The sequence below is a fragment of the Achromobacter semiaridum genome (assembly GCF_053543755.1).
In genome coordinates, this window is the sequence record NZ_JBLVOL010000134.1 from 1 (window position 1) to 49,223 (window position 49,223).

Here is a 49,223-nt window from a genome sequence, read left to right on the forward strand (position 1 = left end):
CCGCTGGGGGGGGGGGCTCAACTTCCCCCATCCGTGAGAGTCCTCCCTTGGGGAGGAATGTCGTCGCTTAACGTGCGCGGTCCCCCGCGAAATATAGCGAGCAGGTCGTATCGCGAAGGCTTCCCAGCGAGCAGGCGGAGTAGATCGGGTCAGCACCAGCCTTGACCATTTCCGCCACCTGCCGGTCACGATTCGCGTTGTAGCTCCAGAGTGCGCCGATCCCGGCGATCAGGCAGATTGCCGCCAGCGCCCACAGCGAGGCCCAAAACTTCCCTTCTTGACTCATTTCCCGATCCTTTGGTTGTTGCGGGGATTGTGTGCCTCCCGTGTGGGAAAGGCGTTGAAAACCAGATGCGTGGCGACATCAAAGGTCCGCCAGGTAGATGCAGGCAGTGATCGCTTCGCTCCACGAGCCGAAGACGTCATTCTTGGGGCTGCGGATGACCTGCCCGTCCTCGCGCCAGCCGCGGTGCTTCATGTAGTTGAGGATCTCGTCCATCACTTCGCTCCTTCTTGGGGCTTGCTGGTGCGCTCCCGCACTACCTGGGCGCACGCCACGTGCGCAGCGTGGTAGGCACGAAAGGGCAAGCTGGTGTCCCGGGCGCGGATCTCAAGCAACTGCCTGACGCGAATCTCCTCCTTCGGGGTGATCTCACAGAATTCCATCACCTCTTCGATGGTTCGCCACTCGTCGCCGGTGATGGCGGTTTGGGAGTAGGTTTTCATTGCTGTCCTTGCCCTTGGAAGACCCAGCAGGTCCAGCCGGTGCCATTCGTGTAGACCGTGCGCGTGCGCCCGATATCCGAGTGCCGCACTTGGTAGGTGCGATGGCGAAAGCCCAGGTGATGGTCCAACACCCGATTGACGTCCGACTCCTCGACGACGAAGTCCTGCCTGCAGACCCTCTCGTCGCGGCCCCAAGCGTTCGCCGCGGTATACCAGACCTTTTCGGTGGTGGCCTTCATGCTAGAAAGACTCCGCGTGGCTATCTTGGATTTCGGCGCCCCAATGCGGCTGAAGCGAACCTGGATCGAGCAGCATGATTGCGCACTGGCCGATGGAGGTCAGATCCTCATCAAGGTATTCACTCGCCTGAGTCTCGTCACCGCCCAGCTCCTCAAGCGCTCGCACGTATGCGGCCTGTCGAAACGCGGCCTCGTCCTTGATGCGAAGGGTCATGCAGAAGTCGATCCGAAGATCATCCGTCTTGGCGGTCATGGTCACAGCCCCACTCGATGCGAAGCGCCGGCCGCTCGTGCCTCCTGCTCCGCCAGGCGCTCGAAACACAGGCTTGCGTTCGTGCGCTGGCGCAGGTGATCGGTCCCGCTGTGCGGGATGGAATCGAACACGAAGCGCGTGTCCGGCGCGATGAAGATCCAAGGGTCGTCGTTCACCGGATCGACCAGGAGCATCTTTTCGGTGTGCTTGACCTCGTGCAGCCCGGCAGCGGCAAAGGAGGCAAAGGTCAGGCCCTTCTCGGCTGCTGCCAGGAGGGCGGCGCACTTCTGCGCGGTGTGCTGGGAAAGGATTTCGGTTCTCATTATTCAGTCCTCCTTGCTCACGATCAGTTCACTGGTCGCCGACCACGTTCCATCGGGGTGGAGCGTGACGCGCATCGGATCGCGCTCGTTATCGACCCAGAGCTCCAACTCAACCTTGGAGGTGGAACTGCCCTCGCAGCCCGGCGCTCGCACAAAGGAATAGCCCGAGTCGTTCTCTTCGAGCGCGTTCAGGAATTTGTGAATGGAGCCCGTGCTCACTTCGATTTCGCAGGTTTTCATGATTAGCAATCCACTTCAGTTGCGACGCGGCGACGGCCGCAGAAAATACAGTCGTGATAGACGGTTACGCGGTCCATCACCCCGTAGCATTGGCCCCATTCGCGGGCATCTTTCAGCGTGCGGGCGTAGTGAACGACCTTGCGCTTCAAATCCACGTCGTGGACGATGACCACGTAGGGCGAAAACAGCTTCTCGATGAACTTGCGCGTGTCGCGCGGAAGCTTGGCGTAGAGCGACTTGAGGGCTTTCATTCGCAAGCCTCCTGCGCAGCCTCATCCGCAAGCGACCAGGCTTCCTCAACCGAATAGGCTTCCTCGCCCCAGTCGAGCAACTCGCCGCGCTCCGAGCAAGCGACCGGGATCGTCGACAGCATCCAGCGGTAGCGACCCTTGAAGTCGGCGCCCCATACGGCGCCCATGTCTTCGATCCAATACCCCTTCGCTTGGAGCTCGCCCTTGCGGGCGTCGGAGACTGTCGTTTGGTTGGTCGCGGTCATTTCGCTTCCCGGTGCGTTGTTTCGATGTAGCTATTCTGGGCACGGGGTTCAGGCACCAGCAGCACCGTAGATCCAGTTCGTCTGGTGGCGCGCCTTGTCAGCTTCCGCAAGCGATTCCCATGCAGACTCGGAAAGCCCGAGGTCCGTTCTCACCGTCAGTTCCAAACTCGGGTCGCCGATGAGCGTTCCATGCTCCCAGCACACCATGTCCCCGCGCTGCAGGACATAACCGCTCTCATTAAGGAACTGCGCGATGTCCTCGGTGATGCTCTCCCACCGCTCCTGATCTTCGGCGCCGAGATTGGGGCGCAAGTAAGGAAGCAGCCGATCGGTCATCGCCTTGTGCGCTGCCTGCAGTTCATCTTGTGTCATGTCGGCTCCTGCCGTGATGCTTCGATAGGTTCACTCATCGGAAACCAAAGCAAAGCGCCCCGCGGAGGCGTGAGCGTCGCCGTCGCCGCCCCTGCTCAGAAGGTGGCGCCCGGTAGCGCTTTGCTTTGGTCACTGGGCTTTGGCTCGGGCGCCCAGTGCTGCCCCTGTTCAATCGTCGATGGGTGAATCTTCGACTTCACCCCGTGGCTCGCCCACTTGCTCGACCGAGTAGCCGGTGATCCCCTCGGCCGCGGCGAAGGCGTGAGCCTCTGCCTCGTCGTGAAACGGCCCAAGGTGGAACTCGCCGTCAGTCGACAGCACCTGGATCACCAGAAGCTGCCGGCCGCCGGGCCCGGGTGCCCCGCTCAAACGCTGAGCGTTTCGATCGCCGGCTTGGCGGGCTCAGGCGCCGCGGTGGCCGGCTTCGGACCCTTGCGCACCACGTTCAGCCCGAAGCTGACGCCCGGTTCGCTGTCCAGCTTGACGAAGCCGCCGGTCGTGCCGATGAAGTTGGTTTTGCCACTGCTGGAGGGGCCGAAGTCTTGGTCCAGATTGATGCGCAGGACGAGGTCTCGTCCTTCGACGGTTGCGGTAACGCCTTTCATGGGAATCTCCTAAGTGAAGTTGTTGATCCAGGCCGGGCCGCCGGCCTTACTCGGCGGCCTGCAGTTCGGCGATGCTCCAGTCGCCTTCCAAGCCTTCCGCGTAGTCGATCGCCTGGTCGGCGTCGCCGAACGGGCCGTAGTGGCTGAACCCGCCAAGGCTCATGACCACGACGATGTGCGTGCCGTTCGGATCCAGGCCGGCGACGTCGCTGTCCTTCTGGCCCTCGTTGTCCAGCTTGATGACCCAGGTGTCGTCATTGCCGATCGTTGAGTTGTCAGCCGATTGCCAGTCCTTGAACGGGCCGAAGTAGGCGAAGCCCTCCAAGGGCGAGCCGGCGGCGATGATGTGGGTGTCGCGGGGTTCAGTGTTCATCCTGCTCTCCTTCAGGCTGCGATGCGAAACCGCTCGTCGGGCGTTTGCTTCGCGGCAGCCGCGGCGTCCAGCGCGCGCACCTCACTTTCAAGCTCGCCGACCATCCAGTCGATCCATGCGACTCGGTTTTCCCAATGCGACTCGGTTGCGACGCCGTAGCTGATGTAGCCCTTGCGGGCAAGCCAGTCTTCGAGGAAAGCGTGGCCCAGCAGCATCTGAGATATCCAGTCGGTCAGGTAGCGACCCAGCTCACCCTTCGCGGCATGACCGCTCGCCGCCATGTTCCACAGCCGCGGGCAAATCGAGCCGTTCCGCTTCGCTCTGATATCCCTTTGAGCTTCTTGGAGCATCTCGATCATGATCTGAAGCTGTTCCTTGTTGAATGCCTTTGCCACGTTCCTTGCTCCGTTATTTGACGGGCCGCGCAATTGCGACCCAGACTAGATCCCCTGTCGAATTGCGGACCCCGCCGGCGTAGTGGATGTCGGCCACTGCCTTGTAGGTGCCCGCTTCCAGCAGCGTCGCGTCACCCATGCAGGCCGTGCAGCGCAGTTCCGCCTGCTTCATCGCGTCCTTGAGCGAATGCGCGCGGATGTGCGTGACGACGCCGGTGCTGTAGCTGAGCAAGAAGCGCATCTGCGGCGTCCACGGAATCAGATTGCGCGGGTCCGAGAAGTCGTGCGCGGAGCCCGTGCAGCGCCCCATGTCCGAGTTCTGGGTCGAGCGGTTGTAGCGCCAGCCCAGTTCGGGATCGGGGGAGTCGTCGCCGCGCACGGTCTCGTATCCGCGAAACTGTTCGTGGACCTCCACGATGCGCACCCAGTCGCCGGCCAGGGTGCGATATGACTCCCAGAGCTGAAATCGGAACCCCGGTTCGGGATAGGGGCGTGCCAAGTGAAGGTCGAACATCGTGCGCTCGCTTGCGTTGTTTCGATGGGTTGATTGTGGGCACCCAGATCAGGCGCCCACAGCGTGGTGCTTAGGCCGCGGCCAGGCCGGCGCCTTCGGTCTTGGCCTTGCGCGGGCGCTTGATGGTGGGTTTGGCGAAGGTCAGCGCGGTCAGAATCGCATCGGCGTTCTTCATCAGGTATTCGCGCAGCGGCATGTCAGCGCCGGTGCTGTCCACCACTTTCGCGCCCGAGTCGGCGACCAGCGCCTCGACCCGCGCTTTGCGGAACAGCGTCAGGTCGTGCTTGTCAGCTTCGGCGCGCTTCTGAAAGAACGAGCCATCGGTGGCCTGGTAGCCGGAAATGCGTTTTGCCATTTTGAGAAGATCCTCTTTGGTTGGCGGGGTTGAAAATCTTTAGACGGGCTGCGGATCGGCGCCGACGGTGATCTCGCCGTGCTTGATGCCCCAGCAGTCCCAGGCGTAGTCGATGAGGTCGGCGTCGGACATCTCATCCAGCCCGATGCGGCCTTCCATCGCGGCCTCGAGCGCCAACTCGCGGTCCTTGCGCAGGGCATCGACGACCTTGTCGGCACACGCTTTGACCAGGCGCTCTCGCTGGTCGTCGTCCAGCAGCTTTTCCGATTTCGGCTCGGGCAGAACCGCGGCGTCGATCTTGGCGGCCAGCGCCACGAGTTCGGGATGCGGCACCCGCGACCTGGCTGTGTTGGCGGCCAGGTAGATTCGGACGAAGCCGATGGGCACACCGCCGTCGATGGAGGCGTCGAGCCAATACCCAGTCTTGGAGGCGGCGCCATTGCGGCCATAGATGGGCCGGCGCGTGACGACGGTGCTCATGCGCGGCCTCCGAAGTTCGGGGTCAGGACATTCGCGGTGATGGGGAATTCGGACGCGGTCGGGCGGGGGCTGAGCTTCCCGCTCACCAGGGTCACGCCTAGCATGTCCAGCACCTCGGACATAGCGTCGGTCAGGTTTTCTGCGCTGACGCGCAGGGTGTCACCGTTCTTCATTTGAAATCCGAAGGTCTGTTCCATGAATGCCGCCATTCTACATAAAATTGTTAGTCATCGCTGATTATTTCTAACGGGTGCAGCGATGAACCGATTTGTGTATTGTGGGTGCGACATTCAGGCGTCGTCGTTCATCGACACCCAGACGCTGAGCGCCACAACAGCGGCCACGATGAGCAAGGCACGCGGGGAAAAGAAGAATGCAAGGATCGAGACCAGTGACATGAAGCGGCGGGATTTAGTGTTTAGCGATGACTATTTTGCGCAACCGCGCCCGGCCCTGTTCGCAGGCAAAGAAAAGGCCCCTTTCGGGGCCTGCTTCATGGGTGACCAATCAAGCGCGCGGCGCCTTGCTGGCCTGGGGCGCGAACAGTGGCCGCAGCTCTTGGGCGATGCGTTCGCGAAGCTGCTGCGAGCCGTGGAACTGGATCGCGATATCCCGAAGCTTATTTATCAGTTCGGCAACCTCGTGCGGCTTCTTGCTGGCATGTGGCTCCGCATAGAGCGGGGTCACGATCATCCGGCCAAACTCTGGGTGCCCGCCATAATCCCACTGGTCCGCCAAGCGGCGGTCGGAGCAGAAAACAGTCGTTGATCCTCTCCCGCTACTCATAACGGGCTTTGCCATCCACGCCACCGCCTCCCCGGCTACAGGGGCGCTCGCCAGGGCGGACAATGCGGCATCCAGGGCGGCAGCCTTCAATGCGCTCATCGGGCCATCGCTGGGCTTGTAGTCCGCTCGCATGCGCCGCAGCGTCTCGACGTGCTCCGCGCGTTCATCGGTTAACTGGGCGCGCAGAGTGGATAGCAGGGCGTGCGCGGCTTCATACACGTAGGGCTTCAGGTCGGTCTGCCCGTCCTTGATCGTGAAACCGTGTGCCAGGAATACGGCGCGGATGGTGTCGTTCAGTTGAGTCATGACAGCAGCTCCTTCGCATCCTTGTAGTTCTGGTAGGTCAGGCCGATCCGGGGATCCACCTTGACGAAGTGGGGTAGCTGCTCGGGCAGCATGTCGGAGTCGTCGTCAACGATGACGAACTTCTCAACGCCGGGGTGTTCGTCCAGCCATTGCTTGATTTGCGGACCGCGTTCCCCGCCGCCGCCCGGCGTTGCGCTGCTGATGACATAGCCCAGGAAGTCGCCAAGCTCAGTGGCGCGCTCTTGGTCCATGCCAATCCGCCATGTGGAGCTGAGAACGACGTGGGCCTCGGTTTCCTGCACCAGGCGCGCCATCAGCTTGACGGCGACCTGATCGAACTTCTCCCAGTCGCCGGCCATGTTTCGATTGCGGGGCCACGGGCAGCCGCCGAATGCCGCGGCGGACCGGGTGCTGTTCAGGACTCCGTCGATATCGAGGAACAGGACTTTCATCACGCCTCGCATTGCCGCGAGCCGTTGGCCCACGCGACGATCATCTGACAGTGTTTCAGCTTGCCTTCGATGCCGCCCTGCGCCTTCGCGTAGTCATCGCCCAGGACTTCCTGCGCGTATGCCATCCCAGGGGCGGCAGGCGCTTCAACGAAGCAATCCAGCAATTCACCGTCACGACCGCGTCGTTCGCGCACCCGCCATCCCAGCGCCTCACCAGCGACAGGGGCGCGCGCCGCCGGCAACGGGTCCGTGACCCGCCAGGGCGCCCAACCGTCCGCCCGTGCCGATCGAAACCACACGGTAGGCGTGTCCTCGCCCTTGCGCTGCGTTGCCAAGGTTTGCCCGACGACGCGGCCCATATGGTCAAAGATGGGCGATATCGGCCCGTGTGAGTAGCCGTCAAACGGGACCGGGGCATGACTTTCGTTCAGTTGTTGCATTTTCTGTTGTGGTCGTTAGATGTGGTTTTCCGCGGCGGCACGGGCAGCCGCCAGAACGCGTCGCCAAGAGGTGAGGTCGATGCCGTAAAAGTCGGGGTCGATCGCGCCGCGCTCTGCCTGTTCCTCCTCGCCGCGCTGCCACCGCATAAGCGCAAACTCGATCGCCAGAGTGGTTTTCAACTCGACGTAGCCTGCGGCCGCGAGTTCGCGCAAGCCGGCCGCCACGTCGATTCGGTCGACGTTGTGTCCTGCTACGAGGTTGTGCCGCATCACGCTCCTCCCTGCTGCTGAGAGGCGGAAAGGGCAGCGTCGTAGTCGGCGCGCGTGATTGTGATGCGCTCGACCGGAATGGCGTTGCCGCTGGTGAATTTCTCGGCCACCAGCCGGTTCAGCGCATTGCCTGGCGCGGGAGCGGAGGCACGCTGCACGAACTCGACGGAACGTTTCGTGGGCTGCTCGACTTCGATCCACGGGCCGAAGCGGCTGCGCTGCTCGAAGTGGTAGACCTTCTGCGCCTCGTCCGGCGCGCTGTGCGCAGGTGTGGTGGCCGACTCCGGCGCCATCTCCGGGTAGTCGCCGTAGTCGTTCGTGGATGTCTCCCCGGTGAAGTCCAGCTCGTGCAGGTCGACAACCATCACTTCTTCAGAGTGGATGCCATCAGACTTCCCTGCCTTGGCGCGGGCATCCGCCTCCTCGCGGCTTACGGCGTCGATGTAGAAAACCTGGTGTCCGCTGGCGGACTTGACCTCAGCGGTGTAGAGGTAGCGTTTGAGTTCCATTAGGTGACCTTCCAGTCCTTCAAGTGGGCGAGCAGCAGTAAGCGTCTGTCTCGCAGAATGTCGATTGCAGCTTGGCAGCGGGCGACGTTGAACATGCCAAAGTGGCATTCAGCAACGGGGATACCCATTGCTTCGGCCAGCCATGCGTAGGCGGCGGTTCGACGCTGGAAGCGCTCCTTTATCGGCCCCGCTTCCCAGCATGGGTTAAACAAGCTCTTCGCCCGCTTGCGGTATTCCCGTTCCTCCGCGTTGGCAAGCGTGCCCAGCGGTATCGCGGTGAAGGGGTGCAGCCCGACGTATGCGTCGCAGGTGGAGCCCAGCTCCGAGCAGACGTAGACCCAGGGCCAATCACCGTATTCCTTGCCCGCGTAGATGAAGCTGTTCTTGACCAGCTCCACCCCGGCGCCGCAGTGCGGGCACGAAGTCGGCGCGGGCATGTGAGGGAGCGGAACGCGGGCGGTCGCGCGGCGGCTCGGGTTCCAAGGTGTCTTTTCGTCCGTCACGGGGCGATCCCCACGTCGTAGTCATAGGTGTCAGGGCCGTCGTCGCCATCGCGGCAACGGGCAACGAATGCCTCATATCCGTCGCCAAGCAGCGCGCGGCACATCTGGTCGATCACCCACGTTTTATGGTGCGCGCCATCGATGCTTCCATACCGATAGGCAATCTCGACGGCGGCTTCGCAGCGCTCTTCTGCGGATTTGACTGTGCTCATCAGGCACCCTCCTGGCCGTCGTAGGGTTGCCAACCCATGACGAGCGCACTCTTGACGGACATCTCCTCGCAAATCCGTGCCTGAACCTGCTCAAGCTGCGCGACGGATTGGATACCATTGGGCAGCGTCATAGCGACCCAGCCGAAGCCGCTCTCGTGCGAATAAACGACGTGGTAGAGCATCAGGCGCCCTTCACGCAGAGCACCTGCTTCAGGACATGGACCACATCGATCAGGTCGGTCTGGTTCGCCATGACCTCGTCGATCGATTTGTAGGCACCGGGAATCTCGTCCAGCACCGCGTCGTCCTTGCGGCATTCGACGCCCTCGGTCTGAGCCTTCAGGTCGTCCAGGTTGAAAAGCTTGCGCGCCTTCGCCCGGGACATGCGCCGGCCGGCGCCGTGGGAGCACGAGCAATACGAGTCGGCATTGCCCTTGCCGCGCACGATGTAAGAGCGCTGGCCCATCGAGCCGGGGATGATGCCCAGGTCACCTTCCCGCGCCCGGATGGCGCCCTTGCGGGTCACCCACAAGTTCTTGCCATAGTGGTTCTCGCGGGCGACGTAGTTGTGATGGCAGTTGATCGCTTCCTGGGTGATGGTGAAGTCGATGGGAATGTGTCGGCGCAGCGCCGCGATCACCCGTTCCATCATGACTTGGCGGTTCTCCAGGGCATACGCCTGGGCCCACTCGACCGCGTCCATGTAGTCGCGGAAGTCGTCGGTGTCCTCGGGGATATAGGCCAGGTCGGTGTCAGGCAGGTGGATGAAGTGCCCCTCCATCCGGCGCTTGGCCTTCTCGATGTAGTAGGAGCCGATCATGTTGCCGATGCCGCGCGATCCGGAGTGCAGCATGATCCACACGTCCTGGTTCTCGTCGAGGCAAAGCTCGATGAAGTGGTTGCCGCTGCCCAGCGTGCCCAGTTGCTGGCATGCTTTCAGATGCGCTCTCTCGTAGCCCTCACCCCTTTCCTTATACAGACCATCAAAAATCTTATTCAGGTGAGTGCTTGCGGGGAGGCGGCCTGCATTGCGAATCACAGCATCACTGGCTGTTTTGTGCGCCCCACCAGCACCAAGCGGAACGTCCCGCTCGATCTGGTTGCGAATTGCCACCAGGGAGTCCGGCAGGTCGGACGCCTTCAGCGAGAGCCGCACCGCATTCATGCCGCAGCCGATATCGACGCCCACCGCGGCGGGGATGATCGCCTTGTCGGTCGCGATGACCGAGCCGATGGTCGAGCCCTTCCCCGCGTGGACATCGGGCATCAGCGCCACGCCGTTGCCGGCGATGAAAGGCAGGCGCGCGAGATTCTTCGCCTGCTGCAGTGCCTCGTCCTCGATGTCGGACGTCCAAATCTTGATGGGGCGGCTGCCCTCTTCGTGCAATACCTGTTTCACCTGAAACGCTCCCTGTTGGCCGCCCGGCGGGCCGGCCCATGTGTATGTTCGGAATGGTTTCCCCGTCGTGGGGATTACCGCCAGCGGCCGGGGCGGTCCCGGTCCTCGTTGAGCAGGCGGCGGTCGGCTGCCCACGAATCGCGCTCGCGCTCTGCCCTACGCGCTTCGCGCCCTTCCCGCTCGAGCCTGCGGTTGGCTTCGAGGTTGTCGTTGCCCTGGCGCACCAGGGCGCACGTCGCGCTGTCACCGGTGCAGTGGTAGCGGCCGGCGCCGACGTAGTTCACCTCGGCGTCACGCCGGCGGTCGTTGTCTCCGGCGTGCGCGGCGGTCGCCGCCATCACCAGTGCAAAAATGGTCAGAGTTCTCACAAGTCCTCCAGTGCGTAGGTGGCGAGAAACGCTTCTGCCTGCGCTCTCGTCTCGGGGTCACGGTTCACGACTGCCCGGTATCTATCGTCAGACAGATGCGCAGGACGGGCGATGCCCGCGTAGAACTCGAGGCTCCCGCGGATGTGCCCCTGCAGGCTGGGCATCGCGACACTGCTGTGGACCAGGTCGTAGCGACCGGTGTAGGTTTCGCCGTCCGACCAAGTGACCTTGAAGTCGATCTTGTCGTAGGCGCCGCCGAGGGGCGCGAAGGACGCCCACAGCAGGAGCTGGTGCTGAGCGTCGGCGAAGGTCAGAAACTTGCGGGGCGGGTCGAACACGCCGCCGAACTGGCCTTCCTTGAATGAGAACTCGATCAGACGCACGCGGATCATGGCTCCTCCCTTACTTCGTAAACGGTCGCGCCACACGTCACCGACCGCAGGCCCATCTTGACCATCCACTCGACCTGATCGCGGTCGAACGGATGGGGGATCGCCGCGATGCTGTCGTAGGACCGCACAGTGTCGGGCGCGCGGGTCGAGGACGTGCCGCACTCGCTGCGCGTCCACTGCCCGAGCTCGTGAATGTGGATCTTCAAAGCGTCTTCCACTCGGTTTCACCCAGACGGCGGTATTGCATCTCGGTGCAGCCGCTCCCGGACTCGGCCCAGTCGAGCGGCGCGAAAGCGTGGTCGCCGTCGGCCTGGTCCAGATCCCCGCAGCGGCCCGTGTAATAGATCCCGCCATCGTCGTCCAGCAGGCGGAACTCGAACGGCATCCGGTGTCCGTGCGCGGCCAGGTATTCGCCCACCAGGACATGCTGGGCTTCGCGGCCCTTCGCGTCCTGAATTTCGCGCTTGGCCGCGTGTTGGCCGGCGCCTTGCAGCGTGTCTTCGAGGTGGTCGAGGGTGATGATCCAGTCCATTTTTCTGCCCCTGTTCGGTGTCGTGTTTCGATGGGTCTATTCTGTTCACCGCGCGATGGACGCGGGGATCTCGACCGTCTCGCCCAGTCGGCTCGCGACGTAGCAGCGCATCGCGGCCACCAGCGGCGTCGCCCCATCCATCTGGTGGGTTCCATTCATGCCCATACCGCGGGGACCGGCAACGTAGATACACGCGCTCCACCTGGGCCAGAACGTCTTAGGCGCGCGGGTGCTGATGTTCTCCCGCTCGATGATCGGCCCGGCCTGCGACCAATCGGTCGATGGGGCGTAGGGCAGCGGGTCGCACGCGCCGGACATGCGCACAATGTGGACCGGCCCGTTCGCCTTTATCTGCTGCGTGCGCATGCCGTGGCTCGCCTTAGCCACCGCCCAATCCAGGGCGGTGCCTTCCAGGTCCTTCGTTGCGATCGTGGTCATGGCGCTTTGGCGGCGTGCGCACCATTGGCGCGATCGGTGTTATAGGCAACGACGGCGTCACACTTGCGCAACAGCCCCTCCCGCAGCTCCGACATGCTGATGCCTTTGCACAGCACGTCGTTGATGATGGCGCTCTCGACCGGCGTCGCCCCGTGCAGCGTGTAATCGCCGATGAAGGGCATGCCGGGCGCGCGGGCCACGAACTGCTGAAGAAGGTCGGCATAGCCGGGCGACAAGGCCCAGCGCAGGCACAGGCCAGCCACCACCTCATCGACGATGGTTTCGCGATAGCGGGCGCTCATGCGGGCACCTGCTCGGCGCTGTAGCGGTCGTAGGAGCGGATCGGGCTGCTGTGATTGGTGTGGCTGTCGGTGAAGCGGATTTCTTCGCCGCGCTTGCGCTTCTCGCTGATGAAGAGGCTGGCATCGCAGTCTTCCTCCAGATAGACGGAGTCGCCGCGCTGATAGGAAAAGCCGCTGATCTGCCCAATCAGGTTCAGGCGCACGAGCTCGGCGCGCTTGACCTCCAGCCAGGCGTGGCCGGGGTCTTCGTGGAAGTGATAGGTGGTTTGCATGATGCGAATCCCGCTTGGTTGTCGATTTAGTCAGTGTGGGCGCGCGGTGCAGGCGCGTCAGAGTCGGGAAAACGCAGTTCCAACCCTGCCGCCAGGGGCGCGCAGTCGCGCAGCTCCTGCAGTTGCTCGGACGGACCGTCAAAGCAGACGAGCTCGCCGCGGGAGTTCATGAGACCAACCTCCCGCCACGCGGTCGGATCCCGGCGGTAGGATTCGCGTGCGGTCCCCACCAGGGGACCGTCGCGGCGCACGATCCGGCACTGCCCGGCCTGGTCGCTCCAGGCGGGCACGATGTAGAGGGCGATCATTGCTGCTCCACGATCGAGGCGCGCACCAGCTTGATGAGTTGCGCCGCGAGCCCGGGTTTCAGGTGGCTAAGTTCCAGCATCACCTTTCCGTCATAGCGGACGTCACACTTGATCGAACTCGCGCCGGAGTTGTATTGGTGAAACGACCGGTCGTCCCGCCGGCGATGCGGAGGCACATCCAAGTGGCGCGTCACGCCGGCGAGATTGCACATATCGGCGAAGATCCTGTCGTTTCGAGCTTCCCGGTCTTCACGCTCCGCGCGAGCTGCCGCCATCTTTGTCAGCAACTCACCGAAATCCTTCAACAGCTTTCGGCTGATATCGGCCGCAATCTTGTCGGCCGGGCGAGAGTGGTCCGCCGTGATTTCACTGGTCGTGTTCAGGTCGCCGATCTGGTCCGCTGTCAAACAGCTCCGCGGATAGCCCGCGTAACCGTCGGCGCCCCTGGGATAGCGTCGAATTACTTTCACCCTTCCCGAACTCCTCCAGGCGTCGAAGGTCAGTTGGATTTCTGCTTCAGGGTGAATGCTCGGCAGCTTGATTGCGAAGCGCGATATGTCCTCGTGCAGTTGGGACTCGTCGATCTTGGCGCCGAGGCGGGTAGCAATCTGCTCGGCAAGCGGAAGATATTTGGCGGGTTCGGTCATGTTGTTGCCCTGAGTGATGGGATGGGGTAATTCTGGGTGCGCGCTTCAGGCACCCACACCGATGTCAAGGCCGTGGTCCACGGTCGGCCATCCGTGGCGGGTGAGGATGCCGATCACCTCGATGTAGCCGCCCAGCGCGTTCGTGAGGCGCACGCAGTAGCTCCGTTCCGACGGCGGCAAATCGCCATCGACGGTGTAGACCAGAAGCGTCCAGCCCTCGACCGCGCCGATAAACCCGGCCGTCTCCAGAACGCCAAGCGCGTAATGCCGCAGGCGCGCGGCCAAGCCAGGTTTGATGGACGCATCCGTGGTTCTGAGGGTCTGGGTCAACCTCCGGCCGCACAAATCGAACTGCGCCGCATTGGGCGCGAGGACTTCGGTCTTCATGCGGCGACCCGCGTGAAGCGCGCCACCATCCTGTCCGCGATACGCTGCAAGCCCGCGCCCACCTCGTGCGTGAGGGTGGCGCGCGTGCGGGGAAGCTCTGCCGTGTCGCGCCAGGTTTGGACGGGATCAAGCTGATCGTTGAACACCACCCAATCGACGCCCGAGGCTGCGATGTGGCGCAGCGCGAAGGTCACGAAGTCGGAATCCCCGCGCACGGACCCGTGCTTCTCGGCCAGCTTCTTCAGCCGGCGCTCGATCCGGGTCATGACCTTCAGCGCGTCCTGCACGTCCGCGAGGCACGCGTCCTCCGCTACCAGGCCGAAACGCAGGCAGTAGATGTGGCCCTTGCCGCGCTCCGAGTCGTCGCCGTAGTTCTTCGTGCTGGCCTGCGACGTCACGCGCAAGCTGGCGCCGTGATGGAGCCGGACGTCGGGCAGCAGATTGTTGAAGTGGACGTAGATGTGGCCGAACTCGCCCGCCGCGCTGGCATGGACATGGGCGAATACGGACGAATGCGGGGAAAAGCCGTCGGCTGGGGCGGTCATTGCTGATCTCTCGGTCATGTTGCGATAGGTGCAATTCTGGGCACCGCACTGCGGCGGGGCTGCACATCGCTATGGCCGGATTATAGTCAGCGCTAACTATTTTCTGCAATTAAAAAGAAGGCGCTTTGCAGCGCCTGTTGTCTTTAGGGGATTCGCCGAAGGTCGCCATCCAGCATCATGTTTCCGTGGCGACTAGGGTCATACGTCCACGCCCACAGCAGTTGGCCGTTCTTTACCAGGATGTGGCCCGGCTGCCAGCCAGTGTAGCCACCAAAGGTGTTCTTGCCGTTGACCTGGATGTCGAACAGGTGGCCGTAGACAGCCTGGCCTTGGCCGTTGCGGACCCACCACCGGGCCGGGCCCGCCGTCACTCGCACCACAATCGAGGCGGGGTCCAGGGCGCGGTCGCGCCAGTATGGCAAGGCGAGGCGCTCGGCATCGGCAACCGTCGGCACCCGGCCGTAGTCGGCCGTGGCAAGCTCATTCGGAGTGGGAGCGGTCGGCGCAGTCATGCACCCCGACAAGGCAGCGGTCATTACGAGGAGCGCGCCGTATATAAGTTTTCTCAATGGTTTGCCTCCGACGTGAAAAAGGGGCGATTCTATCGCCCCTTCCGTCGGCGGCGGTTGTTTTTAGGTCAGCATCGAGTTCATTTTGGCGAGCACGAGGCTTTCCGCGTTCGGCACGTAGCGTCCGTCCGCGTCCTTCGACATGACCTTCAGCGTGCGCAGCGCCGCGATGGTGTTGTTGCCCATCGCCCGTGCCGAGCTGATCTTTTTGCCCGCCGCGACCAGGCCGCTGATCAGGTTGCCCTCGTCGCCCACGGTGATGGAGCCCTCTTCCTTGAGCAGCTTGAACGCCAGGGTGAGCACGTCGTTCAGCTTCGCGCTGCGGCCTGCCATGAACTCCAGCACGAACGTGATGCGGTTCTGGACCTTCACGCCCGCTGCCTTGATCGCTTCCAGGGTCTCGTTCTGCTTGGCCTGCAGCTCGGCGCCCTCGAGAACCGCGTCGGCCATCTCGAGCACGATGTAGTCGCCCAGGTCGGCGCCCAGCTTGTCGGTGATGCGCTCGACCTTGTTGGCGTAGTGCTTGCGCGGGGCGGCCGGCGCTTTCGGTGCCTTCTTCGCCGCGGGCTCTTCTACGTCGGCAGCTTCCGGCGCGGCGGCTTCGGGCGTCGTCTCGACCTCGGGGGTGGGCTCGGCGGATGCCATCACCAGCGGCTCGATCGCCGGCATCTCGGGAACGACAGGCGAGGTCGCATCGTCCTCGGTGAGCAGGATCTCGGCGTCCCCGCCCAGGTCTTGCAGCAGCGCTTCGAGCGCCAGTTCGCTGTTTTCTTGGGCGTCGGCGGTGGCGGTCATGGTCATGATGATTTCTCCGTAAGTGGTCGGTAGGTTCGCGTTTGTCTCGCTACAGCATCAACTTTAGAGAGGGGATTCAGGCGCGACTAACTGGTTAATTCGTTCAATTGCCCGCCCTGAAACAGGGGCATAATCCGCCGAAACCTGTCAAATGGAGTGCCTGTGACCCCTGTATATCGCGCCATCGCATGCGCCGCGCTCGCGGCAGGCTTGATTGGAGGAGCCGCCGCCGACACGCCCCGAAGCGCTTCATTCATCTCCGTCGACTCCTTCAGTAAGCAGGCCGATTTGTTCCGCCTCACCTACGTCCTTGGCGTCGCCGATGGATTGTCGGCTTCGCTTAATGTCCACTCACCGCAGCTATACAAGACCTGGAAGACGTGCGCAGACCGTTTAAACAGCCGCGCGCTGCTCGGAGTTGTCGATGCCTACATGGACAAGAACCCTACAACAGTGCCCCAGTCAGCCGCTGAAGTGGCCGCTAAAGCATTGTCGGGGCTGTGTGGCATCGACCTATTGCGGGCGCAATAGCCTCACCAGCACCCGACCGTTGCCGCCTCGGGATCGTCCTCGTCGACCTGGGGCGCGTCACCGCTCGCGGCCAGCAGATTGCCCTTGACCACCAATTCGCCCGACTTGCTGATCTTGGCGCCGCCGTTCTGCAGAAGGAAGTCCTGGTAGTAGGCCGTCGCCTCTTCCAGGGTGCGGAAGGACTTGGTCGCGCTCGTGTCAGGGGTTTCGATCGGCTTGGGCAGCTTATGCCCTTCGTAATCCGTGGTGATTCGGTTCACGACATCCACTTCGAAGGGCTTCCAGTGCGCGGCGGGAACCCCATTGTTCACGATGAGAAACGTGCTCGTGGACAGCTTTGCCTTCCACTTGCCGCAATCGTATTGGTCGTGGACGTAGGGATCGGGCCGATCTTCCGCTTTCGCGGTGTCCAGCACGTCCTGCACTTGAGCACGGGAGCAGACGTCTCCCGCCGGCAAAAAGAAGATCGTTCTTGCGGCCATTTTGCAAACCTTTTTCAGTCATTGCTGACTATAGAATGAAGTAAAAAAGAGGCGCACGTTTCGGTGCGCCTCCAAGAGGCCTCTCGGCCCCACATAGATAGGCCCGGCAAAGCCAAGCCCGCGCAGATTATACGGGGCAGCCCTGCAACTGACTGACCTGATCCCGGGCGCGCGCCAAGAGGCGAGGATCCGCCCGGGTCAGGACTTCGAGCAGCAGGCGCTTCTCTTCCAGGTAGACCGCGGCGAACTTCGGATCGTGCAGCGCGATGCTGCTGGTGTTCGAGATGAGGTCCGCGCACTTGATGGTTTGGACCCACCCGGGCGCGCAGGAGAGGCGATTGCGGGACAGCGCTTTGCGGGTCGCCCGGTTCCCCTCTTCGAAATCCGACAGAAGCGCGACTCCCCTGGCGATTTCCAGGCCGAAGCGCTCCTCCAGTTCCGCGTTCCCGACGCCCTGGTCCTCGCGCACGTCATGCAGCCAGGCCACGGAGATATCCCGCTCGGGATTGCCGGCGACCGTCGCGACGATGCCCGCCACTTCCGCGAGGTGGCTCGCATAGGGGTCACCGGTGTATTTGCGCGCCTGTGTCCGGTGCTTGTCCAGGGCGAACATCATCGCCGCGAAGGGGTGTGCAGGATCATGCCACCTCCTTCAGTGCAGCCGAGGGGATCGTGAAGAACCCCCGCGGCGAGGCGGCGAAGTAGCACGCCATCATGCGCTCCACGTCGTAGTCGGCTGCGTGCGCGGAGCTGGGGTCGTAGTCGACGCCACATGCAAAGCAGAGCTCGCCGAGGTTGGGAATCTTCCCGTGCGGCGTTGCCCAGCGGCCTTGAAGCAGCGTATCGACCAGCACGCCGGTCCAGACGGGCTGCCCGATGCGCGCCAGCTCGCTGTTGATGAACGGAATGTCGAACCCCTCCCCATTGTGCGCGACCGCAATTGGCACCCGCGAAAGCAGCTTGGACACCTTCGGCCCCACCTCGTCCCAGGTCGGGCAATGGGCGACGTCATCGAAGCTGATACCGTGGACCTCTTGCGCCTTGGGGTCGATCGGGCGCTCGGGGTTGATGCGCTGCACGTAGCGCCCGACCTCTGCCTGCGTCGTCAGGTTGTAGACGATGATGGCGATTTCGATGATCCGGTGCCCCTTCGACCACTCGAGGCCCGTGGTTTCAATGTCGAGCCCGCAGCCAATCATCACACGTTCTCCAGGCTCTTGCGGAACTCGGCCGGCTGCAGGGGCGTGCCGCCCGGACCGTAGAGCGACAGCGCGCCCTCGTTCAACTCGGCATCCAGAAACACCCGCGCGGCGGCTTCGTTCATGCCGCGAGCTTCCGCCACGATCTGAACGGCGTCGTCGTAGGTAATGGCGCCGAAGAGTGGCGAACCGGGCTGAATGGTGGCGAGAAAGGGCTCGGCGCGCGTCGGTTGGGGCGCCTGCTCGACCTCGGGGACTACTTGGCTGTCTTCAGTTGTGCTCATGTTTCGATCTCAGAAAAACCCTATACCGCTATGGTCGCGGTATAGGGTCGGATGGTGCTATGTCATGCGGTGCGGTGTGATACCGCTTTACCTGACGTTGAGGATCTTGCTGGTGCTGCCCGATTGGGTGCCATCAACCAGCAGCGTGCAACCGGCGTTCTTGGCGCATTCGGTGATCGCCTCGATGTAGCGCAACTGCAGGAATTCCGGCGTCAGGGCGACGTTGGTAGCCTTGTTCGCGAGGGCCAACTGCTCCTTGATCTTGACTTCCTTGGTCGCGGTTTCGAGACGCATGTCGGCCTGGACCTTCTCGCGGATCGACTGCTCCACGGAGTCATCGGTGTCCAGCACGCTCACCACAACGCGGGTGATGGTGAAGAACCCCGGGTCCGATTCGTTCAACTGGGCCTGAAGCCGCGTCTTGATGTCGTTTTCCAACCCGTCGCGCTGCGTATGCAGTTTCAGGCTCTCGAATCGCGACACCGAATCGTTGATGGTTCCCAGGGCCATGTTTTCGATCAGGCGGTAGCCGGCGTAGTAGATGCCGTCCTTCTTGGCGGACATGCCGGTCTTGCTCGACTGGAACTTGGGGATCGCCTCGCCGTTGGTGGTGTAGTAGATCGCCAGGTCCAGCTTGTCCAGTGTCAGGTTGTCGCTCGCCTTGGGCTTCAGTCCTTTGAACGGCACCTGCACTTCCTTGGTCGTGAACTCGTCCACGGAGGACGTCACCGCCAGGTAGAAGCCCGTGCCCAGCGCCTTCTGATCGATCGTGCCGCCCAGGTTGGTGCGGACGCCGACGTTGCCCTCGTTGATCTGGCCGCAGCCTGCCAGCAACATGGTCATGCCCAACATCAGGGCAGCGAAGAGTCGTTTCATGCTTGTTTTTATCCTTAGAACAGTTTGTCGGCCACTTGGAGGAAAGCCACCACGAGCGCGGCCAGGACGCACGAGGTGATGAGAAGGGCGGATTTCCGGGCGCTCTTCATGTTGAGCACTTGGCGGCGCCTCACCGGGATCGAGAGCACCTGCAAGATGCTGTAGATCACGGCGAAGAAAACGAGAAACATAAGGAGGGCGCGGGCGATCATCATCGTCAGAACCCCTTCGTCGGCGACTGCGCGCCGGCTGCATGAAGCGTGTGGTTGAGCATGGTTTTGCTGGGTTGTTGTCTAGGTGGTTATCTTCAGTGCGAAACTTCGGCGCCCTCACCCGGGCCCACCAGGCGGCAGCCATAGTTCTGGCCGCGCTTGATGAAGGTGAACTCGCCGGCGATCTTGCCGTCGACCATCTGGCGCACCACGTCGTCCAGGTCTGACACAAACATCGTCACCTTCCGGCCGTCGGACCGGGCAAAGGTGAAGGTCACAGCCGAGCGACCGCGGCCATAGGACTGGTAGGTCAGCGTGTCCTTGAACGTGTGGTTGGAGCGCCAATTGATGGAGCCCCAGCCCGGGTAGTCCAGCTGGTTGCCCTTCTCGTCGAAGGGAATTTCGTAGTTGCCCTTTGCCATTTCCCTGCCTTAGTGGACGAGCCCAAGCAGCGCGCGGCCCTGCTCATGGGTGTATTGGGTGTTGCTCATTGCCGCCTCGCCGGCCATCTCACGGAAGGCGCTGGCATGCCACACTTCGTGCGGGAGAATGCGGCGAAAGACTGCGGCCACGTCCCGGGGCGCCGATTCGTCGGCAACGATTACGCGGATGCGCTCAAGGCGCATTTCTTCGGCATGCGCGCCCACTGCAGCGGTGGCATAGAAATCGACCATTGCCGGCTTGACCGCCTTCCAGTAGCGCTCCTCTGCGCCGACCGCGTCGGGCTGGATGCCGCGGGCGATTAGCAGTTCCCGGACCCACTGCGCGTGCAGTTGCTCCTGAGCCGCGATCGTGTTGAGCGTGCAGCGGATGCGGGCATTGACGCGAAAGCGGGTTGCTATGGCTCGGATGCGCTCCGCAGCGGTCACCTCGCCGCGGTATTGCTTGACCAGCCAGTCGTTGAACTTGGCGGGGTCGGCCTTGACCTCGGCCCACCATTCCTGGGATGTCTTCATGCAAGCTCCTGTGTTTGGGTCCGCCGGCATTGCGCTAAGCGCGCCGGCGGCAGTTTGGTCAGACGACCCGCGCACCCACCTGGCGGACGCAGGCTCGCAGTTCTTCCAAGCGCTCGGTCGGCACCTCGACGGCGACCACGGTCACGCCCTGGCTGCGACGCCACTTGTTGAAGTTGCCCAGAAGCGAGATTTCGCGGTCGTCAGACAACATGACCGTGCCTGCGACAATCTTCACAGTGGCTGCGTCGTCCAACTTCTCAGGGTCGACGTCGTCACATTCCACGCCGTCAATTTCGATGGCCATGCCTTCGACATAGGCGTCGTGCGGCCAGAACTTCGGGTCTTCGGATGCGTAGAAGCGCTTGAACTCAGCGCCGGTGATCTTTCGTGCCATTGCGGCTCCTAGTTGAATTCGGTCGCGTTCTTGCGCAGGAGATAGGCGTCGCTGATGCTCTTCGCGATCTTTCGCCCGTAGCGCGGATGAATGCCGCCGACCGCCGACTTCACCACCACGCCCTCACGGATGTGGTCCCCGCCGATGGTGGATTTGCCGTTGGTGTGGTCGTTGAGCGCCTGGGCGCCATACGGGCCGCGATAGAGGACCGGCGCGCGGGCCACGCCCATCTTGTTGCACTGCTCCTCAAACACAGCGTCGATGAGGAACTTCGCGTTCTCGCGCACGCCCACGCAGATGTCGAAGGCGCGATACTGTAGCGAGGCCCCGTAGCCGAGGTCTTGGATGCCATTCCCGAAGACCTCTCCGAACATGGCGATCGGCAGGGAGTCGTGGTCGGCCCATTCGCCGAAGTTGAGCAGCATCTTGTCCAGCAGCCCGTGCTTCTTGACCGCCTGGGCGTAGACGTTGCCCTCGTCCTCGTGATCCAGCAGGATGCCGCGGCCGCCCAAGCCCTTGCTGGTGATCGCCACGCGGCGGCGGTAGAACTTGTCGTTCGCCTTGGACTCGGGGACCACGACGATCTGAAGCAGCGTCCCGTGGATCTTCTCGGTCATGACCACCGGGTGGCCCTCCTCGATCAGTTCGGGGTGCTTCTTGATGTTCTCGAAGTCGTATTTGTGGGTGATGTCCAGGTCGGCGCCGATCGCGCGCCCCGCCATACTGGCTGGCACGACGGGCTCATACTTGACGACACCCATGGTGGAGGATGCGTCTGCACCCACGTCCACGATGCCCGCACCCTCGTTGCCTTCGTGAGGGGTCGAAGCCACCAGCACGCTGCCCGGCCCGTAGGGAATGGTGCCCACAATCAACCCTTGCGACACGATGCCGCGCAGCTTGATCGCTTTGACACGGTCGCCGCCCGAACCCGCAAGGCGGCCCTTGCCGGCGACATCGTCATACATGCCCAGGTGGCGAAGGAGCCATTCGGGGACCAGCGCGTTTTCGGGGATGTAGACGACGTGCTCGCCCGTGCGGAACTGGCCCTTCTTCACGATCGACTGGAAGCCGCCCACGACAGCGATTTCGATCGCGTCCGCGTTCGGGTGAGGCTCGATTCGAACCTCAACAACAGGGCAGGAAAATTCGCTCATGATCTCTCTTTTAAAGTCGGCGCTGAATGGTTCGGCGCACGCAGTTATTGGCTTTCAGCCCACTACAGACAAACCGTCGCAGCGCGCTGATAGTCAGCGTTGATTATTATAGGTAGGGAAATTTGGATTGACGCTTAGCCGCCGGCCGCACGCAACTGTGTCTCGAGTTCGTCCACACGCTTTTGGAGCTTGGTGACGTAGTTGCCATAGCCGTCCTGCACATGACGGCACGCGTCGCTGACGCAGATGAAGTCGGCGGTCTCCCACAGCACGCCCATCAAGTGGACGTCCTTGCGGCGCAGGTTCCGCTTCGATAGCTGGTGCGCAAGTTCGCCGGGCGCAGACACGACGGCCTGCACCTGCATACGCACCGGTCCGCCGCACTTCACGCAGCTACGCACCAGCGTCTCCCTTCGGCTTCTTGCTGGCGCGGCTGACCATCAGGTAGCACAGCAGCAGCGCCAGGCAGAAGCCCATGCCTTGGCTGAACCCTTCGAGCACGTCGTTCAGGATGACCAGCCAGTTGATTTCGTATTCGCTCATAATTTCCATTTACCAAGTTCCCCACTCAGCGGGGTATTCAGAGGGTTCCAAAATTCGATCTTTCGGCGCGTTGTGCGGAAGGTTCTCCGGGGTAAAGCGCGCCACAAACGACGGGTAGTAGTTGTCGCTCCTGGATGTGCCGAGCGTCAGAATCTCGCGCCGCGTTTCGCGATTGATGAAATGGATGATGTCCTCACTTGGAGACTGGTCGCGCACGCACCGCACCCGCACGGGCTCAAACCGGTTTGGCACAGGACACTCGGGGTCGAGCCTGATATCCCGAAGCATTGAGCGGTATCCATCGTCGGGGTCTTCCTGAGCCACATACGTCTGCCCATCGAGGACGAATGCGCACTCCTGCGCATCGCCGGCTACACCGGACCGTTGGAAATCCACACCGCTAAGGAGAAACGACCGCCCCACAAACTCGTCCAGGGTCAAAATTCGCTCAATCATCTCGAACTCCTCCCCTTCACCAGGCGCCCCAGCCTTCTTCATTTATCCTCTCCGCTTGTTCTGCCTCCCGCTGCTCCTGCAGCAGGCTCCGCACGACCGGCATCGCTGCGCCGTCTTCAGCCAGCACCGCGACGCGCCTCAGCCGCCGCACATGGAACTGACTCTGCTCCACCTCATAGCGGTAGCCCTGCCAGTCGTAATACTGAAGAATGTTGAAATCCGCAGTTCGGCGCGTCAGCTTGATTTGCGGCCGAGCGTGGCTCAGCTCGATGGCGTCGATAACAGCGTATGTATCCCCAAGACTCAGGGCACACTCTTCCGCGCGATCCTCGACGTCTCCCCAGTAATACGTCGCCACTACCAGCACCCCCAATCGGCGGTGCGGGTCTCGGGCTCCCGCTCAATCGAGACGCCGGCGTTTGAGACTGCCGGCAACCCCACCTCCGTCGCGTAGGACGCCCGAATCTCGAAGTCGTCGCCGACCACCATCTTTCCCACGGGGCGAAATTCGGTCACCTCCCCGGGCCGGAAGACGGACATCCCCACCCGGTAGATCACGCCGATGTAGGCGTAATCTCGAATGGTGGGGTCATCCTCGGATTGACCGATCAACTTCGCGGTTCCGACGCGAATTGCCGCTGCAAGGGCAATGCGTTCGGCCGCCGAGCGCTGAGACTGATGTGATTGATGTGGGTAGACCATGTTCTGACCTGCAAAACTTCGATAAAGCAATCATCCCGCCCGGGACGTGGCGCCCCAAGCGGGATGCTGTCGGGCTTTAGGCCACGACCGCTTCGGCCACCGGCACCGGCAGCGGCAGCAGGCCCGCCTGTTTCAGGGTTCCCAGCACCGTTTCGCGGCTGAGCACCAAGGCCATCGAGCCCGCCGGCAGCGGCGTGGCGAATGCAGGCACGTCGGCCATCTTCTCGAATTCCGGGAACTCGTCGTAGAAGGACTTGACCGTCTTGTGGGCATTGACCGCCGAGAAGATTTGCTCTCGGGCCACGTTGAACTGGTCCTGCAGCGCCTTGGCCCGGCGCTGAAGCGCGCGAACCGCGCGGCGTTCGTTCTCGTTCAGAACCGGGATATCGACTCGCTTGGGAGCCAACACAACGACGTGTTCGCCATTGGTCTGCTCCCTGTTCGAATACCGCTCTTCGCCCACGCCCATCTTGGCGAGTTGCGCGCGATAAGAGTGGGGCTCAGTCAAATACAGCTTCGGGAAGGTCAGGTGCTCTTCCGACTTCAGCTCCCCGTTCTCCCTGGCACGAAAGCTGAACTTGTGGCCGGTGCTGTAGTCCAGGTAGTGCCGATCATCCTTGTTCGCGTAGAGCTCCAAGAACCGGGCGTAAACGCGCTCCCCGATTGCGGTGGCCCGCGCCGTCATGTCAGCACGCAGCGCGGCGATCTTGGGGTTAAAGAGCGCGCTCAGGATGTTGTTGACGATTTCCAGGCGATTCTCACGCGTGATGCGGATGGGCTTTTCCATGTGTCTCTCTCAATGTGAATGCCGCCCGGGGTCCACGGGCGGGGTCAGGGTTTAGGGGTTAGGCAATGGCCTTGAGCGACAAGCTCTTGAGGCGGGCGAGTTCGTCCAGAAGCTGGGCGGTCCCCATCTCCCGCAGGAAGACGTCGCGGCCGCGGCCTGCGTCGTGGAAGCCCATCGCGCTGGGCAGCCCGCCGAAGATGACGGCGATCTCGGTGATCAGGAACGTGCGGACGTCGATCAGCGCCTGCTTGTTGCCCACGACGGTGGCCGCTTCGTAGAGCGTGCTGACGCTGTCCTGCTTGCTGCCGGCCACGTATTCGAGGACGACGCCCGGGGCCGATTCATGCTCGAAGAGGCAGACCTGGCCGGCCTTGGGGTCACGGATCCAGAACCGGTGCTGCTCCTCGGGCGCCATCTCGGTGAGGATGGTCCACAGCCGTTCAACGGCAGCCACGTCGGTCTTGGGGCGAAGCGCCATGCTGATTTGGCGCAGCTTCGAAATGTCGGTCATACGATTCTCTTGAATCCTTTTGCGATGAGTTGGGCGCCGAGCGCGCGGTATTTCCGCAGGGCTTCGGCGTGCATGTTGGGTGCGGCGGTGCAGTCGATCGAGTTCACGGCCGGAGACTGGCCCGGTGCGATCTGGATCACCTGCAAGCTGCCTTGCATGGTGTTGGTCACGCGAAACAGCACCTTCGAGCCGACGTGAAAGAAGACGGCCTGGTCGACAACCTGCGAAGCGAATTCGGACCGCATCGTCGACAGGATCTCCATCGTCTCGGTCGCTACCAGGCCCGCCCACGAGTGCCAGGCCGCGTCGAGCGCGCCCCGATACTCGGCCTCGGTGATGCGTCCGTTTTCGCGGTCGAAGGCCAACTTCTCGATGAGTTCGAACGCCTTGCGCTCAAGCTCCTCTTGCAGGGTTGGGGTGTGGGTCATGGTGTCGTTTTGGGTGGTGTGCTGCGATACGGTGTAGTGTCATATCGCAGCACAGGCGGGTCACTGAAGCGGCAGCCCTCGGGTGCGGTAGTCGCCCGCTGCGGCGAGCTCTTGGTGCTGTCTGCGCACGATCTGCGCGACTGCCATCAGCGCCTCGACTCGGCTCTCGAGTGCCACGCGCTCGATGGGAATCGAATAGCTCTTGCACAGCACGCGCGTATCCATCGACAGGCCGCGGCAAAGCTGCTCGATCTGCGCGCGGAACGTATGGCTCAGTGCGCCCCGCCCTTCCCTGGCTTCGGGCACTACCTCGGGCACCGCCTGCAGAAGCACCACGCAGGAGAAGTGGCGGTTCAGGCTGACGTAGCACGAATCCAGGTAGCGCTTGATCCGCTCGTCCAGCTCGGGCGTCAGTTCCTCCGCGCGCACGTCCGACAGCATGTAGGCCATGAAGTCGAGCGGCGTGCGGTCGGTGATGAACGCCCCGCCGGGCGCCGCCTGGTAGAGCGCATTGTGGTGGGCAAGCAGACGCTCCTGCGCGGAGACGCGCACCGAAAGCGGGTGATGCCCGGCGCCCGAGTCCAGCCCCATGTCCTTGAACACCTGGGAGACCCGGCTTTCGACGAAAGGCAGCCCGGTGCGCTCGCTATACAGCCGCGCGAGCGTGGTCTTGCCTGTGCCGTGGGTTCCGCACAGCCCGAAGCTCATTCAGCATCCCCGAACAGGACTTTGCGCACGTCGGGCTTCTTCCAGCCCTCGGGCTTGAGGATCTTGCCGTCGTCGCGGCGCACCACGGCGCCCGTCTCGGGGTCGACCTTCGCCATGTTCGAACGGTGGATTTCGTTCCAGACGGCTTCGGTGTCGATACCGATCGACTCGCCGTATTCGAGCAGCACCTTGATGGTGTCGATGATGCCGTCGGCGGTTTCGACGATGTCGCCGCGCTCGCGCGCCAGGACCGTCTCCTTGTATTCCTCTTCCACCAGGCCCCACTGCATGGCCTCGGTCGGGACGTCGAACGTGGGGCGCTCGGGCACGACCTTGCCGCAGGCACGCATGAATTCCAGGTTGTCGATGAAGGGATTGCTCATTTCGGTGTTACATCCAAAGTTGTTGCTCAACCAACTTGCGGTGCTGGATCCAGCCCTTGAAGTTGCCGTGCAGTTGAGGGTTGGCGTATTCGCCCCGGATGGACTTCAGGAACGTCCGACGCATGTCGGGCGTAGCCTGGTGCTCAATGGGGGAAGCGTGTATTGGGCGCGCGCCCACCAGGCGCTCATAGAGACCGACGTCCTTCTCGATGCTGGTCGCGGCGCCGTCATGGGTGAGATACGACACGCGGGCACAGCGGGCGCCCGATGCCTTGCGCAGGTCGATCAGGGGAAACTCGTCCAGCTCGCTGTCGTAGATGTAGGGCAGATGCCACTCACCCGGCATGAGCAGACGCGGCTTGGCGCCGGCGATGGCCGCCCGGATCTGCGTCGCCAGCTCGCGTTTCTCCGGCTGGGCGTCATCGTGGTCGCGCAGCTCGAAAAAGTTGTCCCATTCCGTCGCGGTGACGATCACCTTGATCCACTGGAACGGCTCGAGCAGGCGGTTGGCGACCTGCTTGTGGATGCCCAGGTCCATCAGAACTTCGGCCCGGTTGGCTGCATCCACCGCTGCGCGCACCCAGTTGGCTGCTGCCGTGGTCGCCGTGTAGTCGTCGACCTGGCTTTGCGCCTGCATGCCGGACTGGTTCTTTCCCCAGTGAACCGGCATTGCGGGGTGGCTGCGCACCTGTTCGATCATCTTGGAGACCGGGATGGCCCGAGACGACGAGGCGTTTCGGCTGAACACCCGATGGGTCATGAATTCCGCGTGAACGAATCGCTGGTAGCAAAGCTCCAACGTGTAGAGCGGAATGCCCCACGGTGAAATACTTGCAGCGATAACTTTTGCGTAAATCCGCATAATTTGTTAGTCAGAATTATTTGTTTTTGATGGTGTCACGGAGCTTGTCCGTGGGCTTGAAGTTCACCCGGTAGGTCTCAGGGAACAGGTCCAGTTGTCCGGTCTTGGGGTTCCGCCCCTTCCGAGCCTTGATGGTCTTGACGTGGAATTTGCCGAAGTTCTTGATGTGGACTTCCTCGCCGTTCTTCAGAGAATCACCAATAAATTCAAAGAGATCAGTCACAATCCGCTCTGCGGCCGCCTTGCTAATTGCGTTCACACTGGCGAGATACGAGGTGATGTCGGTATTTCGAACTGCTTGTGCCATACGGCTCTCCATTTATGACCAGCCGGCCCGGCCGGCGGAAGGTGCTGCCATACTTGCGAAGCTGTCCCCGGTTTTGCCGGGCCGGGGAGCTTCTTTTTAGTATAGTTACGGCTGATTATACAGCTTGGTCCAGCTATTCCCAGGCCAGAGAGTTGGCCGATTGATAGGCCAACACTTTCGTTTCGAAGAAATTGCGCTCATCCCCATTGATGGACGAGAACTTTTTCACCCATTCGCACGGGTCTTTCACCCCGGGGAAGATCGGATCCATCCCCAGCAGCGCGGCGCGGTCGTTCGTGAGAGCCTTGATGTAGTCCTCGACGATCTTCTCGGTCAGGCCCAGCACCCCGCCCTTGATGATGTATTTGCCCCACTCGATTTCCATCTCGGCGGCCAGGCGCAGCAACTCGCGCGCATCCGCCCAGAAACCGGCGTCAAAGAGCTCCGGGCGCTCGACCCGCAGCGTGGCGAACATCTGCGCGAACAGGTGCAGGTGCGTCACCTCGTCGCGCTGGATGAACTTGATCATCTCGGCGGAGCCGACCATCTTGCCCCGGCGGGCGAGCGTGTAGAAGTTCAGGAAGCCCGAGTAGAAGTAGATGCCTTCCAGGGCGACGTTGCCCACCACCGCCAGGGCGAAAGCGCGCGCCGAGTAGGTCTCCTTCAGAATCCGGGACTGGCGCAGGATGCTGTCGTTTTTCTTGGCGAGCATGCCGTCGCGCTCGAAGCGCATGTAGACGGCCATCGGGTCGGCGGACACCGTCTCCACGAGTGCCGAGTAGCACATGACGTGGTTCGCCTCTTCGTAGGTCTGCCGGGTGATGCACATCAGGACTTCCGGGCTGGTGATGTGCTGGGCGATGTTGTTCATCAGGTTCCCGAGCTGGATGCCGTCCAGGTTCGAGAGGAAGGACAGCGCCGAGTCGTAGGCGAAACGCTCGCCCTCGGTCAGGTCATTGCGGTAACACGGCCCGTCCGCCAGCAGGCTCACCTCGTGCAGCGTCCAGTTGTTCGCCAGCATGAGGTCCCAGTATTCCAGCGCCCATTTGTGCTTCATGGGGCTGACCGCCATCAGGTCGTTGCGCGGGCCTTCGATGAGCCGGCGCGCGTTGATGATTTCGGCATAGTTGCTCACGGCTGCACCTCCACAGGCTGCGGCTGCGCCACGGCGCGCATGAGCGCCATAAAGCCCGTCTGCAGGTCGGTCTTGGCGATAGCGCCCCAGCGCGGCGCTTCCGCGGCGTGGATGCGCTTGAGTTCGTCGCCGGTCGAGGCGCCGAGCTGGTCGACAATGCGCTTCGTTACCTTGGCGTGCAGGGCGAGCACGCGTGCCTCGGCCTGCTTGATCTCGTTGATGAGGTCGATGTCGGCTTGGCTCAGTTCGCCATAGCCGGCGATCTTGCGGTGTTGATTTTCCATTTCGGTGTATCGGTGATCGCGGGGCCGAAGCCCCGCGCATGGTCAAAGGGTCAGGGGCGGGTTAGGCCGAGGGACGAATGTCTTTTTGCTTCATTGGCACGACTCGCAGTCAGGGTTGCTGATATCGCAGAATGCGACCTTTTCTTCGGCGGCGGCTGCCGGCGCGGGCTCCTTCAGCTTGGAAACCATCTGCTCGGTGGTGACCGTGAGCTTGCGCAGGTAGTAGGTCGTCTTGAGCCCCTTGCGCCAGGCGAGCAAATACAGGTCGCTCAGCTTCTTGCCCTTGGTGTCAGCGGGCACGAAGATGTTGACGCTCTGGGCCTGGTCGATCCACTTCTGGCGCACCGCCGCAGCCAGAATCGTCCAATCGGCATCGATCTCGAAGGCGGTCTTGACCGTATCGACGTAGCGCAGCGCCGGCGCCAGGACCGTGAAGGTGCCCGACAGGTTCGACTTCGTGTATTCCAGCTCGTAGGGCGCCTCGATCGAGGGCGTGACGCCCACGATGTTGCTGATGGTGGCGGTCGGTGCGATCGCCATCACATTCGAGTTGCGCATGCCCTGCTTGCGAATCTTGGCGCGCAGCGCGTCCCAATCGAACTTGCCGCTCGTGGTCTTGTCGACGGCGGTATCGATCGGCAGGATGCCCTGGTCCCACTTGGATCCCTTGAACGTCGGATAGGAGCCCAGTTCCGCTGCCAGGTCGCTCGACGCTTCGATGGCGAAATAGGACCAAGCCTCGAAGAGCTCATCCTGCAGGTCGAGCGTGGCCGGCGAGTCCATTTCGATGCCCAACTGGGCGTGCAGGTCCGCCAAGCCCATGACGCCCAGACCAATCGGGCGGTGCTTCAGGTTCGACGTGCGGGCGCGCTCCGAGGGGTAGAAGTTCAGGTCGATGACGCTGTCGAGCATCCGAACCTGGGTGCGGACGGTGCGGCGCAGCATCTCGTAATCGACCTGGCCGGCGGTGACGTGGTTCGCCAGGTTGGTCGAGGCGAGGTTGCAGACCGCGGTTTCGTCATCCGACGTGTTCAGCGTGATCTCGGTGCAGAGGTTCGAGTTGTGGATGACCCCCACGTGCGACTGCGGGTTGCGCAGGTTCGCGGTGTCCTTGAACGTCACCCAGGGGTGGCCCGTTTCCCACAGCATCGAGATGATCTTGCGCCACACCTCCAGGACCGGGGCCTGGTGCATGAACTTGCCGGCCGCTTCCAGCTCGGTGTAGCGCGCGGTGAAGGCGTCGCCGTAGAGCTCATGCAGTTCCGGGTATTGGTGCGGGCTGAAGAAGGACCACATCACCGAGGCGTCGTTCTTCTCGACGCGGCGCATGAATTCGTCGGACAGCCAGGACACCGGGAAAATGTCGTGGGCGCGCAGCCGCTCGTCGCCCGTATTCTTCTTCAGTTCGGCGAACTTCATGAAGTCGGGGTGCCAGGATTCCAGATACGGCGCGAAGGAGCCCTTGCGCTTGCCGCCCTGGTTCACGGCGACCGCGACGTCGTTGTAGACCTTCAGGTAAGGAACGATGCCGCCCGAGATGCCGTTGGTGCCCTTGATGATGTCGTTCTCGCCACGCACGCGGGTCCAGTCGGTCCCGATGCCGCCCGCCCACTTCGAGAGGGAGGCGCATTCGGTGATGGTCCCCATGATCGAGGCGAACTCGTTGGTGTCGGGGTCATTGAGCAGCGTGTCGGCGACCGTGTTCAGGTAGCAGGACGACATCTGCGGCCGCTTCAAGCCCGAGTTGAACAGCGTGGGCGTGGAGCTCATGCCGTTGTGCAGGCTGAAGACGTCGTAGTATTCGGCGACGATCTCGATCAGGCGATCATCGGGCACGCGCTGAACCACCGCTGCCAAGGCCAGGCCCATCGCCACGCGCAACAGGAAGTGCTGCGGCATTTCGATGATCGCCGGCGCCTGCCCCGGTTTGATGGCCTCGCGCAGCAGGTAGCGGTCAGCCAGCGTCTGCATGCCCAGGTAGTTGTAGCGGTAGTCGCGCTGCGGATCGATCAGCGCGTTCAGCCGGTCAATCAGCTCGGGCTTGAGATAGTGCGCCATCAGCGGGTGCAGCAGGCCCTCCCCGAGCGCCCGTTCGAGGTAGCTGCGCACGTGCGGGTAAATCACCTCGCCGCCGGTCACTTCCTTGTAGACGCCAACCAGCACCAGGCGCGCGGCGGCATAGGTGTAGTCCGGCTTCTCGCGGGAAATGAGCGAGGCGGCGCTGATCACCTGGCTCTCGAAAATGTCCTTGGTGCGCATGCCGTCGAAGAACTTTTCGGCGATCAGCTCCTCCAGCGCGCGCGGCGAGGCATTGAGCCCTTCGCACGCAAAGTTGGAGAGGCGTTGAATCTTCGAGAGGTCAAACGCGGCTGCGCGACCATCTCGCTTTATGACTTGCATTACGGTGTCCTTGATTGCTTCAGGGGTGAACCTTGTATGTTAGTCATCGCTGACTATCACAACAAGATAAGGTTTCGGCGGTCTACCAGCTTCCGGTATCGGAGTCCGAGGTCTCCACGCCGGCGGGCGCGCCTTCTTCAGTGGCTGGCGACCCGCCCATTACCAATGCGGGGCGCGAGTAGTCGGGCGATATATGGATTGCCTTTCCGAGCATGCCTTCCAGCAGCTCGGCTTCCTCCTCCGTAGATGGCGGATTCACCAGGATCTCCATCCGCATGGGCCCGGTCCGGCTCGCCGACAAGTCCATCTTCGCGACGGTCCCCGATAGGGCCGGAGTCGCGATTGCGGGCCCCGGAGGCGCGGTAGCAATAGTCGGCGCCGGCGGCCGCGGCCGCAGTGGTTTTGCGCTGGTAGTGAATGACATTTATGCCGCCATTGTTTGCATCGATTGATACATCGATCGGATTTGCTTGAACTGGTCGCTGCGCAGCGCCGCATAGAGCGAGGCGCACGCGTCGGCCAGGTGCTCGTTGTCCTTGGTGAGCACCTGCTTGCCTCGAAGCGTGCGGGTGAGCCAAGGGGCGGCCGGCCACTTTTCGGTCGCCCACTGGATGATTTCTTCCTTTGCTGCGTGCCGCGAACCGGTGATGACCGCTTTCACTTCCTGCGGGAACACCTGAATTACCGGCTTGGGCGACGACGCCAAGACACCCACGACCAGGCCGGAGTTGTAGTTCGCCGACGCATACCCGCCCGGGTTGCAGAAGGGGATTTCCGATGCGACGAGCGCGGCGCTCGTGACCGCGAGGATCATCTCGCCATAGAGCTCGTGCGCCCGGCGAAGGTCATCGCTGTCCTTGCGCACACCCTTGGACGTCTCAGGCGCTGTCTTGACCAGCTTGAGATTCACGATCTGCAGGTCGAGGGTGTCCAAGTCGACCTCCCCGAACGCCATGCCCCAGTTCGTCGTGGATGGGTCAAACCCCACCACCTTGATCTTGCTCATTTCTTACCAGCTCCCATAGTCAGGGTCTTCCTTGTTTCGGCGGGCCAGCTCTGCCCGGTCCGCCTCGTCTTCAAGACGGCGTGCGCATTCGCGCGCCGTCGCCATGTCTTCGTCATCCGCGCTGCTTTCCACCGCCTCGATGTATTCGCGCAGGCCGTCAAAGCAGTCGAACATTCGCCCCATGTCCTCGGAGACATCGACAAAGTCGTCCGGATCCTCGCTCTTGTAGGTGCGCATTACGAGGAGCAACTGATCCGTCGAGTTAGCGCGCACGTCATGCGGCTCAAACACCTCACCGCCCAGGAACGCTACCCTCGCCCCGCTCGCTCCCCGCATATCATTGAAGAACAGTGCAGGCTGGTTCAGCGCGCATACGAAACCGCTACCGGCTTCCTCGGCCCGCGCCAGCAGGATGGAAAGCACCTGGGCGCGGGCGCGGTTCGGCGAATGTCCCGGCCCCATCAGGCCACCAGCGCGCCGGTGATGTCGGAAATGCCCGTCGTCTGCTTGGTGACCGTGCAAACGTTGTCGATCCAGTCGCGCAGGTCCGCATGCGAGACCACAAGCACGGTTCCCCGCTCGCGGGCCTTGCGCTCAAGGATGACCATCAGGCGCTCCAGGCCGGCGGTGTCCAGGGCGTCATCGATTTCGTCGCCGATGTAGAGGTCGATGGGCTTGGATGCGCGGGATGCGACCAGATCCTGCAGGGCGAGCATGGTCGCGAGGCGAACCTTGCGCTTTTCCCCGCCGGACAGACCCTTGAACGACTTGGCGCCCTTGTCGTTTTGCACGTCGATGTTGAACTTTTCGCGGACCTCGCCCTTGGTCGTCTTCCCCAGGGTCGTCCAGACCGCGGTGATGTTCCCGTCCGACAGGGCCGACAGGTAGTCGGCGGTGCGGTCGTTCAGGAACGGCGTGACGGTGTCCAGGATGTGGGCGCGCACGCCGGCCGGCGAGAACACCTTGGCGACGTTTTCGGCCACTTCCAGCGACTCTGTCACCATGCGAACCTCCTCGGCGACGGTCGCGCGTTCCGTTTCGAGGTCAGTCAGGCGCTTCTCGGCACTCGCGACGGCGGCGCTGTGGGGGTTGGGCTCGGTCATCGCAGCATCCGCAGCGTCGGTCGCCCGCTTCATCCCCGCCTGCATCAGGCCGATCTTGCTCTTGAGCGCAGCAATCTCGCTCAGGGCTCGGCCCAGGTCGGCCTGCTCGGCGGCGAGCACCGACACGTCGGGCACCGTCGCGGCGTATTCGTCGTGGGTCTTCTGGGCAGCCGCCGTCTTCGCCGCCAGCGCAGGGGCGTCAGCTTGCGCGTCCTTCGCCTTCTGGACGGCGTCCCGCAGGCGAGTGGTCAGGTGGCGCTTGAATTCGTCGAGCTCGTCCTCGGTGTGGGGCTTGCCGCACTCCGAGCACGGCTTTTTCATTTCCTCCGCCGCGTTATCCAGTTCTCCCTTGATCCTGCGGGCTTGCTCGGCGAGGATCGCGACATTTGAGCGGTGGCGAGCTTCGGCATTTTTGGCGACGCTGACCGCTTCTGCGTGGCCGCGCAGCACCGCGAGCATCTTCCCGTGGTCGGCGAGCGTCGCGGCGATCTCGGCGCTGCGGGCCGCCTTTACACTTTCCCCTGCTTCCTTGAGCGTGGTCACCACCTTGATGAGCGCTTTGCGCACGGTGTCGGATTCGTCCACGAATGCCGCGCGGCGCCCTGCCCGGCCGTCCTCGAAGATCGTCACCCGGTCCTTGGCCGCCGCGACGTCCACCTTCTGCCGGGCGATGTTGGCCTCCAGCGTCTCAGCGCGCGCCTTGACCGCCGGCAGCTTGACCTTCAGATCGTTGACCTTGGACGAAGCGATGCGATAGGCGCCCTCCAGGCGGGCGACGCCCGCGGCCTCCTCGACTATGAGCTTGAGCTGCTTGTCGGTCATCTTCGGCAGGTCGGGCATCGCCTCCTGCCCTGCGTAGATCGACGCCATGAAGACAGGCAACGTGCTGCCCATGACCGCGATCAGGTAGTCCTGGGTGTCCTTCTCGGTCGCCTTGGACACGTCCGACCACGTCGAGCCGCCGTCGGTGCTGACTTCGACCACCGTCTGGTTCTTGTGGACGCTGTGCTTGCGGTGTCGTGCGATGCGGTATTGTGTCGCACCATCCTCAACCACCACCGCGACCCTGCAGTCCTTCTTCGCGCGGTCGTTGACCACTGCATCGCCCGATTCCTCGCGGGCCGTCTCCCCGTAGATCGCCCAGCACAGGGCGTCCACGATGGAGGACTTGCCGGCGCCGTTCGACTTGGCGCTGCTGTCGAACAGGTTCACGCCTTCGATCAGCACCAGGCCCTGGCCGTCCAGCCGGAGCGTGGCAGACCCGATGGCGTTGAAGTTGTGGATTTGAAGCTGAGTGATTTTCATGTCAGATGCCTGCCTCGGCGAGAACCTGCTGCGCGCCCAGATGCACGGCCGGCGTGTTGAAGGGTTGGGTGTTGATCCACTCGGTGACGCTCGTCGTGATTGATGCTCCCGCAGATACTGAGGCGGTCACACTGGACGCCCGAGTCGCCGCCGCCTTGGGCACCGACTGCACGATGACGGCCTTGGCGCCAAAGCCCAGCAGTTCAGCCTTGGCCCCTTCGATTTCCGCGACCTTGGACTTGTCGGTCTTCACCCGCACGTAGTTGCCCGCCACCATCAGCGGGATCGACTCCTCGTCGATCATCGCGAGCTTGTCCAGGTCTTGAAACTGCGGCAGGTGCGAGGCCATCCAGCGCACGTCGTCACCGACAATCAGGAAGCCGGCCTTGCTGCCGATATCGCTGAAGCTGTGATGAGCAAGCGCGCCAATCGAGAAAACGCCGTTCTCGAAGTCCTTGTGGTTGTGGTAATGGCCCGAGAACACCCGGCGGAATCCCAGCCCCGCCAACCAGGTCGGATCCAGCCCGGTATTGGGCAACCCCGCGATCACGCCGTTGATCGGAGCGTGCAGCAGGAGCTCAGCCTGGCCGAGCGCTTCGGTGGGGACTTTGGCCGTGATGTCCTCAAGGAGCTTCTTGAGCTCTTCCTGGGTTTCGACCCACGGCACCACGACAACCACATGGCCGTCCGCGCCTCGCACGATTTGCGGGCCGTTGTGAATGATTGCGCCGGCGCCTTCCAGGGCGGTCACGGCACTGCCCAGGCGGGTCGACTGCTTGCCTTCCAGATCGTGATTGCCCGGGATGATGACGACGGTGATGCCGTCGGCGGTGATTTCGCGGATCACGTCGCAGGCGGGGTTGAGCACGCTGGGCGCGACCGAACCGCGGACGTGAAAGACGTCGCCGGCCACGTAGATCGTGTTCCCGCCGGCGGCCTTGACTTCGCTCGCGCAGCGCCGAATTTCGGACAGCAGCCCGTGAAGGCGGCTGTTCATGCCGTCGGGCATCGTGTCGGCGAACTGGTTCCAGTTGTGCAGATGGAGGTCGGCCATCAGTCCGTAGGGAGTTCTGCTCATAGTCCTGAAATTCTCATATAGTCAGCGATGATTGTTGTTGATCCGTAAAACAAATGAGCTCCATAGCTCACGGTTTGCGGCATCGTTTTGGCCCAGTAGGGCTTAATGCTTTGCTCGTGGTAGTGCGTCGATCCCCTGGTGATATCCGGCAGCATGCCCACCAGGGCTAGGCTCGCAATCCCGAGGGACACTGCCCACGCTTGGGGCTCCTTGGGCAAGCCTCGCTCGGCAACCACGCCCTTCGGGTCCACGAGCCGCGTTGTCCAGGAGAACTGCTTGCGCTTCAGGACCGCTGCGCAGACGCGCTCGGGGTCGTGGCTCGCGCGGTTCATCGTCACATTGGCGACGGCCACCTGGCCGGCGATCGGTTCCCCGCGGGCCTCGTGGTAGATGTTCATCGCCATACAAAGGAGCGCAGTGCTCAAAACCATCTCTTTTCCCGTTATTTGCCCGGCAGGCGGAGCTTGAAGTCGATGAGTTCGCTTTCTGTCAGCAATGACAGTTCGTGCATGAACATGATGTCGATCAGGTATTGGCGGCTCCCGCGCTTGCCCTTGGCGCCCACGTGGCCGGTGTAGTCCCAGACCTCTTCGCGGCGCAGTCGCTTGTAATCCTCGGTGCGCATCGTGTAGTAGCAGGCGACCTTCCTCGGCGCGATGCTCCGCGTCTTGGGGTCTTTGGAAACCGCCACGCCGATGAACGTTGGCTTGACGATCGACAGGAAGAAGTCCAGCGCACGGTCGAATGCCCACGCGTTTTGCCGCGTGTAGACCTGCTCCCCGTGAACGCGCGCGGCGTAATAGACCGATTGGCCGCTGTCGGCGTAGATGTGGAATTCACCGAACACGCTGCGCCCCTTCTTCAGCGTCTTGAACTTGTATTTCTTGGTCCGATGCTCGCGCCACTCATCAGCGAGTCGATACCCTGCGTAATCCGTGCTCACCAGCATCCCCAGTCTGCGGCCGCGGACGTGTCAGGTTCGGCGGCAATCCGACTATTATAGTCAGCGTTGACTGTAGCGCGCAGCGTTTTGGACGGCGCATCGTCGTCCAGCGAAGTCTTTTTGAACTTCGACAGAATGTTGGCGGCTTCGCGGCGGTTGTGGGGGCTCTCGCCCCAGGCGCGGACCTGAGCTTCCAGATCCTCCCTCATGATGACCTTGTCACCTGCCAGCAGCCAGAAGAGGTAGCCCGGATCCGCTCTCAGAACGTCCTCCACCTTCTTGCCGGCATGCTTCTTGAACGGCAGAACGGACGTTAGGGCGATAGGAATGGGGTTAGACATTGCGGGGGTTCCCTACGCATAAGAATCATCGTCACCCTCGAATTCTCGTTGCACTTGTGAGGCCCATACCGCTTAATCATTGCGGTCACCAGTCTGTCCGGCGCACCCACTGCGTCGTCCTCGACGATCTGGTTGTGGTTGCGGTGCGCATGCTCGGTGGCGATTGCGCGCAGACTTCCGACCTCGACGCGCTCGATGGTCGCGGCGCCGATGAGAATGGATTTGGGTCTCTCCACCAGCAACACGCGGTCGCCGGGAGTGAGGCGCTTTGCCCACGCCCCACCCAGCCTGACGGTGTTAAAAGTGCCTTCGATGCCGCGCGCAGGCGGCGAGAAATCAAGGATGTATGTCATGGGCGCTACCTCCAAAGATACGAGTGTAGGTAGCGCCCTAGCTTACGTTACAGGCACAGCGACTTGAGCTCCGCCTGCATTGCGGGGTCCGAGTCGATGTGGGCGATCAGCGGCCGGCGGTGGTATTTCTTGCCGTCGAGCCACTGAATGAAGGCGCCCGACTTTTCCAGCTTGCCCAGGTCGCACGCGATATCGAGCAGGCAGCCAGTCAGGTCGAAGTAGGCATTGCCGTCGTCCTCGAACATCATGTTGATGCTGAGCTCTTGGAACGGCCGGGTCAGCTTGTTCTTGGTCGTGCGCATCTTGATCGACTGCCCGGCGAAAACCTTTTCCTTCTTGCCGCCAACCGTGCGCTCTTCCATGATCTTCGTGCGGCCCAGCGCAATGCGGAAGGTCGCGTAGAACTCCATGGCGCCACCGCCCGGGGTTGTCGTCGGGTCACCATAGACGACGCCCGGCTTGGTGCGGATCTGGTTCAGATACAGCACCGTGAAGTTCAGGTCGCCGGCATGCAGTGCCATCGTCTTGAGCGTCGTGGACGTCACGCGGGCAAGCGCCGTCGTGTCGTTCATGTTGAGCTCATCCATGTTCTTTCCTGCAGACGACGCCGGGATCGCAGAGGCGATCGAGTCGAACACGAACAGGATCGGTGCTTCGGGAGCAATGGCGCCCGACTCGCGGATCTTCGAGGCGGCTTGGGCGATCTGGGTGTTGGACTCCTCCCAGGTGCGCGGCCGCTTGTAGATGAACCGCGGGAAGTTCGGATCCAGCCCCATGCGCGGCCCCGACGCCATGTCGATATCAAACGAGCGCTCGTGGTCCATGAAACCGGCGATGCCGCCCGCAAGCTGCGTTTGCTTCATGAGGTGCGTGGCGATCGCAGTCTTACCGGAGGAGCTGGGACCGAACATTTCCAGCAGGCGCCCCTGGGGCACCCCGGTATCCTTCTCGCCGCCCAGCATTTGATTCCACTGGGGGACGCCGGTGTCGATCCAGCGCTCGACACCCGTCGCTTCCGAGTTCGCGCCGATTGCGCCCATCAATGCCGACGCCAGTGCTTCCATCTTGCTCATGACTTACTCCTTCGTTGCGACAGCGGAACCGGCCGGATTGGTGCGGTCACCCCGATTGATCCTTTCATCGACGGACCGACGCACTGCTTCAGCCAAAAACTCTCGCAGGCCGGCGTGCGGAATCGAAATGGTCTGATTGACCACAACGCCACCCTTTGCCCGCTTGCGCATATCGCGGCGCAGTTCGTTCGTCTCCATGTAGTTCAAGATCAGGAGGCCAATGACGAACCAGGCCAACACGCCGACCGGTTCTTCGATCACGCCCAGATACGACAGCGCGTAGCACGCCGCGACCAGCCCGAAGAACGGCAAGTGTCGGAAGACCCCGGACGCGACGGTGCGCACGATGACCCAGACGATTGCCATGATCCATCCTGCGGCATCGAGCAGGGCATTCTTGATTTTGGTAAGCACGTAATACTCCAGTTGTTTGGGCTAGGCGCCCAGGCTGTCACGACGGAACGACGTGACGAAGTTGTCAAAGTCTCTGAGAATCGAGCGAAAACCCAGCTTCTCGCAGATGATTCGGAAGTGCTCGGGGCTGAAGTTCGGCTTCAAGTCGACGACCTGGCCGGGGTCCGGCCGCTCGGCATCGATCAGGTTCATCAGCTTCATGTTGCGGGCGAAAATTTCTCGGCCCGCGGGCGACGCGAGGTTCTTGTGCTTGACGTATTTCGGCACGAAGAGGCCGCTGTCGACCTGGCTGTAGAACTCGTCCACCGACCCGAACTGCGCCAGAATCTCGGGCGCGGTCTTGGCGCCGATCTTGTCGACGCCCTTGATGTTGTCGGAGGTGTCGCCAATCAGCGCCTTGCCCTCAAGGAAAGCCCTTGGGGTGAAGTAGCCGGTCTGGTCGATGAAGTCCTTGAAGACCACCCTGCGGTCGTTGATCGGATCCACCCAGCGACTGTTTGCGTCCAGAAGCTGAATCCAATCCTGGTCGCCCGAGAGGTAGACGACCTTGCCGCCATTGGCGGAGATGCGCTTCCCCAGAAAGCCGGCCATATCGTCAGCCTCCTTGTCAGCGACCAGGAATTGACGCAGCCCAAGGAACTGCAGCGACTTGCGGATGAAGGGCACCTGAGCTTTGTAGGCGGCGTCTTCTGCCTCTTCCTGGGGATTCTTCGGGGCGCGATTGTCCTTGTATTCCGGGTAGAGGTCGTAGCGCCATTGCGCGCGGCCGTCCCACAGCACGATGACGTTCCAGCCGAAATAGTCCCGGGCGAGAACTTTGAGCGACCGGATGGTGCCGTAGATGGCTTGGGTGTAGAAGGAGCCGACGGACAGCTTGTTGCCCTTGTCATTGGCGCGGGCGATGTTGCTGCCGTCAACCAGAACGGTATCGAACACGGGTAATCCTCTGGATGGGGAAAAACAAGGGGCCGAAGCCCCTTGTCTCTCGATGGGCCGGCCGGTTAGCCCGGCAGGCCGTTCAGCAGCGCTTCCAGCTCAGCGTCGTTGACCGACTGGGCGGCGGGTGCCGGGGTCGGTGCAGCGGACGGCGCACTGGCGGCAGCAGCGGGAGCCGCCGCGAACGCATCGGGAATGTCGTTCGTGGGGTCCGGGCCTTCGTCGGGGGCAACCGAACCCAGCGCGGGACGGCTCGGCGCCGACAGGGACGGACGAGCGGTCATGCCCAGGCCGGAGACCGCGGACACGTTCGCCAGGGCGCGCTTTTCCTGCTCTTCGCTTTCCTGCTTGACGTAGTCGTCCAGGTTGTTCAGCTTGGTCATGATCGACGGATCGACCTTGGTGGACTTCGACGCGGGCAGCGGCGTGATCGAATACTTCGTGTCCAAGCCCTTGCCCGTGCGCTCGATGACGACGTCGCTGCCGGCGTCGAGCGACAGCACTTCCTCGCCCCATTCCATGGTCAGGTTCAGGAACGAGTCGTAAAGACGCGGGCTGATTTCCAGAATCACGGGGGTGGTCGGGTTGGGACCGTCCAGGTGCAGCGCGTTCAGCAGAATGCGGGCCGTCGAGCGAGCGCTTTCCAGCACCTTCTTCATGTCCGGGTCGTGCTCGTGAGCCTTGATGCCGGCTTGCACCGCATCGCACACCGCGCAGGGACGGCCAAAGGTCTTGTCCGTGCAGACGTAAACCGCCTTCAGGGCGTTGGCGCCGTCCTTGATGAAGTGCTGGGCGAAGGGATGATCGATGGCCGGTTCAGCGTGGCCGGCGGGACGCCACGAGGGCAGGATGCGCCACTTGGAGCGGCCTTCGGGCGGTTTGACCGTCTTGCCCTTGTTGCCCGCATTGAGCGCCTGCTTACGCTTGGCGAGAAGTTCAGCGAGAGTTGCCATTTGAGTTTGGTTTCCTGTGAAAAGTTGGTGCGTGAGAATGTAAGTTAGCGCTGATTGTTTCACGTGAAACCACGCCTTTGCAGGTCGCGGTTTCGCATAAATCATTATAGTCAGCGCTGCTTATTATGCAGCGCGCGCAGAGGATGCCGCAGCGGCGACGGCGTTCGCCTTCTCGCGCAGGGCCTGGCTTTCGCTGACCCGCAACTGGCCTTCGCGCTCCTTGCGGCGGTCGCGGGCGAGCTCCAGGATCATGTCCTTGCGCTGGTCGAAGGCGTTTGCGGCGACCTCGGCCAGTTTCCAGATGGCGTGGGCATCGCCCACCAACTGGTTGATCTTCGCCATGCGGGCGTCGGCCGCGACGGCGGCGGTGACGACTGCTTCGGTGAACTTCTTGCCCTCGTCCGCCAGGCGCTCACGGTGCTCGGCGTCGAGCTTCGCCTGCAGCACGCTCTGGTGGTTCTTCATGCGGTCATGCTGGGCGCGCGCTTTCACCGCTTGCTCGGCGTAATGCACGAAGAGGCCCGCGTGCTTCACCATCGCGTCGTCCAGGTCGGACAGAGTGATGCGCACGTCGCGCTTGAGGGTGTCCGCATCGACGTATTCGATGACCGACAGCAGACCCGACGAAGGCTTGGTGGCGGCCGGCGCCACGGGCGCGACCGCCTCGGGCTCGGGCTCGACAACCGGGGCGGCCGGCGGGGCTTCGGCGACGGGCGCTGCCTCCGGCTCCGGTGCGGGCTCCGGCTCCACAGCCGCAGCAGGCTCAGGCGCCGCCTCGGCTACGGGTTCGGGGCTGGCCGGGGCCGACGTGCCGCCCAGATCGAGTTCGGCAAGCAAATCCTCGGGCACTTCCTCGGCGGCGCCGGCGGCGGGAACCGAGGGAGCGGCTTCCGCTACGGGTGCGGCGGCGACGGCGGCGGGCACTTCAGCAGGCGCGGCGGCCGTCGGTGCGGCGCCCAAATCTGCCAGCAGTGCATCGAGGTCGGCATCGGTCATGGTGGGGTTGGTAGACACGTGGTGGCTCCAGTTGTTAGGTGATGAGTTCGGCGAGCTTTTCGCAGGCCAGTTCAAGGAACTTGACCTTGCTGCCATCGAAGTGCAGCGAGGCCGGGTTGATCCCGAAGACGACGCTGGCGTCGAGGTCGGGCCTGTAGATGATCTTTCCCGCGAGGTCGGCAGGTTGCCCCTTCGAGCCAGGCGCGAAATATCGAATCGCGTTGTTGCCCATAGCGATGATGACTGCGGGCTTGAGGATGTCGATCTCCTTCGCGAGAAAGCCCGAACATCCGTTGATCTGCTCGGTGGTCAGGCCCTTTTCGCCCTTGAGCTTGGGCGCCTTGACCAGTGTCGTGAAGTAGCCGTCCTGGGCACTGATACCCGCGCCCTTCAAGGCGGCACGCACCAAGTCGCCGTTGTCGCCGGCGAGAATGCTGCCTTGGCGGGCCTCCTGCCAGTTGGGACTGTCGAAGACCATCATGAATTTCGGCTTCGACCCCATCGCGGGCGATGGATGCTGCTCTCCCTTGAGCGAACATCCTTCGCAACCCCGGATCTCTTCGACCATGCGAATGACCTTCAGCTTGGCGACCTTGTCATCGGTCAGGCCCCGCTCGGCTTTCACCGCGTCGACAGTGATCCCGGGCATGAGCTCCAAGCGGTCCTTCAGACGCTCAGCGCTCATCGCCTTGGGCGTGCCCGGCTCCAGCTCGGCGAAGGCACCCACCCTCAGAAGCTTGGTTCGTGCGGCGGCATTGCACTTGCCGCCCATCTTCAGCGCCAGCACGGAATGCTCGAATTCGGCAAACGAGTCGAACGGTCGGCCGTGCGCCGGCAGCAGCGTCTCGCCGAGGTCATTGGTATAGCCGTCACGAAAGCGCTCGCGCACCGTCATGATTGCCGCAGCAGCATTCCCGCTGATGCCCTTGATCGCCTGGAAAGGGGCGAGCAGCGTCTTCTCGCCGTCGATTTCGATCCGGTCGCTGGACTTGTTGATGTCCGGCGGTGCCACGGTGATGCCCTGGCGGCGCGCGTCCAAGACCAGGCCGGCCACCTTCTCGTCGTCATCGATCACGGTCATCGCGGCGGCGTAGAACTCAGCCGGGTAGCGCACCTTGAACCACATCGTCCAGTAGCTCACGATGGAGTATTCGACCGAGTGGCTCTTGTTGAAGGCGTAGCCCGCGAAGCCCTCAATCTTGTCCCAGAGGTCGCCGGCGTCCATCGCGTGCATGCCGCTGGCGACTGCACCCTTCACGAACTGCTCGCGGTAGGTGGCCATCTTGTCGCGATCCTTCTTGCCCATCGCCTTCCGGACGTGGTCCGCTTCGACGAGGGTGAAACCGGCCAAGTCGCGGCAGACCTGCATGATCTGCTCCTGGTAGGTCAACACCCCGTAGGTTTCCTGCAGCGCGGGTTCGACCAGCGGGTGGTCATATTCGGCGGAGCGCGTGCCCTGCTTGACGGCGATGAACCGGTCAACAAGACCCGCGTCGATCGGGCCCGGACGATACAGGGCGGTCGCGGCTGCAATGTCGTCGAACGTCAGCGGGTTCACAACCGCCAAGTCCTTGAGCAGCTTGCGCATCCCGGGCGATTCGAACTGGAACACCCCTACCGTCTCGCCGCGTCCGAAGGCGCGCAGCACCTCGGCGTCGTCGAGCGGGATGGATAGCAGATTGACGCGCTTTTTGTGCCGCTCATAGACGTAGTTCAGCGCGTGGTGGATGGTGTCCAGGGTCGTCAGACCCAGGATGTCCATCTTGATCAGGCCAAAGTCCTCAACCGTCTGCTTGTCCCAGTTGACGCAGGGCAGCGCATCCTTGTCGCGGTTCAGGAGCACCGCGCGGTTTTCGATGGGCTCCTGAGCGACGATGACGCCGGCGGCGTGCTGCGCCAGGTGTCGCATGTTGCCTTCGAGCGCGACCGCATGCTTCCAGACCTTCGGGTATGCCACTTGAAACTTGGCGATATCCGCGACCTTCTCGGCAGACTCTTCGAGCGACAGGGATACCCCGTGCTCCTTCTCGACCTGCTTGGAGCACGCATAGTCGAACGGCGTCAGACCGAACGCGCGGCCCGTGTCGCGCAGGGCGGAGGCGGGCCCGAGGGTGGAGTAGTTGGAGATGCCGGCGACCCGGTCGCGTCCATACCGGGCGGTGATGTAGTCGATCACGTCCCCGCGGCGGCTCGACATGAAGTCCAAGTCGGCGTCGGGCAAGTCGATACGGTCCGGGTTGATGAAGCGCTCAAACATCAGGTTGAAGCGTATCGGATCGACGTCCGTGATGCCCATCAGGTAGGCGATGAGTGACCCGCCCACCGAGCCCCGGCCAGGCCCGACCAGCACCCCGTTATCCTTGGACCACCGCACGATGTCCTGCACCACCAGGAAGTAGCCGGAGAACCCGAGCTTCTTGAGCGTGCCGAGCTCATAGGCCAGGCGGGCTTTGTAGGTGGGCACGTCGATTTCAGTCGGCTGATGCCCCAGCACCGGCGTGGCGAAGCGCTCGCGCCAGCCCTTGGTGCATTCGTCGACCAGCGCGCGGAACTCGTCCTTCGCCATGATCGGGAGGTTCGGCGCCATCTTGGCGAACTCATACGTGCAGGCGTCGGCGATGAGCGACGGCCCGAGCAGCGCTTCCTTCACCTTCGGGCCGGCGACGATACCGCGCTTGCCGAGGTCGACCATACGCTCGACCAAGCGCCGCGGCGCCGCGAAGCACCAGTCCCGGCTGTAGGGAACCGGGAGGAAGATCGAGTCCATCGGCGTGTCCTGCTTGCTCGTGATCGAGCGCAGGACGTCCAGGGAATCGGCGCCCTCTTCGTCGGCGTAGAACATCGGGTAGCTTGCCGTCAGCGGCAGCGCCAGCGCCTCCGCTGTGCTCATCGCCTTCTTGTTCAGCGTGTCGAACAGCGGCGTGTCGATGGGCGTCAGTTCGACATAGGTCGGAAACTTCGCGGCGAGCCGGCCCACGATCTCGGCGTGGTCTGGGTGGTGAAAGACGTTGAACAGGTCGCCCGTGGTGACGATCACATCCTCAAGCGTCAAGACGTCGTCCAGGCCCACCCGGCTGGTGTAGTAGAAATACTCGACGCTGTTTCCCTTGGACAGGACGCGCATGAGCGACTTCAGGCCGGCTTCCGACTTGACGTAGACCTTGATCTGGTAGGACCGATTGGCCTTGACCGCGTGCGTCTCGCCCTTTTTGGGAGGGCGATACAGAGGATCGTCGAAGACGCGAAGCACACAACCCAGAATGGGCTTGATGCCTTCCTTTTTGCACTTGTTGGTGAACGGCACCAACGCGGAGATGGACATCGTGTCGGTCAGCGCGACCGACTCGAAGCCTAGCTCCTTCGCGCGCGTGACGATCGTGTCGACCCGCAGGATGGATTCACCCAGCGAGTGGTCCGAGCGCACGGAAAGCGCATGGTTGAAATTCATACTCCCTCTGTCGTTATTGGGTTTGTGAGACTTGATTTTGGGCAGCGAGCATCGGATGGGCGACCATCCGGCAGCCGGCTTCGCACCCGATCTCCAGCGCCTGAAACACCTGCCAGATGATCGTGACCTGGGGCGCGGCGGCGCTGTCCCTCCAACCCAGTGTGCCCGCGTAGGCCAGGCGCAGGTCGCGCTTTGTGAAGCCGCCTTTCATCAGCAGCTCGTAGGCAAGATGCGCCGGCCGGTATTGCTCCTCGGGGAACGGATTGATGCCCGCGTGCGCGCACTTTCGGATCCGAGCGAGCATGCCCCGCTTGAGCAGGGTTCGCAGGTAAGTGCCCGCCTTTTTGGGGAGCGACTGAATCAGCGCTTCCTGGTCGGGCGTCAGTTCGGATTTGCTCGGGTTGCGCGCTGGCACCTCGGGGACGGTGAACTCGGGGTCATAACCCCTGCCCGCCGGTGCGGGACGGCGATTTGCCTCGTGCTCGCGAATGAGGCGCATCAGGAAGCTTTTGTCGGGCGCGGCCATCAGCGCCGCATAAGCGACTCCCTGGCATGCGTCGCGACTTGGGCAGCCGGCGCAGGCCGGTGCCCTGAAGCTGAACACGCTGGGCACGCCGAAGCAGCCCGGCTGATTTTCAGAGGTCGACACCCAAGTGCTCCAGACAAGCGGAGTTGAAAGCACGGATGTCCTTGGCGTCCATCCCGAAGTGCTTGAAAACGACCTTCAGGTTGATCTCGGTCGGCACACGAGGAACACGGGTTCCCTGACGCTTGGCGACTTCGCGCTGGGCGAGCATCGCAGCGTAGGTAGCCCTCACGCCTGCTGACGGATTGACCAACTCCCGCAGCACCGCACGCACCTGCGGCGGGAGCATGGCGATCTTTTGAGCCATCGCCTGGTTTTGCTCAAGCCGCTCTTCCGCCGAGGGCACCAAGTCTTCGCCATGCAGGGTGTCCAGCAGCGAAAAATCGCCGTCGTCGTCACCATTGCGAATATCCACCTCTGACAGGCTGTGCAAGCCGATGGTGTTGCGGATCGCGATCTGCTTCTCCGCCCGCTTGTTGAACTCGTTCCAGACCGCGCGCCCCATGTAGGCGGTGAAGCTGACCCCGCGGTCGGGGTCATATTTGCGCGCGGCCGCCAGGTAGTCGAAACGCATGTCAGCGAACACGTCCTCGTATTCCTCCGCGCAGCCGGCCGACAGGAGTCGATACCAGGCCATGCGGGCGAATTTGTGCAGCAGCGGCTCGTGACAGGCGAGGTCAGTGCGAAACGCCCTCGGCGTCTCGCACGTAGCATCAGGAGAAGATGCGTTGAGCAATTCCATCGATGACCCCGAAGTCGACGCGGTTGAGCTTGTTGCTGTATGCGAGGCTGAGCCCGGCGCGGAAGCTGCCCTTCATCTTCCCGATCTTGGCCGCCGCGATCAGCGTGCGCGGGGAGATGGGCGAGGAGCACTTGTTGCTCGCGTAGTTCTCGCGCACCTTCGTGGCGAACTCGACCATGCGCTTGGCGTCTGCCGTCTTGATGCCGGCCTGCTTCTCGAGCACGGTGACTTCCTTGTCGGCGTCCATGTATTTGACTTCGATGACCATGTGGAATCGGTCATAGTTCGCCGCGTTCTGGATGTTCGTGCCCTGATACAGACCGGTTTCGTCGCCGGAGCCGTTGGTGTTGCCCGTGGCGATGAAGCGGAAGTTCGGGTGGGGCTTGATGACGCGGTTGGCGGCGTCCGCTTCCTTGATGACCAGCGCCTTGCCCTCGAGCACGGGCTGATACACCGACAGCACCGAAGGCAGCGCGAAGTCGTATTCGTCGGCCAGGTAGACCCAACCGTATTTCATCGCCTCGGCCAGGGGTCCGAGCGAGAACTCGGTCGAACCGTCCTTGGCGACCCACTGACCGACGATGTGCGACTCTTCCGTGTTCACGGTGTGCTGCACGCGGATCAGCTCGCGGCCGGTGCGGGCGCACGCTTGTTCCAGCACCGTCGTCTTGCCCGTGCCGGCGTGGCCCCAGACATAAAGCGGGATGTTGAGCGTGACCGCCATCAAGACGTTCTTGAGGACGTCCGCGTTGTAGACGTAGTTCGGATCGATTTGTGGAACCATCTCCGGCAGCGCAGGCGTCAGCACCTCGGTCATGATTTCGCTACCGTTCATGGCGCGCGTTTCCTTGCCCGGCTCGAGTTCAAACACCTCGTGCAAGGGCTTGCGCACGACACCCGCTTTGCCCTCGGCGACCGGCGCGGCCGGGGCGCTCGGTGCGGCGGCGGGCACCGTGCCGGCTGCAGCCTGCTTTTCCGCGATCTTCGCCTTGGCGAATTCCGACAACAGCGGCTCGCCCGGGTAGTCGCGCTGGTAGTCCGCGATCGTGTAGCCGGGGTGATTTGCCTTCAGGTGAAGCTGAACGCTGTGGCATTTCGCGCCGTCCTTCTTGCACACAATCATGGCTTGGTCGTTCATGTTTTCCTCCGACGATACCGTCGATGTAAGCTGCTATTGATCTGATGAATCAGCGCTGACTCAGCGCACAACCCACATTGTGAGTTGCATTGCTTGGCGAATTATAGTCAGCGCTGATTTTATTTACTAGGGAAATTGCTACACGCCCAGAAGCTGGCGGACCCGCTGGATCACAACCGTGGGGAGGTCAGAGACGTTGTTGAGGACGACGGACTTCGAATAGAAGTTCTTGACCGACGAGTCCTGGATGCCGATGCCCAGCACGTCAACGCCACCCTTTTCGACGTCCCGGACCGTTTGCTTCAGGTGAGCGTCGAGCGACCCGGAGCCCGCCCTGCTCATGGCAGCCGGACGCCCGTCGGACAACACGATGAGGATCTTGCGCTCTTCACGGCGCATCGACAGGCGGGTCGCCGCGATCTGCACGCACTCCCCGTCCACGTTGTTCGCGAGGAAGCCGCCCGAGGGAAGGATGGCAAAGCGACCGCGGGCCTCGACCGTCATGCGCTCGTTGAACCCCTTGAGGATGGGCATGTAGAGGCTTTCGACTCGGGCATAGGCAATACCGTGCTTCTCCTCGTCCTTCAGTGCAGACCCGGACATGCTGCGCCCGGTGGTGAAGCCAAGCGCTTCGCAACTGATGTTCAGCCGCTCAAGCACTGAAGCGAGGGCATACGCGGCGTGCGCGGCAACCTCGATCTTCGTGCCGCTCATGGAGCCCGAGCAGTCCACCAGCAGCGACACCGCGACGTCCTTGGTCGTGTTGATGTGCCGGCGCTTGAAGGCCCGCTCGTCTTTGAAGACCGCCAGCTTCGCGATGGCCGACCCATTGAGGCGCCCCGAGCGGTGACCGCCCGACCAGTTGGCGTGAGAGCGCGCGGCAACCGCTCGCTCCAAGTCCTTTTGCAGCGGGCCGACCATGTGGTCCACCTTGTCCGTCATTACCTTGACGGCGCGCGACGTATCGCGGCCATCGACGGGCAGAGGCTCGATCACGTCGTGGTCAGTCGTGAAGATGGCGTAGCTGCTCGCCTTCGTGATGTCCACGCTCTTGCTGGTGATCACGTCCGAGAGCCCTTCGTCGAAGTCACCCTTCGCGGCCATTTCTTCCAGCTCGCCAAAGGTGATCTTTGCTGCCTTTTCGTCGGCCCCGCCACACTCGCCGGCATCTTCCAGCGGGGCGACGTAGCCGCTGAAGCTTTCGTCCTCCTCTTCGGAATCCAGCTCATCCTCGGCGCCGCCGGCCGGGGTTTCTTCAGGGAGCTCTTCCGGGAGTTCTTCGCCAGGTGCGGGTTCGCCCTCGTCCTCCTCTTCACCAGGGCCGGGTTCGCCTTCGTCTTCCTCTTCACCATCGGGGTCCGACTCGCCCTCGCCCTTGCCGCCAGGCTTGGCGGCGGCCATCTCCGGC

At 62.7% G+C, this 49,223-nt stretch carries 85 protein-coding genes (1 of these 85 running past the window's edge); 1 reads left to right on the top strand and 84 read right to left on the bottom strand.

All coding sequences use genetic code 11. From position 1 onward, the window contains the following. Positions 1-67: 67 nt before the first annotated feature. From ACNPP0_RS26940 to ACNPP0_RS27135, 40 genes are all read right to left on the bottom strand, one after another. Positions 68-286 carry a hypothetical protein gene (locus ACNPP0_RS26940; protein WP_448707525.1) on the bottom strand — a complete coding sequence of 73 codons (219 nt, stop codon included), beginning with the start codon at positions 284-286 and terminating at the stop codon, positions 68-70. A 78-nt stretch (positions 287-364) separates the two neighbouring features. Next, the gene (locus tag ACNPP0_RS26945; protein ID WP_448707526.1) at positions 365-499 is read right to left on the bottom strand and encodes a hypothetical protein; all 135 of its coding nucleotides are present in this window, start codon (positions 497-499) and stop codon (positions 365-367) included. Further along, on the bottom strand, positions 499-726 hold the full coding sequence (locus ACNPP0_RS26950; protein WP_448707527.1) for a hypothetical protein: 228 nt from the start codon (positions 724-726) through the stop codon (positions 499-501). The genes ACNPP0_RS26945 and ACNPP0_RS26950 overlap by 1 nt, the downstream gene beginning before the upstream one ends. Further along, positions 723-965, bottom strand: coding sequence for a hypothetical protein (locus ACNPP0_RS26955; protein ID WP_448707528.1), 243 nt, complete (start codon positions 963-965; stop codon positions 723-725). The genes ACNPP0_RS26950 and ACNPP0_RS26955 overlap by 4 nt, the downstream gene beginning before the upstream one ends. A 1-nt stretch (position 966) precedes the next feature. Next, positions 967-1,218 (bottom strand): hypothetical protein, encoded by a 252-nt coding sequence (locus tag ACNPP0_RS26960; protein WP_448707529.1) that lies wholly within the window; start codon positions 1,216-1,218, stop codon positions 967-969. Between the two features lie 2 nt (positions 1,219-1,220). Next, complete coding sequence (locus ACNPP0_RS26965) at positions 1,221-1,541, bottom strand: hypothetical protein (RefSeq protein WP_448707530.1); 321 nt, start codon at positions 1,539-1,541, stop codon at positions 1,221-1,223. Positions 1,542-1,544: 3 nt separating this feature from the next. Beyond that, positions 1,545-1,781, bottom strand: a complete 237-nt coding sequence (locus ACNPP0_RS26970) for a hypothetical protein (protein ID WP_448707531.1) — start codon at positions 1,779-1,781, stop codon at positions 1,545-1,547. A gap of 2 nt (positions 1,782-1,783) precedes the next feature. Beyond that, positions 1,784-2,032: a hypothetical protein gene (locus tag ACNPP0_RS26975; RefSeq protein WP_448707532.1), complete on the bottom strand. Its 249-nt coding sequence runs from the start codon at positions 2,030-2,032 to the stop codon at positions 1,784-1,786. After that, positions 2,029-2,277, bottom strand: a complete 249-nt coding sequence (locus ACNPP0_RS26980; protein ID WP_448707533.1) for a hypothetical protein — start codon at positions 2,275-2,277, stop codon at positions 2,029-2,031. The genes ACNPP0_RS26975 and ACNPP0_RS26980 overlap by 4 nt, the downstream gene beginning before the upstream one ends. A 48-nt stretch (positions 2,278-2,325) precedes the next feature. Beyond that, on the bottom strand, positions 2,326-2,649 hold the full coding sequence (locus ACNPP0_RS26985; protein WP_448707534.1) for a hypothetical protein: 324 nt from the start codon (positions 2,647-2,649) through the stop codon (positions 2,326-2,328). A gap of 168 nt (positions 2,650-2,817) precedes the next feature. Beyond that, positions 2,818-2,979, bottom strand: coding sequence for a hypothetical protein (locus tag ACNPP0_RS26990; protein WP_448707535.1), 162 nt, complete (start codon positions 2,977-2,979; stop codon positions 2,818-2,820). A 35-nt stretch (positions 2,980-3,014) separates the two neighbouring features. Continuing rightward, positions 3,015-3,254 (bottom strand): hypothetical protein, encoded by a 240-nt coding sequence (locus tag ACNPP0_RS26995; RefSeq protein WP_448707536.1) that lies wholly within the window; start codon positions 3,252-3,254, stop codon positions 3,015-3,017. Between the two features lie 46 nt (positions 3,255-3,300). Then, a complete protein-coding gene (locus tag ACNPP0_RS27000) occupies positions 3,301-3,627 on the bottom strand; it encodes a hypothetical protein (protein WP_448707537.1) in 327 nt (108 codons plus the stop codon). 11 nt (positions 3,628-3,638) lie between these two features. Beyond that, positions 3,639-4,022, bottom strand: coding sequence for a hypothetical protein (locus tag ACNPP0_RS27005; RefSeq protein WP_448707538.1), 384 nt, complete (start codon positions 4,020-4,022; stop codon positions 3,639-3,641). Between the two features lie 13 nt (positions 4,023-4,035). Next, positions 4,036-4,536, bottom strand: coding sequence for a hypothetical protein (locus ACNPP0_RS27010; protein WP_448707540.1), 501 nt, complete (start codon positions 4,534-4,536; stop codon positions 4,036-4,038). A 70-nt stretch (positions 4,537-4,606) separates the two neighbouring features. Then, complete coding sequence (locus ACNPP0_RS27015; protein WP_448707541.1) at positions 4,607-4,891, bottom strand: hypothetical protein; 285 nt, start codon at positions 4,889-4,891, stop codon at positions 4,607-4,609. Between the two features lie 39 nt (positions 4,892-4,930). Beyond that, the gene (locus ACNPP0_RS27020) at positions 4,931-5,371 is read right to left on the bottom strand and encodes a hypothetical protein (protein ID WP_448707543.1); all 441 of its coding nucleotides are present in this window, start codon (positions 5,369-5,371) and stop codon (positions 4,931-4,933) included. Then, positions 5,368-5,568 carry a hypothetical protein gene (locus ACNPP0_RS27025; RefSeq protein WP_448707544.1) on the bottom strand — a complete coding sequence of 67 codons (201 nt, stop codon included), beginning with the start codon at positions 5,566-5,568 and terminating at the stop codon, positions 5,368-5,370. Before ACNPP0_RS27025 ends, ACNPP0_RS27020 begins: the two co-directional genes overlap by 4 nt. Before the next feature lie 310 nt (positions 5,569-5,878). Continuing rightward, positions 5,879-6,463 (bottom strand): hypothetical protein, encoded by a 585-nt coding sequence (locus tag ACNPP0_RS27030; protein WP_448707545.1) that lies wholly within the window; start codon positions 6,461-6,463, stop codon positions 5,879-5,881. Next, positions 6,460-6,915, bottom strand: a complete 456-nt coding sequence (locus ACNPP0_RS27035; RefSeq protein ID WP_448707546.1) for an HAD domain-containing protein — start codon at positions 6,913-6,915, stop codon at positions 6,460-6,462. Before ACNPP0_RS27035 ends, ACNPP0_RS27030 begins: the two co-directional genes overlap by 4 nt. Further along, on the bottom strand, positions 6,915-7,274 hold the full coding sequence (locus ACNPP0_RS27040) for a hypothetical protein (RefSeq protein ID WP_448707547.1): 360 nt from the start codon (positions 7,272-7,274) through the stop codon (positions 6,915-6,917). Before ACNPP0_RS27040 ends, ACNPP0_RS27035 begins: the two co-directional genes overlap by 1 nt. Before the next feature lie 96 nt (positions 7,275-7,370). Continuing rightward, complete coding sequence (locus ACNPP0_RS27045) at positions 7,371-7,625, bottom strand: hypothetical protein (protein WP_448707549.1); 255 nt, start codon at positions 7,623-7,625, stop codon at positions 7,371-7,373. Next, the gene (locus ACNPP0_RS27050) at positions 7,625-8,134 is read right to left on the bottom strand and encodes a hypothetical protein (protein ID WP_448707551.1); all 510 of its coding nucleotides are present in this window, start codon (positions 8,132-8,134) and stop codon (positions 7,625-7,627) included. Before ACNPP0_RS27050 ends, ACNPP0_RS27045 begins: the two co-directional genes overlap by 1 nt. Further along, positions 8,134-8,637: a zinc-finger-containing protein gene (locus ACNPP0_RS27055; protein WP_448707552.1), complete on the bottom strand. Its 504-nt coding sequence runs from the start codon at positions 8,635-8,637 to the stop codon at positions 8,134-8,136. Before ACNPP0_RS27055 ends, ACNPP0_RS27050 begins: the two co-directional genes overlap by 1 nt. Further along, the gene (locus ACNPP0_RS27060; RefSeq protein ID WP_448707553.1) at positions 8,634-8,849 is read right to left on the bottom strand and encodes a hypothetical protein; all 216 of its coding nucleotides are present in this window, start codon (positions 8,847-8,849) and stop codon (positions 8,634-8,636) included. Before ACNPP0_RS27060 ends, ACNPP0_RS27055 begins: the two co-directional genes overlap by 4 nt. Beyond that, positions 8,849-9,031, bottom strand: coding sequence for a hypothetical protein (locus tag ACNPP0_RS27065; RefSeq protein ID WP_448707554.1), 183 nt, complete (start codon positions 9,029-9,031; stop codon positions 8,849-8,851). The genes ACNPP0_RS27060 and ACNPP0_RS27065 overlap by 1 nt, the downstream gene beginning before the upstream one ends. After that, positions 9,031-10,248 carry an RtcB family protein gene (locus ACNPP0_RS27070; RefSeq protein WP_448707555.1) on the bottom strand — a complete coding sequence of 406 codons (1,218 nt, stop codon included), beginning with the start codon at positions 10,246-10,248 and terminating at the stop codon, positions 9,031-9,033. The genes ACNPP0_RS27065 and ACNPP0_RS27070 overlap by 1 nt, the downstream gene beginning before the upstream one ends. A 74-nt stretch (positions 10,249-10,322) precedes the next feature. Next, the gene (locus ACNPP0_RS27075; protein ID WP_448707556.1) at positions 10,323-10,616 is read right to left on the bottom strand and encodes a hypothetical protein; all 294 of its coding nucleotides are present in this window, start codon (positions 10,614-10,616) and stop codon (positions 10,323-10,325) included. Further along, positions 10,613-11,008 (bottom strand): hypothetical protein, encoded by a 396-nt coding sequence (locus ACNPP0_RS27080; protein ID WP_448707557.1) that lies wholly within the window; start codon positions 11,006-11,008, stop codon positions 10,613-10,615. Before ACNPP0_RS27080 ends, ACNPP0_RS27075 begins: the two co-directional genes overlap by 4 nt. Continuing rightward, positions 11,005-11,214, bottom strand: a complete 210-nt coding sequence (locus ACNPP0_RS27085; RefSeq protein ID WP_448707558.1) for a hypothetical protein — start codon at positions 11,212-11,214, stop codon at positions 11,005-11,007. The genes ACNPP0_RS27080 and ACNPP0_RS27085 overlap by 4 nt, the downstream gene beginning before the upstream one ends. After that, entirely contained in the window at positions 11,211-11,540 is a 330-nt protein-coding gene (locus tag ACNPP0_RS27090; RefSeq protein WP_448707559.1) for a hypothetical protein, read from the bottom strand. Before ACNPP0_RS27090 ends, ACNPP0_RS27085 begins: the two co-directional genes overlap by 4 nt. Positions 11,541-11,585: 45 nt before the next feature. Next, positions 11,586-11,978: a phage protein NinX family protein gene (locus ACNPP0_RS27095; protein ID WP_448707561.1), complete on the bottom strand. Its 393-nt coding sequence runs from the start codon at positions 11,976-11,978 to the stop codon at positions 11,586-11,588. Continuing rightward, positions 11,975-12,280, bottom strand: a complete 306-nt coding sequence (locus ACNPP0_RS27100; RefSeq protein ID WP_448707562.1) for a hypothetical protein — start codon at positions 12,278-12,280, stop codon at positions 11,975-11,977. The genes ACNPP0_RS27095 and ACNPP0_RS27100 overlap by 4 nt, the downstream gene beginning before the upstream one ends. After that, positions 12,277-12,552 carry a hypothetical protein gene (locus tag ACNPP0_RS27105; protein ID WP_448707564.1) on the bottom strand — a complete coding sequence of 92 codons (276 nt, stop codon included), beginning with the start codon at positions 12,550-12,552 and terminating at the stop codon, positions 12,277-12,279. The genes ACNPP0_RS27100 and ACNPP0_RS27105 overlap by 4 nt, the downstream gene beginning before the upstream one ends. A 26-nt stretch (positions 12,553-12,578) precedes the next feature. Next, a complete protein-coding gene (locus tag ACNPP0_RS27110; RefSeq protein ID WP_448707565.1) occupies positions 12,579-12,860 on the bottom strand; it encodes a hypothetical protein in 282 nt (93 codons plus the stop codon). After that, positions 12,857-13,507, bottom strand: a complete 651-nt coding sequence (locus ACNPP0_RS27115; protein ID WP_448707566.1) for a hypothetical protein — start codon at positions 13,505-13,507, stop codon at positions 12,857-12,859. The genes ACNPP0_RS27110 and ACNPP0_RS27115 overlap by 4 nt, the downstream gene beginning before the upstream one ends. 45 nt (positions 13,508-13,552) lie before the next feature. Continuing rightward, positions 13,553-13,894 carry a hypothetical protein gene (locus ACNPP0_RS27120; protein ID WP_448707567.1) on the bottom strand — a complete coding sequence of 114 codons (342 nt, stop codon included), beginning with the start codon at positions 13,892-13,894 and terminating at the stop codon, positions 13,553-13,555. Then, the gene (locus ACNPP0_RS27125) at positions 13,891-14,439 is read right to left on the bottom strand and encodes a hypothetical protein (RefSeq protein WP_448707568.1); all 549 of its coding nucleotides are present in this window, start codon (positions 14,437-14,439) and stop codon (positions 13,891-13,893) included. Before ACNPP0_RS27125 ends, ACNPP0_RS27120 begins: the two co-directional genes overlap by 4 nt. Before the next feature lie 143 nt (positions 14,440-14,582). Further along, on the bottom strand, positions 14,583-14,951 hold the full coding sequence (locus tag ACNPP0_RS27130) for a hypothetical protein (RefSeq protein ID WP_448707569.1): 369 nt from the start codon (positions 14,949-14,951) through the stop codon (positions 14,583-14,585). Positions 14,952-15,071: 120 nt separating this feature from the next. Next, positions 15,072-15,809, bottom strand: a complete 738-nt coding sequence (locus ACNPP0_RS27135) for a hypothetical protein (RefSeq protein WP_448707570.1) — start codon at positions 15,807-15,809, stop codon at positions 15,072-15,074. A 156-nt stretch (positions 15,810-15,965) separates the two neighbouring features. On the opposite strand from ACNPP0_RS27135, the gene ACNPP0_RS27140 reads away from it, so the two are divergent. Next, positions 15,966-16,334: a Rap1a family protein gene (locus ACNPP0_RS27140; RefSeq protein ID WP_448707571.1), complete on the top strand. Its 369-nt coding sequence runs from the start codon at positions 15,966-15,968 to the stop codon at positions 16,332-16,334. Between the two features lie 2 nt (positions 16,335-16,336). Here the strand turns inward: ACNPP0_RS27140 and ACNPP0_RS27145 are convergent, their stop codons facing one another. The 44 genes from ACNPP0_RS27145 to ACNPP0_RS27360 form a co-directional block, all read right to left on the bottom strand. Next, positions 16,337-16,816: a hypothetical protein gene (locus ACNPP0_RS27145; protein ID WP_448707572.1), complete on the bottom strand. Its 480-nt coding sequence runs from the start codon at positions 16,814-16,816 to the stop codon at positions 16,337-16,339. A 127-nt stretch (positions 16,817-16,943) separates the two neighbouring features. After that, positions 16,944-17,429: an HD domain-containing protein gene (locus tag ACNPP0_RS27150; RefSeq protein WP_448707573.1), complete on the bottom strand. Its 486-nt coding sequence runs from the start codon at positions 17,427-17,429 to the stop codon at positions 16,944-16,946. A 25-nt stretch (positions 17,430-17,454) separates the two neighbouring features. Then, complete coding sequence (locus ACNPP0_RS27155) at positions 17,455-18,015, bottom strand: 3'-5' exonuclease (RefSeq protein ID WP_448707688.1); 561 nt, start codon at positions 18,013-18,015, stop codon at positions 17,455-17,457. Further along, a complete protein-coding gene (locus tag ACNPP0_RS27160; protein WP_448707574.1) occupies positions 18,015-18,299 on the bottom strand; it encodes a hypothetical protein in 285 nt (94 codons plus the stop codon). Before ACNPP0_RS27160 ends, ACNPP0_RS27155 begins: the two co-directional genes overlap by 1 nt. 87 nt (positions 18,300-18,386) lie before the next feature. Beyond that, the gene (locus ACNPP0_RS27165; RefSeq protein WP_448707575.1) at positions 18,387-19,175 is read right to left on the bottom strand and encodes an SPFH domain-containing protein; all 789 of its coding nucleotides are present in this window, start codon (positions 19,173-19,175) and stop codon (positions 18,387-18,389) included. A gap of 14 nt (positions 19,176-19,189) precedes the next feature. Beyond that, a complete protein-coding gene (locus ACNPP0_RS27170; RefSeq protein WP_448707576.1) occupies positions 19,190-19,390 on the bottom strand; it encodes a hypothetical protein in 201 nt (66 codons plus the stop codon). A gap of 92 nt (positions 19,391-19,482) precedes the next feature. Then, entirely contained in the window at positions 19,483-19,809 is a 327-nt protein-coding gene (locus ACNPP0_RS27175) for a hypothetical protein (RefSeq protein WP_448707577.1), read from the bottom strand. Between the two features lie 9 nt (positions 19,810-19,818). After that, positions 19,819-20,343 (bottom strand): ferritin family protein, encoded by a 525-nt coding sequence (locus ACNPP0_RS27180; RefSeq protein ID WP_448707578.1) that lies wholly within the window; start codon positions 20,341-20,343, stop codon positions 19,819-19,821. Between the two features lie 58 nt (positions 20,344-20,401). Beyond that, on the bottom strand, positions 20,402-20,737 hold the full coding sequence (locus ACNPP0_RS27185) for a hypothetical protein (protein ID WP_448707579.1): 336 nt from the start codon (positions 20,735-20,737) through the stop codon (positions 20,402-20,404). An 8-nt stretch (positions 20,738-20,745) separates the two neighbouring features. After that, the gene (locus ACNPP0_RS27190; protein ID WP_448707580.1) at positions 20,746-21,894 is read right to left on the bottom strand and encodes an RNA ligase (ATP); all 1,149 of its coding nucleotides are present in this window, start codon (positions 21,892-21,894) and stop codon (positions 20,746-20,748) included. A gap of 134 nt (positions 21,895-22,028) precedes the next feature. Then, positions 22,029-22,259 (bottom strand): hypothetical protein, encoded by a 231-nt coding sequence (locus tag ACNPP0_RS27195; RefSeq protein WP_448707581.1) that lies wholly within the window; start codon positions 22,257-22,259, stop codon positions 22,029-22,031. 28 nt (positions 22,260-22,287) lie between these two features. Then, positions 22,288-22,446, bottom strand: coding sequence for a hypothetical protein (locus ACNPP0_RS27200; RefSeq protein ID WP_448707582.1), 159 nt, complete (start codon positions 22,444-22,446; stop codon positions 22,288-22,290). Next, on the bottom strand, positions 22,447-22,935 hold the full coding sequence (locus tag ACNPP0_RS27205; RefSeq protein WP_448707583.1) for a hypothetical protein: 489 nt from the start codon (positions 22,933-22,935) through the stop codon (positions 22,447-22,449). It abuts the gene before it with no gap. Continuing rightward, positions 22,910-23,251 (bottom strand): hypothetical protein, encoded by a 342-nt coding sequence (locus ACNPP0_RS27210; RefSeq protein ID WP_448707584.1) that lies wholly within the window; start codon positions 23,249-23,251, stop codon positions 22,910-22,912. The genes ACNPP0_RS27205 and ACNPP0_RS27210 overlap by 26 nt, the downstream gene beginning before the upstream one ends. Beyond that, entirely contained in the window at positions 23,251-23,595 is a 345-nt protein-coding gene (locus tag ACNPP0_RS27215; protein WP_448707585.1) for a hypothetical protein, read from the bottom strand. Before ACNPP0_RS27215 ends, ACNPP0_RS27210 begins: the two co-directional genes overlap by 1 nt. A gap of 76 nt (positions 23,596-23,671) precedes the next feature. Further along, the gene (locus tag ACNPP0_RS27220; RefSeq protein ID WP_448707586.1) at positions 23,672-24,382 is read right to left on the bottom strand and encodes an Nmad5 family putative nucleotide modification protein; all 711 of its coding nucleotides are present in this window, start codon (positions 24,380-24,382) and stop codon (positions 23,672-23,674) included. Positions 24,383-24,440: 58 nt separating this feature from the next. Further along, a complete protein-coding gene (locus tag ACNPP0_RS27225) occupies positions 24,441-24,893 on the bottom strand; it encodes a hypothetical protein (RefSeq protein ID WP_448707587.1) in 453 nt (150 codons plus the stop codon). After that, the gene (locus tag ACNPP0_RS27230) at positions 24,890-25,321 is read right to left on the bottom strand and encodes a hypothetical protein (RefSeq protein WP_448707588.1); all 432 of its coding nucleotides are present in this window, start codon (positions 25,319-25,321) and stop codon (positions 24,890-24,892) included. The genes ACNPP0_RS27225 and ACNPP0_RS27230 overlap by 4 nt, the downstream gene beginning before the upstream one ends. 60 nt (positions 25,322-25,381) lie before the next feature. Then, the gene (locus tag ACNPP0_RS27235) at positions 25,382-26,029 is read right to left on the bottom strand and encodes an AAA family ATPase (RefSeq protein WP_448707589.1); all 648 of its coding nucleotides are present in this window, start codon (positions 26,027-26,029) and stop codon (positions 25,382-25,384) included. Continuing rightward, entirely contained in the window at positions 26,026-26,412 is a 387-nt protein-coding gene (locus ACNPP0_RS27240; RefSeq protein ID WP_448707590.1) for a pyrophosphohydrolase domain-containing protein, read from the bottom strand. Before ACNPP0_RS27240 ends, ACNPP0_RS27235 begins: the two co-directional genes overlap by 4 nt. A gap of 7 nt (positions 26,413-26,419) precedes the next feature. Beyond that, entirely contained in the window at positions 26,420-27,274 is an 855-nt protein-coding gene (locus ACNPP0_RS27245; RefSeq protein ID WP_448707591.1) for an FAD-dependent thymidylate synthase, read from the bottom strand. Positions 27,275-27,290: 16 nt separating this feature from the next. Then, positions 27,291-27,581 carry an HU family DNA-binding protein gene (locus ACNPP0_RS27250; RefSeq protein WP_448707592.1) on the bottom strand — a complete coding sequence of 97 codons (291 nt, stop codon included), beginning with the start codon at positions 27,579-27,581 and terminating at the stop codon, positions 27,291-27,293. 133 nt (positions 27,582-27,714) lie between these two features. Then, a complete protein-coding gene (locus ACNPP0_RS27255) occupies positions 27,715-28,716 on the bottom strand; it encodes a ribonucleotide-diphosphate reductase subunit beta (RefSeq protein ID WP_448707593.1) in 1,002 nt (333 codons plus the stop codon). Further along, positions 28,713-29,000, bottom strand: coding sequence for an Acb2/Tad1 domain-containing protein (locus ACNPP0_RS27260; RefSeq protein WP_448707594.1), 288 nt, complete (start codon positions 28,998-29,000; stop codon positions 28,713-28,715). The genes ACNPP0_RS27255 and ACNPP0_RS27260 overlap by 4 nt, the downstream gene beginning before the upstream one ends. 90 nt (positions 29,001-29,090) lie before the next feature. Next, entirely contained in the window at positions 29,091-31,400 is a 2,310-nt protein-coding gene (locus ACNPP0_RS27265; protein WP_448707595.1) for a ribonucleoside-diphosphate reductase subunit alpha, read from the bottom strand. 82 nt (positions 31,401-31,482) lie between these two features. Continuing rightward, entirely contained in the window at positions 31,483-31,659 is a 177-nt protein-coding gene (locus ACNPP0_RS27270; protein WP_448707596.1) for a hypothetical protein, read from the bottom strand. Between the two features lie 165 nt (positions 31,660-31,824). Next, positions 31,825-32,406, bottom strand: a complete 582-nt coding sequence (locus ACNPP0_RS27275; protein WP_448707597.1) for a hypothetical protein — start codon at positions 32,404-32,406, stop codon at positions 31,825-31,827. A gap of 3 nt (positions 32,407-32,409) precedes the next feature. After that, on the bottom strand, positions 32,410-32,829 hold the full coding sequence (locus tag ACNPP0_RS27280; protein ID WP_448707598.1) for a hypothetical protein: 420 nt from the start codon (positions 32,827-32,829) through the stop codon (positions 32,410-32,412). Positions 32,830-32,867: 38 nt separating this feature from the next. Then, positions 32,868-34,814 (bottom strand): AAA family ATPase, encoded by a 1,947-nt coding sequence (locus ACNPP0_RS27285; protein ID WP_448707599.1) that lies wholly within the window; start codon positions 34,812-34,814, stop codon positions 32,868-32,870. Position 34,815: 1 nt separating this feature from the next. Further along, a complete protein-coding gene (locus tag ACNPP0_RS27290; protein WP_448707600.1) occupies positions 34,816-35,892 on the bottom strand; it encodes a metallophosphoesterase family protein in 1,077 nt (358 codons plus the stop codon). After that, positions 35,889-36,317 (bottom strand): cell wall hydrolase, encoded by a 429-nt coding sequence (locus ACNPP0_RS27295; protein ID WP_448707601.1) that lies wholly within the window; start codon positions 36,315-36,317, stop codon positions 35,889-35,891. The genes ACNPP0_RS27290 and ACNPP0_RS27295 overlap by 4 nt, the downstream gene beginning before the upstream one ends. A gap of 17 nt (positions 36,318-36,334) precedes the next feature. Beyond that, entirely contained in the window at positions 36,335-36,835 is a 501-nt protein-coding gene (locus ACNPP0_RS27300; RefSeq protein WP_448707602.1) for a hypothetical protein, read from the bottom strand. Continuing rightward, complete coding sequence (locus tag ACNPP0_RS27305; protein WP_448707603.1) at positions 36,832-37,176, bottom strand: hypothetical protein; 345 nt, start codon at positions 37,174-37,176, stop codon at positions 36,832-36,834. The genes ACNPP0_RS27300 and ACNPP0_RS27305 overlap by 4 nt, the downstream gene beginning before the upstream one ends. Further along, on the bottom strand, positions 37,149-37,529 hold the full coding sequence (locus tag ACNPP0_RS27310) for a hypothetical protein (protein WP_448707604.1): 381 nt from the start codon (positions 37,527-37,529) through the stop codon (positions 37,149-37,151). Before ACNPP0_RS27310 ends, ACNPP0_RS27305 begins: the two co-directional genes overlap by 28 nt. A gap of 47 nt (positions 37,530-37,576) precedes the next feature. Next, complete coding sequence (locus ACNPP0_RS27315) at positions 37,577-38,602, bottom strand: RecA family protein (protein ID WP_448707605.1); 1,026 nt, start codon at positions 38,600-38,602, stop codon at positions 37,577-37,579. A gap of 3 nt (positions 38,603-38,605) precedes the next feature. Continuing rightward, the gene (locus tag ACNPP0_RS27320; RefSeq protein WP_448707606.1) at positions 38,606-39,016 is read right to left on the bottom strand and encodes a hypothetical protein; all 411 of its coding nucleotides are present in this window, start codon (positions 39,014-39,016) and stop codon (positions 38,606-38,608) included. 21 nt (positions 39,017-39,037) lie between these two features. Next, the gene (locus ACNPP0_RS27325; protein ID WP_448707607.1) at positions 39,038-39,952 is read right to left on the bottom strand and encodes a 5'-3' exonuclease family protein; all 915 of its coding nucleotides are present in this window, start codon (positions 39,950-39,952) and stop codon (positions 39,038-39,040) included. A gap of 65 nt (positions 39,953-40,017) precedes the next feature. After that, positions 40,018-40,905 (bottom strand): T4-gp32 family ssDNA-binding protein, encoded by an 888-nt coding sequence (locus ACNPP0_RS27330; protein ID WP_448707608.1) that lies wholly within the window; start codon positions 40,903-40,905, stop codon positions 40,018-40,020. Positions 40,906-41,028: 123 nt separating this feature from the next. Next, complete coding sequence (locus tag ACNPP0_RS27335; protein WP_448707609.1) at positions 41,029-41,919, bottom strand: hypothetical protein; 891 nt, start codon at positions 41,917-41,919, stop codon at positions 41,029-41,031. 16 nt (positions 41,920-41,935) lie between these two features. After that, complete coding sequence (gene dnaE / locus ACNPP0_RS27340) at positions 41,936-45,349, bottom strand: DNA polymerase III subunit alpha (RefSeq protein WP_448707610.1); 3,414 nt, start codon at positions 45,347-45,349, stop codon at positions 41,936-41,938. Positions 45,350-45,362: 13 nt separating this feature from the next. After that, a complete protein-coding gene (locus tag ACNPP0_RS27345) occupies positions 45,363-45,998 on the bottom strand; it encodes a hypothetical protein (RefSeq protein ID WP_448707611.1) in 636 nt (211 codons plus the stop codon). Then, positions 45,985-46,677, bottom strand: a complete 693-nt coding sequence (locus ACNPP0_RS27350; RefSeq protein ID WP_448707612.1) for a sigma factor — start codon at positions 46,675-46,677, stop codon at positions 45,985-45,987. Before ACNPP0_RS27350 ends, ACNPP0_RS27345 begins: the two co-directional genes overlap by 14 nt. Further along, complete coding sequence (locus ACNPP0_RS27355) at positions 46,649-47,815, bottom strand: AAA family ATPase (RefSeq protein ID WP_448707613.1); 1,167 nt, start codon at positions 47,813-47,815, stop codon at positions 46,649-46,651. Before ACNPP0_RS27355 ends, ACNPP0_RS27350 begins: the two co-directional genes overlap by 29 nt. Before the next feature lie 138 nt (positions 47,816-47,953). Next, positions 47,954-49,223: the 3' portion of a cobaltochelatase CobT-related protein gene (locus ACNPP0_RS27360; protein WP_448707614.1), read on the bottom strand. Its footprint extends 818 nt past the window's final position; only the last 1,270 of its 2,088 coding nucleotides appear in the window; its start codon lies off the right edge, out of view; its stop codon occupies positions 47,954-47,956.

Excerpts from the sequence above, each read along its gene's own strand:
- ACNPP0_RS26940 (WP_448707525.1), bottom strand. The coding sequence starts at position 286 with ATGAGTCAAGAAGGGAAGTTTTGGGCCTCGCTGTGGGCGCTGGCGGCA.
- ACNPP0_RS26945 (WP_448707526.1), bottom strand. The coding sequence starts at position 499 with ATGGACGAGATCCTCAACTACATGAAGCACCGCGGCTGGCGCGAGGAC.
- ACNPP0_RS26950 (WP_448707527.1), bottom strand. The coding sequence starts at position 726 with ATGAAAACCTACTCCCAAACCGCCATCACCGGCGACGAGTGGCGAACC.
- ACNPP0_RS26955 (WP_448707528.1), bottom strand. The coding sequence starts at position 965 with ATGAAGGCCACCACCGAAAAGGTCTGGTATACCGCGGCGAACGCTTGG.
- ACNPP0_RS26960 (WP_448707529.1), bottom strand. The coding sequence starts at position 1,218 with ATGACCGCCAAGACGGATGATCTTCGGATCGACTTCTGCATGACCCTT.
- ACNPP0_RS26965 (WP_448707530.1), bottom strand. The coding sequence starts at position 1,541 with ATGAGAACCGAAATCCTTTCCCAGCACACCGCGCAGAAGTGCGCCGCC.
- ACNPP0_RS26970 (WP_448707531.1), bottom strand. The coding sequence starts at position 1,781 with ATGAAAACCTGCGAAATCGAAGTGAGCACGGGCTCCATTCACAAATTC.
- ACNPP0_RS26975 (WP_448707532.1), bottom strand. The coding sequence starts at position 2,032 with ATGAAAGCCCTCAAGTCGCTCTACGCCAAGCTTCCGCGCGACACGCGC.
- ACNPP0_RS26980 (WP_448707533.1), bottom strand. The coding sequence starts at position 2,277 with ATGACCGCGACCAACCAAACGACAGTCTCCGACGCCCGCAAGGGCGAG.
- ACNPP0_RS26985 (WP_448707534.1), bottom strand. The coding sequence starts at position 2,649 with ATGACACAAGATGAACTGCAGGCAGCGCACAAGGCGATGACCGATCGG.
- ACNPP0_RS26995 (WP_448707536.1), bottom strand. The coding sequence starts at position 3,254 with ATGAAAGGCGTTACCGCAACCGTCGAAGGACGAGACCTCGTCCTGCGC.
- ACNPP0_RS27000 (WP_448707537.1), bottom strand. The coding sequence starts at position 3,627 with ATGAACACTGAACCCCGCGACACCCACATCATCGCCGCCGGCTCGCCC.
- ACNPP0_RS27010 (WP_448707540.1), bottom strand. The coding sequence starts at position 4,536 with ATGTTCGACCTTCACTTGGCACGCCCCTATCCCGAACCGGGGTTCCGA.
- ACNPP0_RS27015 (WP_448707541.1), bottom strand. The coding sequence starts at position 4,891 with ATGGCAAAACGCATTTCCGGCTACCAGGCCACCGATGGCTCGTTCTTT.
- ACNPP0_RS27020 (WP_448707543.1), bottom strand. The coding sequence starts at position 5,371 with ATGAGCACCGTCGTCACGCGCCGGCCCATCTATGGCCGCAATGGCGCC.
- ACNPP0_RS27025 (WP_448707544.1), bottom strand. The coding sequence starts at position 5,568 with ATGGAACAGACCTTCGGATTTCAAATGAAGAACGGTGACACCCTGCGC.
- ACNPP0_RS27030 (WP_448707545.1), bottom strand. The coding sequence starts at position 6,463 with ATGACTCAACTGAACGACACCATCCGCGCCGTATTCCTGGCACACGGT.
- ACNPP0_RS27035 (WP_448707546.1), bottom strand. The coding sequence starts at position 6,915 with ATGAAAGTCCTGTTCCTCGATATCGACGGAGTCCTGAACAGCACCCGG.
- ACNPP0_RS27040 (WP_448707547.1), bottom strand. The coding sequence starts at position 7,274 with ATGGGCCGCGTCGTCGGGCAAACCTTGGCAACGCAGCGCAAGGGCGAG.
- ACNPP0_RS27045 (WP_448707549.1), bottom strand. The coding sequence starts at position 7,625 with ATGCGGCACAACCTCGTAGCAGGACACAACGTCGACCGAATCGACGTG.
- ACNPP0_RS27050 (WP_448707551.1), bottom strand. The coding sequence starts at position 8,134 with ATGGAACTCAAACGCTACCTCTACACCGCTGAGGTCAAGTCCGCCAGC.
- ACNPP0_RS27060 (WP_448707553.1), bottom strand. The coding sequence starts at position 8,849 with ATGAGCACAGTCAAATCCGCAGAAGAGCGCTGCGAAGCCGCCGTCGAG.
- ACNPP0_RS27065 (WP_448707554.1), bottom strand. The coding sequence starts at position 9,031 with ATGCTCTACCACGTCGTTTATTCGCACGAGAGCGGCTTCGGCTGGGTC.
- ACNPP0_RS27080 (WP_448707557.1), bottom strand. The coding sequence starts at position 11,008 with ATGATCCGCGTGCGTCTGATCGAGTTCTCATTCAAGGAAGGCCAGTTC.
- ACNPP0_RS27090 (WP_448707559.1), bottom strand. The coding sequence starts at position 11,540 with ATGGACTGGATCATCACCCTCGACCACCTCGAAGACACGCTGCAAGGC.
- ACNPP0_RS27095 (WP_448707561.1), bottom strand. The coding sequence starts at position 11,978 with ATGACCACGATCGCAACGAAGGACCTGGAAGGCACCGCCCTGGATTGG.
- ACNPP0_RS27100 (WP_448707562.1), bottom strand. The coding sequence starts at position 12,280 with ATGAGCGCCCGCTATCGCGAAACCATCGTCGATGAGGTGGTGGCTGGC.
- ACNPP0_RS27105 (WP_448707564.1), bottom strand. The coding sequence starts at position 12,552 with ATGCAAACCACCTATCACTTCCACGAAGACCCCGGCCACGCCTGGCTG.
- ACNPP0_RS27110 (WP_448707565.1), bottom strand. The coding sequence starts at position 12,860 with ATGATCGCCCTCTACATCGTGCCCGCCTGGAGCGACCAGGCCGGGCAG.
- ACNPP0_RS27115 (WP_448707566.1), bottom strand. The coding sequence starts at position 13,507 with ATGACCGAACCCGCCAAATATCTTCCGCTTGCCGAGCAGATTGCTACC.
- ACNPP0_RS27120 (WP_448707567.1), bottom strand. The coding sequence starts at position 13,894 with ATGAAGACCGAAGTCCTCGCGCCCAATGCGGCGCAGTTCGATTTGTGC.
- ACNPP0_RS27125 (WP_448707568.1), bottom strand. The coding sequence starts at position 14,439 with ATGACCGCCCCAGCCGACGGCTTTTCCCCGCATTCGTCCGTATTCGCC.
- ACNPP0_RS27130 (WP_448707569.1), bottom strand. The coding sequence starts at position 14,951 with ATGACTGCGCCGACCGCTCCCACTCCGAATGAGCTTGCCACGGCCGAC.
- ACNPP0_RS27135 (WP_448707570.1), bottom strand. The coding sequence starts at position 15,809 with ATGACCATGACCGCCACCGCCGACGCCCAAGAAAACAGCGAACTGGCG.
- ACNPP0_RS27145 (WP_448707572.1), bottom strand. The coding sequence starts at position 16,816 with ATGGCCGCAAGAACGATCTTCTTTTTGCCGGCGGGAGACGTCTGCTCC.
- ACNPP0_RS27150 (WP_448707573.1), bottom strand. The coding sequence starts at position 17,429 with ATGTTCGCCCTGGACAAGCACCGGACACAGGCGCGCAAATACACCGGT.
- ACNPP0_RS27155 (WP_448707688.1), bottom strand. The coding sequence starts at position 18,015 with ATGATTGGCTGCGGGCTCGACATTGAAACCACGGGCCTCGAGTGGTCG.
- ACNPP0_RS27160 (WP_448707574.1), bottom strand. The coding sequence starts at position 18,299 with ATGAGCACAACTGAAGACAGCCAAGTAGTCCCCGAGGTCGAGCAGGCG.
- ACNPP0_RS27165 (WP_448707575.1), bottom strand. The coding sequence starts at position 19,175 with ATGAAACGACTCTTCGCTGCCCTGATGTTGGGCATGACCATGTTGCTG.
- ACNPP0_RS27170 (WP_448707576.1), bottom strand. The coding sequence starts at position 19,390 with ATGATGATCGCCCGCGCCCTCCTTATGTTTCTCGTTTTCTTCGCCGTG.
- ACNPP0_RS27175 (WP_448707577.1), bottom strand. The coding sequence starts at position 19,809 with ATGGCAAAGGGCAACTACGAAATTCCCTTCGACGAGAAGGGCAACCAG.
- ACNPP0_RS27180 (WP_448707578.1), bottom strand. The coding sequence starts at position 20,343 with ATGAAGACATCCCAGGAATGGTGGGCCGAGGTCAAGGCCGACCCCGCC.
- ACNPP0_RS27185 (WP_448707579.1), bottom strand. The coding sequence starts at position 20,737 with ATGGCACGAAAGATCACCGGCGCTGAGTTCAAGCGCTTCTACGCATCC.
- ACNPP0_RS27190 (WP_448707580.1), bottom strand. The coding sequence starts at position 21,894 with ATGAGCGAATTTTCCTGCCCTGTTGTTGAGGTTCGAATCGAGCCTCAC.
- ACNPP0_RS27195 (WP_448707581.1), bottom strand. The coding sequence starts at position 22,259 with ATGCAGGTGCAGGCCGTCGTGTCTGCGCCCGGCGAACTTGCGCACCAG.
- ACNPP0_RS27200 (WP_448707582.1), bottom strand. The coding sequence starts at position 22,446 with ATGGAAATTATGAGCGAATACGAAATCAACTGGCTGGTCATCCTGAAC.
- ACNPP0_RS27205 (WP_448707583.1), bottom strand. The coding sequence starts at position 22,935 with ATGAAGAAGGCTGGGGCGCCTGGTGAAGGGGAGGAGTTCGAGATGATT.
- ACNPP0_RS27215 (WP_448707585.1), bottom strand. The coding sequence starts at position 23,595 with ATGGTCTACCCACATCAATCACATCAGTCTCAGCGCTCGGCGGCCGAA.
- ACNPP0_RS27220 (WP_448707586.1), bottom strand. The coding sequence starts at position 24,382 with ATGGAAAAGCCCATCCGCATCACGCGTGAGAATCGCCTGGAAATCGTC.
- ACNPP0_RS27225 (WP_448707587.1), bottom strand. The coding sequence starts at position 24,893 with ATGACCGACATTTCGAAGCTGCGCCAAATCAGCATGGCGCTTCGCCCC.
- ACNPP0_RS27230 (WP_448707588.1), bottom strand. The coding sequence starts at position 25,321 with ATGACCCACACCCCAACCCTGCAAGAGGAGCTTGAGCGCAAGGCGTTC.
- ACNPP0_RS27235 (WP_448707589.1), bottom strand. The coding sequence starts at position 26,029 with ATGAGCTTCGGGCTGTGCGGAACCCACGGCACAGGCAAGACCACGCTC.
- ACNPP0_RS27240 (WP_448707590.1), bottom strand. The coding sequence starts at position 26,412 with ATGAGCAATCCCTTCATCGACAACCTGGAATTCATGCGTGCCTGCGGC.
- ACNPP0_RS27245 (WP_448707591.1), bottom strand. The coding sequence starts at position 27,274 with ATGCGGATTTACGCAAAAGTTATCGCTGCAAGTATTTCACCGTGGGGC.
- ACNPP0_RS27250 (WP_448707592.1), bottom strand. The coding sequence starts at position 27,581 with ATGGCACAAGCAGTTCGAAATACCGACATCACCTCGTATCTCGCCAGT.
- ACNPP0_RS27260 (WP_448707594.1), bottom strand. The coding sequence starts at position 29,000 with ATGGAAAATCAACACCGCAAGATCGCCGGCTATGGCGAACTGAGCCAA.
- ACNPP0_RS27265 (WP_448707595.1), bottom strand. The coding sequence starts at position 31,400 with ATGCAAGTCATAAAGCGAGATGGTCGCGCAGCCGCGTTTGACCTCTCG.
- ACNPP0_RS27275 (WP_448707597.1), bottom strand. The coding sequence starts at position 32,406 with ATGAGCAAGATCAAGGTGGTGGGGTTTGACCCATCCACGACGAACTGG.
- ACNPP0_RS27285 (WP_448707599.1), bottom strand. The coding sequence starts at position 34,814 with ATGAAAATCACTCAGCTTCAAATCCACAACTTCAACGCCATCGGGTCT.
- ACNPP0_RS27290 (WP_448707600.1), bottom strand. The coding sequence starts at position 35,892 with ATGAGCAGAACTCCCTACGGACTGATGGCCGACCTCCATCTGCACAAC.
- ACNPP0_RS27305 (WP_448707603.1), bottom strand. The coding sequence starts at position 37,176 with ATGTCTAACCCCATTCCTATCGCCCTAACGTCCGTTCTGCCGTTCAAG.
- ACNPP0_RS27310 (WP_448707604.1), bottom strand. The coding sequence starts at position 37,529 with ATGACATACATCCTTGATTTCTCGCCGCCTGCGCGCGGCATCGAAGGC.
- ACNPP0_RS27315 (WP_448707605.1), bottom strand. The coding sequence starts at position 38,602 with ATGAGCAAGATGGAAGCACTGGCGTCGGCATTGATGGGCGCAATCGGC.
- ACNPP0_RS27330 (WP_448707608.1), bottom strand. The coding sequence starts at position 40,905 with ATGGCAACTCTCGCTGAACTTCTCGCCAAGCGTAAGCAGGCGCTCAAT.
- dnaE (WP_448707610.1), bottom strand. The coding sequence starts at position 45,349 with ATGAATTTCAACCATGCGCTTTCCGTGCGCTCGGACCACTCGCTGGGT.
- ACNPP0_RS27350 (WP_448707612.1), bottom strand. The coding sequence starts at position 46,677 with ATGGAATTGCTCAACGCATCTTCTCCTGATGCTACGTGCGAGACGCCG.
- ACNPP0_RS27355 (WP_448707613.1), bottom strand. The coding sequence starts at position 47,815 with ATGAACGACCAAGCCATGATTGTGTGCAAGAAGGACGGCGCGAAATGC.